We start from the raw sequence: 57,671 nt of genomic DNA, 5'->3' as shown, positions 1-57,671 counted from the left end.
CGGCAAGAGGGCCGAGGCCCCCGAAGGGTGGCTGGCCCTGGTCGAGTTCGCGCAGCGGGTCCTCGAACCGCGGTTGCTCGCGGAGCGGCTCGACCTGATCCGGCGCGGTGGCTCGTTCACCATCGGCGAGATGAGCGTGCACCGCGGCGGGCTCACGCTGCGCGGGGTGATGGAGGCCGACTGGCGGTCGATCACAGACGTCGAGGTCGCGGACGGCCTGGTGTGGATCCGTGAGCGGGGCAGGCAGCAGCCGGTGAGGGTGTCCCTCGACGGCGCCAACGCCGTACTGCTGCCTCGCATCGTGGCGGCCATGGCCGGCTGAGCCGCGGCTATCCGTGCAGGCGCCCCGAAACCTGTGTGATCTCCTCGGCGCCCAGCGGGTACGGGCTGCCGTAGAGCAGCGGACCGGTGACGACGGCGGGACCGGTGACGGGCGCCGCGCCGTGGTCGGCGGCGAGCCGGCTGGCCACGGGGTTGGGCGGGCCGGAGCGCGCCCGGCCCGGGCCCTCCTCGGCGTACCAGAGGGTGAGCTCCTCGCCGAGCTTGGTGGAGCGTATGTGTTCCGAACCGAGGAGACGAGCGACCTCCTGCACGAGGTCCATCCCGTACGACGCGGTCCTCACCTGCTGGATGCCCCGGTCGGACACGAGCAGCACGCCGGACGTCGCCTTGTTCCGCTTGAAGAGTCCCATCCCGTCACTCTATTGACGCGGCCACATCACCTGCCACCCTCCCGAACGGGACCGCGCCCGAGCCGTTCGCGTGCGGGAAAAGGGATTGAGGGACGACCACATCGCCGATAGCTTTCCCGCAGACCGTGACACCAGTCGAGGAGGTGAGACCCGTGAACGTTGTACGTACGTGGGTGCTCCCCCTCTCCGTTGCGGCCGGCGGCTGATCCAGGTCTCGCCGGGAGCGCCTTTCTCGCAGGCACTCCCGAAGGGCAACCGCCATGAACACTCTTCTCTTCACCGCCGAGTCCACCGCTGACGGCATCGTCGAGCGCGACTTCACCGTCGACGGCGTCCCCGGGGTCCTCTGGTCCCCGCAGTCCGGTGCGGACCGCGCGCCGCTGGTCCTCCAGGCCCACGGGGGCGGCAACCACAAGAAGCACCCCGCGATGTCGGGCCGGGCCAGGTACCTGGTGCAGGGCCGCGGCTACCACGTGGCCGTCCTCGACGCTCCCGGTCACGGCGACCGGGAGCGCACCGAGCACGACGAGCGGGAGGTCGCCGCGCTGTTCGCCGCCAGGGCGGCCGGTGAGCCGGAGGGGCCGGTCGTGGTCCGCTACAACGACTACCTGGCCAGGATCGCCGTGCCCGAGTACCGCGCGCTGCTGGACGCCCTCCAGCAACTCCCGGAGATCGGCCCGGACGGCCCGGTCGGCTTCTGGGGCATCAACATGGGCACCGCGATCGGCGTGCCGTTCGTGGCCGCCGAGCCCCGGATCACGGCCGCGGTCTTCGGCCAGCACTGGCCCGACGCGCTGGCCGGTCACGCGGAGCGGATCATCATCCCGATCGAGTTCGACCTCCAGTGGGACGACGAGCACATCTCCCGCGAGGAGGGCCTCGCCCTGTTCGACGCCTTCGCCTCGACGGAGAAGTCCCTGCACGTGAACTCGGGGAAGCACAAGGAACTGCCCCGCTTCGAGGCGGAGAGCGCGGTCCGCTTCTTCGCCCGACACCTCGGCTGACGCGCATCCAGGTGGTTCACGAGTTCCGCTGACGCCCGGCGATGAAGCGGTCGATCTCTCCTGCGGCACCGCGGGGGAGATCGGCATGCGCCGACTCGGGCAGGGCCGCGACGACTGCACGCAGCTCCTCCGCGAGCTCCGGCAGCAGGGTCCAGACGGTCGACGGCACGTTCACGGTGGCGAGCAGCAGGTCGCCCGGGTAGAAGTAGGCGTCGAGCAACGGCTCCTCCACCAACAGGCGCACGGCGAGCGGGACGACGTACGGCAACGCCACCCCCTGCGAGACGAGCGTCCGCAGATCCGCCGCCGTCAGTTCGCGCAGCGGTACGCGCCGCAGCGCATGCACCGTCCGCACCAGACGGGTCGCGTCGGCGGCCGGCTCCGGCCAGCGCGGCGGATCCAGCTCATCGAGCGTGCGGTCGAGATGCAGCAGAGGGCCCATGGCGTTCATTGTCGGCCTCGACCCACGTGTGCGAGCCGGGGTGCCCGGCGAACAGACAGCAGGCGTCGCCGTCGTTCCCGGGGGCGGCGGACGGGCAGTCGGGGAGGACGCTGAGCCCGACTTCGGCGTCGTGCCACCGAAGCCACAGGGCCGTGGCGGGCCCGGCCTCGTCCAGGAGTGCGTAGTGCGGGCCGCCGGTGTGGTGGGGGAGTTGGCACTGTGCGGCCGCGTCGACGCAGCCCGACGCGGCGGTGTGACGTGCCTCCTCGGCGAGGGCCAAGGGTAGGCGGCGCCAGAGCGTGCACCGCATCACGACACCGCCCGGCTGTTTGCGAGCGGGTTCCGTTCCACGCACCGCGCGCAACCACACGGCGGGAATCCGCCCAGGTCGGGGAGTGCCCGGGCATCCGGCACCTGCACCACCGTGATGGGGCCCCACGTCCGGCCCGAGTCGCGCGACACCCGCAGCGTCATACGCGTAGCAGCAACCTTGAACGACGACATGAGCACCTCATGTGTAAGAATCGATGTCATGCACTCATGTGCATGAGTGATGTGGATGGCAATGCCCGACTCCTGTGCATGAGTCAAGTGGCCGTCCTCGCCTCAACGAGCTCCGCAGCGCCTAAGGGTGACGGGATCTCAGTCTTCGGCCGGGAAGCGGTACTCCAGGACGAACTGGTCGGCGGCCATGATCGTGTCGCACACCTCCACGATCCGGCCGGACGTCGCTCCGGCATTGCGTACGAGGTGGACGACCGGGGACCCCGGGCTGAGTGACAGTGCGGATGCCTCGGCCTTGGTGGCGAGGCGGGCGCGGACCGTTTCGCTGAACTCCGCGAGGGTGTGGCCGTGCTCTTCGAGGCGTGCGTAGATCCCGCCCCCGCCTGGGTTCTCGGCGAACAGTTCCGGGATGTCCTTCGCGATGTCCCAAGGCAGGTAGGAGGTGGCCTCCTCGGTCGCAACGCCCTCGCGGAAGTACCGGCGCTTGCGTGCGAGGACCTGGGAGCCGACGCTCACGCCCAGTCGCTCCGCGATCTCCTCGGGCGCCTCGGCCGGGCCGATGAAGAGCACGGTCACGGAGGGCTTGCCGGTGGACTGCTCCGCTTCCGCGAGGTAGGCCGCCTTGCCCGCCTTCCGGTGTGCCCGACGGAACCGGTCGGAGGACTTGCGCTCCACGGGCGGCCGGGAGCGCACGAACGAGCCGCGCCCGTGGTGGGTCTCGATCAGTTGCGTGGCCCGCAGTTCCGCGACTGCTTTGCGTACGGTTCCCGAGGCGACCCCGTAGCGCTCCATGAGGGTTGTCTCGCTCGGCACGGGGTCCCCGGCTGCCAGCATGCCGGACCGGATCTGCGCCGTAAGGTCGTCGGCGATCTGGAGATACTTCGCTTTGGCCGAAGAGGTTACGTCGTTGCCCGTCATGGTCCTTCTGAGTCTCCTATTCTCATGTATATGAGTAACATCCGTCACGAGAAGCCGTCAACGCCGCTTCACTCCGTGTCAGTGGCCGGAGTTGTCGTCCGGGAGGACGGTCGCGTACTCGCGATCAGGCGGGCCGACAACGGGACCTGGGAGCCGCCCGGTGGTGTGCTCGAACTGGCTGAGGCCCCGGAGGACGGCGTCCGGCGGGAGGTTTACGAGGAGACCGGTCTCAAGGTGCGGGTCGACCGGCTGACCGGGGTGTACAAGAACACGTCGCGAGGCATCGTCGCTCTGGTCTTCCGCTGTCGCGCTGAGGGCGGCTGCGAGCAACTGTCCGACGAATCAACCGCAGTTGAGTGGCTCACCCCGGACGAGGTCGCGGCCCGGATGGCCGAGGTCTACGCGGTCCGGGTCGCCGACGCCCTGCTCGACGGTGCGCCGCAGGTACGCACACACGACGGCAGGGCGTTCGATCCGCTTCCTGAAGACATCGCGGAAAAGGGGTAGTCGTCTCACAGACCGAAGGTGCGCGTCTGTTTCGGGAGAGTTGGATCGCCGGGGTGCGGCGGCACTTTCCCGGGGAGCCGAAGGCCGGGTACGTCACGCCGTGGGAGGAGACCCCGCAGTGGGAGCGGGAGGCGGCCGGGGCGGTGTGCGCGCAGGTGCGGCAGTTCGTCGAGGTGAGCGGCGGGCACGCGGCGCGGCTGTCCCGGGAGCAGAAGGGGCGGTTCGTCGCCTTGTGCTGGACGGCCCAGATGTACAAGCACTTCGAGGAGCCGAAGCCCGGGTACGTCGCCGACTGGAGTGCATTGCCGGAGTGGCAGCGGGAGACCGATGCCGACATCTTCGAGGCCATCGAAGCCGAGCGGTGAGTGCCGGTTCTCTGTAGCGTTTGGCGGCGTGACCGGGAGGTCGACGGGGGAGGATGCGTATGTCACGAAGGTGGAAGGTCGCCGCGGTCCTGCTGGCCGCCGGGTGCGTGGCCCAGGCGGTGCGCAGGCGGTCGCGGGCGGACTGGACGGTGCGGGCGAACCGGGAACTCGACGTCCGCGACCGGGTATTGCGCGAAGAGGCCCCTGAAACCGCCGGTCTCCGGCATGAGGCCCATCGCCTGCGCGAACTGGGGGACGCGGCCGGTGCGCTGGAGGTCCACGCGCGGTTGCTGGCCGCGCGGGCTGAAGCGCTGGGGGAGGACCACCCGCACGTGCTCGTCACGCGCTTCAACCATGCCGGCCATGTATGGGAAGCCGGGGACAGGGCCGGAGCGCTGACCGCGTACGAACAGGTCCTGGCCGACATGGTGCGCGTGCTGGGCGAGGACCACTCCGATACGCGGTGGACGCGGAACGTGCTGACGATACGGAGGAACAATGCGGAGGCGGATCCTGGGCCGCGCTAGGCATCGTCGGGAGGCGGTCAGCCGGCCGACGTGCGCCGTGTCGTCTCGGCCGCCTCGGTGAGGGCGCGCTGCCTGAGAGCGCCGAACAGCTGCTGCCTGACGGCGACCACGACGTCGTCCGCGCCGACGGTCCGCCCGTCCCCGCGGCGGTCGGACACGACGAGGGGCGGATCCTCGGGCTGCCGGGCCGGGGCGGGCGCCGTCAGGGCGACCGACCCGAACCGCTCGGCACCGCCTCGGCGGACGACCTCGGCCGCGTCCCGGGCCAGGTCCGTGAGGAACACGCTCGCGATGCCGTCCAAGTCGCGGACCAGGGCCGGGACCGCCCTCACTCCCCGGCTCCCCAGCAGCCTCCTCACCCCGGGTTCGAAGCGGTGCGCACCGGCCACACCACTCGGAGTACGCGTCCCGCGCCGCTCGCGGAGAGACACGAGCACACCCTCGGCGTCGCGCAACTCGCCCAGCAGGCCGTGGAAGGTCGGGCTGTACAGGTACCAGTCCGATCCCACCTCCACCTCGACGTTCCGGTCGATCGCCGCGATGAGGTCCTCGGGTATCAGCCGCTTCCTGGACTTCTCGGCCGCCGCTGCTCCGGCGGCGTCGATGATCTCCGTCAGCACGGTCCGCGTCGCCGAAGCGGCGGTCCACGCGGCGGCCCGGGAGACGTGCAACGAGGTCACGTCCCGGAACACCGCCCTGACGAGATCAGGCTTGAACGGCAGGCCGGCCACGGCGGACGAGGTCTGCGGACCGACGCGCTCGGTGCGCGGAGGGCGTGGGGGCATCGAAGAACTTCTCGGGTTGTTCACCCCGGTGATGCTGCCACCCGGGTCCGACAGCGGGTCTCGTGGCACGCCTCGCAGGATCGGTACATGGTGGCCTTGGTCCCGTCGTTCATCTGTTTCCTCCTTTTCTGTACGGGTCTGGTACGAGACCGCCGCCGAGTGAGCAACGCGGTCCTGCTGGGCCTGTCCGTCGTCTTCGCGGTCGTCGCGCTCCTGCTGCATGTCGCCTCGGAGCGAGCCCAGTTGGGCCGCGACCTGGTCGTCGTGCTGCTGACCCTCGCGGGCGTGGGTGTCGTCACGCTGGCGTGGTTCCTCATCACCATGGTCCGCAAGGAGGGCCGGAGCCCGGCGAACCTGCTGTCCCTGGGAGCGGGCACGGCCCTGGTCGCCCTGCTCGGGCTGCTGATCACCGCGCTGGTGCTGCACACCCACACGCTTCTGGTCGTGGCGGCGACAGCGGTGGCGCTCGCCGGGTACATCGCCTTCCTGTTCCTCTGCTTCCTCGTCTACGGGAGCCTGTACGGGCGTCTGCGCATCCGGCGCCGGGCGGACTACGTGGTGGTCCTCGGCTCGGGCCTCATCGGCGGCACCACCGTGCCCCCACTGCAGGCCGGCCGCCTCGACCGGGCCCGTAAGGAACACGCCAGGCTGTCACGGAAGGGCCGGCGCCCCATGTGATCGGCGCCCCGACAGCCGCGTACTTCTGGCCGAGCGCCATGATCCGCGAGTTCGTCGCCCTCCTGGTCACGTACCGCCGCACCAACGCCGTAATCTTTCTGCTCGTCCTGCTGAGCGGCCTCTTCATCTGGTGGCTGGGGTGGCCGTCACCGGGGGCCCTCACGTAGACCTCGCCGGGCGGCCGGCGGAGTGCGTGCGAGAGTGGCGCGATGAAGACCATCGGATTGATCGGCGGCATGAGCTGGGAGTCGACCGCCGAGTACTACCGGCTGCTCAACGAGGGAGTCCGGGGGCGGCTGGGCGGCCTCCACTCGGCCAAGTGCGTCCTGTACTCGGTCGACTTCGCCGAAATCGAGCGACTGCAAGTGGCCGGACGCTGGACGGAAGCCGGCGACATGCTCGCCGACGCCGCCCGGTCGCTCCGGGCGGCCGGTGCGGACCTGCTGCTGATCTGCACCAACACCATGCACAAGGTCGCCGACCAGGTGGCGGCGGCGGTGGACGTTCCCCTGCTGCACCTGGCCGACGCGACGGCGGCCGCGGTCCGTACCGCCGGGCTGACCCGGGTGGGGCTGCTGGGCACCGCGTTCACCATGGAGCAGGATTTCTACCGAGACCGGGTGGCCGGACACGGCTTGGAGGTGCTTGTGCCCGACGCGGACGACCGAGCCCTCGTCCACCGGGTGATCTACGACGAACTCTGCCTCGGCGTCATCAGGGAGGAATCCCGAGCGGCCTACGGTGAGGTGATCGGCCGCCTCGTGGCCGCCGGCGCGGAGGGAATCATCCTCGGCTGCACCGAGATCGAACTCCTCGTCGGCCCGGAGCACAGCCCCGTTCCCGTCTTCGCCACCGCGCGCCTGCACGCCGAGGCCGCCGTCGCGGCAGCGCTAGCGCCCCGGGGCCGGTAGCCTCCGCCCCATGGAAAGCCCGCACGCAACGACCACCCTGTGGCGGCCCACCGGGCCCGAGGAACTGGCGCTCGTACGCGAGTTGGACTGGCGCGCCTGGCCGCCCCGGCTTCCCGAGCAGCCGATCTTCTATCCGGTGCTCAACGAGGACTACGCGATCCGTATCGCGAGGGACTGGAACGTGAAGCACAGTGGCGTCGGCTACGTCACCCGGTTCGACGTCGAGTCGGAGTTCCTGAGCCGGTATCCCGTTCAGCAGGCGGGTGGGCGGACGATCCTGGAACTGTGGGTGCCGGCGGAGGAACTGGACGAGTTCAACGCGCACATCGTGGGCGAGATCACGGTGACCCACGAGTTCCGGTGACAGGACTCTGCGTTGAAAACCATGGGCCGCGGCGGGCTTTCCTGCCGCGGCCCATGGCCTGATCGGTGGCGGTGGCTTCGAAGCGGGTGGTGGTCTTCGAGTCGCCGGCGCCGTGCCGGGCCTGAACCACGGAAATCATCTGTGGATGTCTCTCGGGTTCCGTTGGAATCGTAGGGAGCGGATCGCTTCCGATTCCATACGGGGCGCCGATTTACGGATACGTAGAAAACGCCGGGCCGGTCAGAAGCGCGTTGCCGGGATCGTCCTTCCGTACGGCCAGGCGTCCATGGTCGCGGCCGGCCGGTCGAGGATCCCGCCGGGGTGCAGGCTGCGCCCCGGGTGCGCCGGGTTTTCTGCGTATACGTGAATCCGGCCCCCTGATGTAACGGCGAGCCCGATGGCTCTAGGGTCCGGGGGCGGGCGGCAACGCTGGGCGTGAACCGTGTCCCGAAAGGGCGTCGGATGACGGCCTTTTGCTGGGCTCTTATTCAACAGGAATGCCCGCGACTCTGTTAAGAAATATTTCCGATGTCTGCGACTTGAAATCCCTTCGATCGCTGGGCAATAGTTCCGTTCGCGGCGAGTCGATGACTTTCCGTTAGCCAGAAACCGCCTTCGTCGGTGCGTTGTTCACGCATTTCGGCGTACACCCCCCTTGAGTTTCTGGCTGCCCATCAGAAGGGATCAACGTGCGTAACTCCCGTAAGTACCGCATGGCAGCGCTGGGCATCGCGCTCTCGGCCTCGGCAGTCCTGGGAACCCAGACCCTGGCACAGGCGCAGGAGACGGAGTCCGCCCCCCGCTACCAGCCCGAGATGGTCCGGGCGCTGGCCGCTTCGCTCGGTGTGAGCGAGAAGGCCACGACGGAACGGCTGGACCGGCAGGCCGCCCAGCAGGCCAGGCTGGCCGCGCTCACGAAGAGCGGCATAGCCGGCGACGGGGCCTTCTTCGACCGCTCCGGGAAGCTGACCGTCAACGTCGGCGACAAGGGCGAGGCGGCCAGGGTCGAGAAGGCCGGCCTCGCGGCCCGGGTGCCCGCGAGAGGACAGGCGGCACTCGACAAGGTCAAGTCCCGGCTGGACGCCCTCGCCGCGAAGAAGGTCCCCTCCGGAGTGGCCTCCTGGTCCGTGGACCTGGCCTCCGACAAGGTGACCGTCAAGGTCAGCGACGACCGGGGCGCCGCCGCCAAGGCGTTCCTCGCGAAGGCCGCCGGCTACGGTGCCGCCGTCGAGATCGTGCGCGGCCAGGAACAGCTCGAAGCCAAGGCCGCGATCTACCCCGGCAGCAAGATGACGCTGAACAACACCACCGGCTGGTGTTCCGTGGGCTACGGCGCCCACGACAGCTCCGGCAGGCAGTACCTGGTGAGCGCGGGGCACTGCATCGTGAACACCCTGCGCTACGACGGCACGGCCTTCGCCCAGGGCTACAACACCCGCTACAAGCTCGGCAGCAACAGCGTTGACATGGGCATTGCCACCGTCAACTCCGGCCACTCGATCGTCACCGCCGTCGGTACCTGGAACCAGGGCAGCACCAAGACGGTCGCGGTCAAGGGCAGCAGCCGGGCCGCCGTCGGTGCCGCGATCTGCAAGTCCGGTGCCACCACCGGCTGGACCTGCGGATCGATCACCTCGTACAACAACACCGTCACGTACGTCGATCTCAACGGCGGCCCCGACACGGTGATCACCGGCCTGGGCGCCTCCAGCGTCTGCGTCGAGGGCGGTGACAGCGGCGGTGCCTACATCTCCGGCAACCAGGCCCAGGGCATGACCTCCGGCGGCCCGACCAACCAGCAGTGCACCGGCGGCGTCAACTCCCGCGGCTCCTCGTACTTCCAGCCGCTCGGCGACGCCCTCCAGTACTACGGGCTGACGCTCAACACCAACTGAGCACGTCCGCAAGGGGAAAGGCCGGGGCCGCTCGCGCAACAAGGCGAGCGGCCCCGGCTGCTTCCCGGCGGGGCCCGTACGCCCCGGCCGCGACTCCCGTCCGAAGACCTCCACCCGCTGGAAGACGCCATGGTGAACACCCCCCACATCACCGACCCGGACACGATGTTCGCGACGACGTTCAAACAGGCCCTGCAACGGCGTGGTCTGCCGTTGGAGGACGTACGCGATCACCTCGAGGCCCACGGAATCACCCTCAGCGTCGCCACCCTCAGCTACTGGCAGAGCGGGCGCAGCCAGCCGGAGAAGGCCCGGTCCCTGTGCGCCGTCGACATCCTGGAGCCGTTCCTCGGCCTCCCCGGCGGCACCCTGCGGTCCCTGCTGCGGCGCCGGCCGCGCGGCTGGGTGCCGCCCCACGACCCGGCCGCCGTCCGTGGTGTCTACGGCGAGAACTCCGACGTGGAACAGGCCCTCGGCGACGACTTCCCGCACTTCAACGCCGGTCTGCGAAGACTGGTCGTCCACGAGGCGGTACGCGTGAACGAGCACCGCCTCGTCGACGAGATCCGCGTCACCGTCGCGGTCAGAGCCGTCCACCACGACGCGCGGCACCTCACGGTCATCCACACCCTGGACGGCGCGGAGGGCGGCGCGACCGACGTCACCGTCCCCTCGGGGCCGGCCCCGCGCACCTGGTTCCGGCCGGAGCCCAACTGCGTCGTCGCCGAGATCCCGTTCGGCCGCCGACTGGTCAGGAACGAGACCGCGGTCGTCGAGTACACCGTGCGTACCGCCGCGACCGCGGGCGTCTCCCACCAGCACGAGTCCCGCGTCACCACACCCCTGCAGACCTATCTGCTCCAGGTCCGCTTCCACCCCTCGGCCCTGCCCTCGAAGTGCTGGCACTCCTACCGCAGACGACTCGGCGCCGAGCCCGGGCGCCAGCTGGCACCGCTCGACGGACTCCATACGACGCACCTGCTTCCCATGAAGCCGGCGCCGGGTGTCCACGGCGTCGAGTGGCGCTGGGCCGACTGAACACGGGCGGGCTCGCCCCGCCACGGCCTTGGTACGGTGCGGGCACCGGCGGCGAGGTGCCGGGGCGCGCCGTCTCCGCACCTTCCGCCAGAACGAGAGCGAGGACGACGACGTGAACCTGACGCGTGGTTCCGCTCTGCTGCCCCTGGCCCGCGCCCTCACCGACGAGTGCGCCGAACCGGTCCTGCTGTTCGTCGAGGGCGCCGCAGGTGAGGGCAAGAGCCACCTGCTCCGGGCACTGGCCGGCCTGCCTGGGACGGCGCACGCGGTCCGCGTGCGGTGGGGGTGCGGAGCCGGCGCCGGACCGCCGGGCGAGGACGGGAACCGGCAGGCGCCCACTCTGTGGCTGGTGGACGATGTCCACCGGGCGGACGAGGCCGAACTGCGGTGGCTGCGCCGCGTCCTCGGGGGACTGGAGCCGGGATCCGCCGCCGCCGTGGCCTACCGGCCCGAGGAACTACCCGTCCCCGGCCTGCCGTTGGGCGGTTCGCCGATGACGTACCCCTCCCGGCTCACCGTGCTCCGGCACCGGCTGGCGCCCTGGGACGAGGAACGCGTCCACCGGGCCGCCGCGGAGGCGCTGGACGGCAGCTGCACGGCAGAGGCGGCGCGCAGACTGTACGAACTCACCGCCGGAGTGCCCCAGGTGGTCGTCGACCTCCTCGCCGTACTGCGGGAACGGCATCCGGCGTTCACCGGCACGGCGGCCGAGGTGGAGGCGGCCGGGGTACCGACCCGCCTCGCGGAACTCGTACTGAGCCGTACGCACGCGCTGCCCCCGGAGCACCGGCCGGTGGTCTGGGCGGCCGCCGTCCTCGGCACACCCACCCCTGGGGACGAGCTGATCGCGGTGTCGGGGCTCGGAGGCGTGGCGGGAACCGGCGCGTTGCTGCGGGCCCTGGAGACATCGGCCCTCGCGGAACCGACCGAGGGCCGCTACGGCTTCGCCGTCCCGCTGGCCGCCCCCGCCGTACGGGCCTGTGTCCCCGGACCCGTCCGTCAGGACCTGCACGGCCGGGCGGCGGCCGTACTGCGTCGCAGGCAGCCCGTGCCCTGGGCCGACGTGGCCGAACACCACAGGGCGGCCGGCGAGACCCGCAGCTGGCTCGCGGCGGTGGAGAAGGCCGCTGCGGCGGAAGCCGCGGCGGGCCGGCACCAGCCGGCGATCACCCTGCTCGAACGGACCCTGGCCACGCCCGGTCTGCCCCCGCAGAGCCGCGCCCGCCTCGCGCCGCTCCTCGCCCGCAGCGCGGTGACCGGACTGCGCTCGGACCAGACCGTCGAGGTGCTCGCGCAGATCGTGCGGGACGCGTCCCTGCCCGCGGCCGTACGCGGAGAGCTGCGGCTCGACCTGGGCCTGATGCTGGCCAACCAGATGGGCCGGGGGCCCGAGGGACGCCAGGTGCTGGAGCTCGCCGCCGCCGAACTGTGCGAGGTCCGGCCGGTCCTGGCCGCCCGCGCCATGGCGGCCCTGTCCAGCACGTTCGTACCGGGCAACCACATCGAGGCCGACCGGGAGTGGATGGCCAGGGCCGTCACCCTCACGGACGCCGGCGAGGACGAGGCCATGCGCACCGCGGTCCTCGCCAACCGGGCCGACCTCGCCCTGAGCTGCGCCGACCCGGGGGCGTGGGACCTGGTAGGGGAGCTGTCCGGGAAGGACACGGACCCCGCGTGCGCCCGGCAGGCCGCGCGGGGTCTGTGCAACGCCGCCAACTCAGCGGTCTGGCTCGGTTTCCACGACCGGGCGGAGGACCTGCTCGCGGAAGGACTGGAGCTGGCCGCACGCAGTGGCGCGCCCTACCTGGAGCACACGGCGCTGGGGGCACGGCTGCTCCAGGAGTGGTGGACCGGCCAGTGGACCGGCCTGGCCGAGCGGTGCGAGGACTTCGTCGAGGCGACCGCCGACATGCCCTTCCTGGCCTCCGACGCCTACGTCGTACGGGGCTTGCTCGCCCTCGCCCGGGGCGACTGGGGCGAGGCCGGGCCCTGGCTGTCCCAGCGCGGGACGACCCGACCCGAGAACCTGCCAGTGCCGCTGGCAGCGACGGCGGCCGGTGCCGCGATACGCCTCGCCCTGGCCCGCCAGGAGGTGGACGCCGCGGCGGACCGGGCACGCGCCGCCTGGACGGCCCTCGCCGAAAAGGGGGTGTGGACGTGGGGCCACGAACTTCTTCCGTGGGCCGTGGAGGCAGTGGCACGCGCAGGCGACACGACCGCCGCGCACGCCATGATCCGGGCCTTCTCTCAGGGCCTCGACGGACGCGACGCGCCCGCCCCCCAGGCCTCGCTGCTCTGGGGCAGGGCCGTTCTGACCGAGACGGAGGCGCTCGCCGGGGAGGAGCGCGGCGGCCTTCCCCGGGCCGCAGAGTTCTACCGGGAGGCCGCGGCGGCGTACGGGGTCATGCCTCACCCCTACAGCCGGGCACTGACCGCTGAGGGTGCCGCGCGCTGTGTGCTCATGGCCGCCGAAGCGGATACCCGGACGGCCGGGGAGGGCGGGGACACGGCCGTGTCGCAGGGCCCGGTCTCCGACTGCCTCTCCACCTTGTCGGCGGTCGCCGAGTTGGAGACCTGCGCCCGGACCTTCACCGAGCTGGGCGCCGTCTGGGACGCCGCCCGGGTCAGAGCCCTGCTGCGTACACAGCGGCCGGTGAAGAAGGGCCGCCCGCCCGGACGCCCCTCGCACGCCGACGAGTTGTCCCCCAGGGAGGCCGAGGTGTCCCAGCTGGCCGTCTCCGGCCTGACCAACCGCGAGATCGCCGCGACCCTCCACCTGTCTCCCCGGACGGTGGAGCAGCACATCGCCCGCGCCATGCGCAAAACCGGTGCGCTCTCCCGCCGCGACCTCGCCCGCCGCCTGGCAACGGCCCCTGCACCACAGGTACTTGAAGGGGCTTCCCCGGACGCGGAGCGCAACCGCCGCCCCGGGGTCGAGATCGCGCAGCGGTGACCCCCGAGGACCTGGACCACCCTCCTCGCATACCCGACAATGGGCGGAACCAGGGGGAACGGGGGAGGTACACCATGTTTGCGGTTCTCATCGTGTTCGGGCTGCTCCTGAGCGCCATCGTGTTTCTGATCGTGAAGGTGAACCTGCGGCACCGGCGGCGTACGCACACCTTCGAGGGCCAGGAGATCGAGCGGCACCACAGCGCGGAGATACGCAACATCCGTGCCGCCAACACCTCGGTCGCCGTCCACAACAGCTTCGTCAACGGCGGGAACGAGTACCGGCACAGGCGGGGCTGAGACCTGGGGTAGTCTTTCGCATCCCCGCACGGGGACACGACCAAGGAGGTGGGACCCATTACCGCTGTTTCGACCCGGGTGCTCCCCTCCCGCGAACGCGTGGCCGACCGGACTTAGGGCCTGCCGCGGAGCACCCCTCGGCGTTCCTCCGAAAGGCTCCGCACCATGCCGGTCCCGCTGTCACCGTCCGATCTGTCCTCCCTCGCCGCCGCCCTCCGCGCCGCCGGATGCGTCTTCGCCGAGGACGAGGCCGGGCTCATCGCCGCCACCGCCGCCGATCCCGCCGAAGTCGCCGCCATGGCCGCCCGGCGCGCCGCCGGGCACCCTCTGGAACACGTCCTCGGCTGGGCCGAGTTCGCCGGGCTCCGGATCGCCGTCGACCCCGGCGTCTTCGTCCCCCGCCGCCGCACCGAGTTCCTGGTCGACCGGGCCGTCACCCTCGCCCCGGACCCGGCCGTCGTGGTCGACCTGTGCTGCGGCTCCGGCGCGCTCGGCGCCGCGCTCGCCGCCGCCCTGGACCGGGTCGAGCTGCACGCCGCCGACGTCGAGCCCGCCGCCGTACGCTGCGCCCGGCGCAACATCGGCGACCGGGGGCGGGTCCACGAGGGCGACCTCTTCGCACCCCTGCCCGGCGCCCTGCGCGGCCGCGTCGACGTGCTCCTCGCCAACGTGCCGTACGTACCGACCGGCGACGTCGCCCTCCTCCCCGCCGAGGCCCGCGTCCACGAACCGCTCGTCGCGCTCGACGGCGGCGGCGACGGCCTCGACGTCCTGCGCCGGGTCGCCGCGGAGGCGCCCCGCTGGCTCGCCCCGGGCGGCAGCCTCCTGGTCGAGACGAGCGAGCGGCAGGCGGACACCGCCGCAGGGGTCCTGGCGGACAGCGGGCTCGTGACGCGTGTCGACTCCTGCGAGGAGCGGTACGCGACCGTCCTCACCGGGACGCTCCCCGCACGCCGCGCCCGCACCGCCTAAACTCCGAAGGCTGGGAGCTGATCGGGCGGCGAGCGGGAGAGCGCGGGATGACCATGGTGCCGGGGCGCAGGAGCAGTACGTTCACCCGACTGCTGCGGCACGGATTCACCGACCCGTCCGCCGCCGAGCGGCTGCTCGACCTGCCGGACTTCTCGTCCGTACGTACCGACTCGGTGCTCCTCGACGCGCTCGGGGCCACCGCCGACCCCGACCTCGCGCTGCGCGGCCTCGTCCGGCTGGTCGAGGCGGAGGAGGCGGGGGAGCGGCAGATCCTGCTGGACACCCTCGTCACCGCCAAGCCGCTGCGGGACCGGCTGCTCGGGGTGCTCGGCGCGTCCGAGGCGCTCGGCGACCACCTGGCCCGGCACCCGCGCGACTGGCAGGCCCTCGTCACGTACGAGGCCGCCGACCTGCACCCCGGGATCGCCGAGTTCGAGCAGGAGCTCGCCGGGGCGGACGGGCCGGACGCCCTGCGCGTCGGCTACCGGCGCTCCCTGCTGTCCATCGCCGCCCGGGACGTCTGCGGCACCACCGACGTCGCCGAGACCGCCGCCGAGCTGGCCGACCTCGCCACCGCGACCCTGCGCGCCGCCCTCCGCATCGCCTCGGCCGCCGCCCCCGACGACGCCGCGCAGTGCAGGCTCGCGGTCATCGCGATGGGCAAGTGCGGCGGCCACGAGCTGAACTACGTCTCCGACGTGGACGTCATCTTCGTCGCCGAGCCCGCCGACGGCGCCGAGGAGAGCAAGGCCATGCAGGCGGCGACCCGGCTCGCCTCGCACCTCATGCGGATCTGCTCCGACACCACCGTCGAGGGCACCATCTGGCCCGTCGACGCCAACCTCCGCCCCGAGGGCCGCAACGGCCCCCTCGTCCGCACGCTCTCCTCGCACCTCGCGTACTACCAGCGCTGGGCCAAGACCTGGGAGTTCCAGGCCCTGCTCAAGGCCCGGCCGGTGGCCGGGGACCGGGCGCTCGGCGAGGAGTACGTCGAGGCCGTCTCGCCGCTCGTCTGGCAGGCCGCGGACCGGGAGAACTTCGTCCCCGACGTCCAGAAGATGCGCCGCCGCGTCGTGGACACGATCCCCGCCGACCGCGTCGACCGGGAGCTGAAGCTCGGCCCCGGCGGGCTGCGGGACGTCGAGTTCGCCGTGCAGCTCCTCCAGCTCGTGCACGGCCGCAGCGACCCGTCCCTGCGCAGCGGATCGACCCTGGAGGCGCTGGGGGCGCTCGCCGAGGGCGGATACGTGGGGCGCGTCGACGCCGTACAGCTGGACGACGCCTACCGCTTCCTGCGCGCCATGGAGCACCGCATCCAGCTCTACCGGCTGCGCCGCACCCACCTCGTCCCCGACGAGGAGCCCGACCTGCGGCGCCTCGGCCGCTCCCTGGGCCTGCGCACCGACCCCATCGCCGAGCTGAACCAGGCGTGGCGGCGGCACGCGTCCGTGGTGCGGCGGCTGCACGAGAAGCTGTTCTACCGGCCGCTGCTCGACGCCGTCGCGCAGCTCGCGCCCGGTGAGTCCCGGCTGAGCACCAAGGCCGCCACCGCACGGCTCGTCGCCCTCGGTTACGAGGACCCGGCCGCCGCCCTCCGCCATCTGGAAGCCCTGTCGTCCGGGGTCTCCCGCAAGGCCGCCATCCAGCGCACCCTGCTGCCCGTGCTGCTCGGCTGGTTCGCGGACTCCGCCGACCCGGACGCCGGGCTCCTCGGCTTCCGCAAGGTGTCCGACGCGCTCGGCAAGACCCCCTGGTATCTGCGGCTCCTGCGCGACGAGGGGGCCGCCGCCGAAAACCTCGCCCGGGTCCTGTCGGCCGGGCGGCTCGCCCCGGACCTGCTGCTGCGCGCCCCCGAGGCCGTCTCCATCCTCGGCGACCCGCACGGCCTCGCCCCGCGCAGCCGGGAGCACCTGGAGCAGGAGGTGCTGGCCGCCGTCGGCCGCGCGGACGACGCGGAGACGGCCGTCGCGGTCGTACGAGGGGTGCGCAGGCGCGAGCTCTTCCGCACGACGGCCGCCGACCTCATCGGCTCGTACGGTACGGAGGACAGCCCCGCCGAGCCCGACCCCGGGGCCCTCGTGGACCGGGTCGGCAGCGCCGTCACGGACCTGAACGCCGTCACCATCGCGGGTGCGCTGCGCGCCGCCGTGCGCGCCGAGTGGGGTGACACCCTGCCGACCCGGTTCGCCGTCATCGGCATGGGGCGGTTCGGCGGGCACGAGCTGGGATACGGCTCCGACGCGGACGTCCTCTTCGTGCACGAGCCGCGCGCGGGCGTGGACGAGCAGGAGGCGGGGCGGGCGGCGAACCGCGTGGTCGCCGAGATGCGGCGCCTCCTCCAGCTGCCCACCGCGGACCCGCCGCTCCTCATCGACCCGGACCTGCGCCCCGAGGGCAAGAACGGGCCCCTCGTACGCACCCTGAAGTCGTACGACGCGTACTACCGGCGCTGGTCCCTGGGCTGGGAGAGCCAGGCCCTGCTGCGGGCCGAGCCGATGGCGGGGGACCTGGACCTGGGCGCGGAGTTCGTGGCGCTGATCGACCCCCTGCGGTATCCGGCGGACGGGCTCGGCGAGGACGCGGTACGGGAGATCCGGCGGCTCAAGGCCCGGATGGAGTCGGAGCGGCTGCCGCGCGGGGCGGACCCGACGCTGCACACGAAACTGGGGCGCGGCGGGCTGAGCGACGTCGAGTGGACGGTCCAGCTGATGCAGATGCGCCACGGGCACGAGGTCCCGGCCCTGCGCACCACCCGCACCCGCGCCGCGCTGGCCGCGGCGCGCGCGGCGGACCTGATCTCGGAGGAGGACGCCCAGACCCTGGACGAGGCGTGGGTCCTCGCGACCCGCGTCCGCAACGCGGTGATGCTCGTACGGGGGCGCCCGGGCGACACGTTCCCCTCGGTCCCGCGCGAGCTCACCGCGGTGGGGCGGTACCTGGGGTACGAGGAGGGGCACGTCGGGGACATGCTGGACGACTATCGCCGCGTGACGCGGCGGGCGCGGGGGGTTGTCGAGGAGCGGTTCTACGGGGGCTGAGCGGGGCCCTCCGGGGGTCTCGTGGGGCGCTCCCCCACACCCCGCTCCTCAATCGCCGGAGGGGCTTGATTTCGGCCGCTGCCCCGGGGTCAGTGGCGGGTCGCCGCGGGCTCGCGGTGGGGCTGCGCCCCGAGCGCGCTGAGGCGCGGGCGGTCCGTCTTGCGCGGGATGCACCTCGGCAGCCGGTGCGGTAGCGACCCGTACCACGCGTACGACACCGCGTAACCGAACGCCAGGCACGCCACGCCCCCCACCGCGTCCAGCCAGAAGTGGTTCGCCGTCGAGACGATCACCATCAGGGTGACCGTGGGGTACAGCAGGCCCAGGATGCGGGCCCAGGGGGCCGAGGCCAGGGCGAAGACGGTGAGGCCGCACCAGAGGGACCAGCCGATGTGCATCGACGGCATCGCCGCGTACTGGTTCGACATGTTCTTGAAGTTGCCCGACGCCATCGAACCCCAGGTCTGGTGGACCAGGACCGTATCGATGAAGTGGCCGCCGTTCATCAGGCGGGGCGGGGCCAACGGGTACAGGTAGTAGCCGAGGAGCGCGACCGCCGTGGTCGCGAACAGGGCCAGCCTGGCTGCCGCGTAACGGCCCGGATGCCGGCGGAACAACCATACGAGCACACTGATCGTGACGATGAAGTGCAGCGTCGCGTAGTAGTAGTTCATCGAGACGATGAGCCATGTCACCGAGTTCACCGCGTGGTTGACCGACTGCTCGACCGCGATGCCGAGGAACCGTTCGACCGACCACAGCCAGTCCGCGTTGGCGAGCGCGGCGGCCTTCTGCTCCGGGACCGCGTTGCGCACCAGCGAGTACACCCAGTAACTCATCGCGACGAGCAGGATCTCGAACCAGAGGCGGGGCCGCCGGGGCGACCGTGGGGAGCGCAGCCGGGACGCGGCGTGAGCGAGGGGTCTGTCGAGCGCTCTGCCGAGCCCGTGTGTGCGACCGGACTGCTTCGTGTTCGCCTCGGGAGCCGCCTCGTTCACGATGGGTGACGGGGTGGCCTCCGTGCGGCCTTCCTGTCGTTTCACGCTCAATTCACCCATAGGGACAGAGTCTGCCAGATTTGCCTTCTCTGCCCGATGATCCTCCGGCGGAGCGCGAGTTGCACGTCCGGCGCGGAGCGTCAGGTGTGCGCGACGGGCCGGTTACGCCCCCGCGTGCGACCCTGGGAGAGAGGCGGGGGCCGCACCGTCCTGGCCGGGGCCCGCCGCGGTGGAGCCGCGTACGACCAGCTCCGGCATGAAGACGAACTCGCTGTGCGGGGCGGGCGTGCCGCCGATCTCCTCCAGGAGCGTGCGCACCGCGGCCTGGCCCATCGCCGTCACCGGCTGGCGGATCGTGGTCAGCGGCGGATCGGTGAACGCTATGAGCGGCGAGTCGTCGTAGCCCACGACCGACAGCTCGCGCGGGACCTCGCGGGAGAGCCGCCGCGCGGCCCGGATCGCGCCGAGCGCCATCATGTCGCTCGCGCACACCACCGCCGTGCAGCCCCGCTCCATCAGCGCGGAGGCGGCGGCCTGGCCGCCCTCCAGGGTGTAGAGGGAGTGCTGGATCAGCTCCTCGACCTCGTCCGCCGTCAGGTTCAACTGCTCGCGCATCGTGGCGTGGAAGCCCTCGATCTTGCGGAGCACCGGCACGAAGCGCTTCGGGCCGACCGCCAGCCCGATCCGGGTGTGGCCGAGCGACACCAGGTGCGTCACCGCCAGCCGCATCGCGGCCCGGTCGTCCGGCGAGATGAAAGGTGCCTGCACCTTGGGCGAGAAACCGTTCACCAGAACGAAGGGGACGCCCTGGGCGCGCAGTTGCTCGTAGCGCCCCATGTCGGCGGAGGTGTCGGCGTGCAGCCCGGAGACGAAGATGATCCCGGAGACGCCGCGGTCGACCAGCATCTCGGTCAGCTCGTCCTCGGTGGAGCCGCCCGGGGTCTGGGTCGCGAGGACCGGGGTGTAGCCCTGCCGGGTCAGCGCCTGCCCGATGACCTGGGCGAGCGCCGGGAAGATCGGGTTCTCCAGCTCGGGCGTGATCAGGCCGACGAGCCCCGCGCTGCGCCTGCGCAGCCGTACGGGCCGTTCGTAGCCGAGTACGTCGAGCGCCGCGAGGACGGATTCACGGGTGGCAGCGGCTACCCCGGGCTTGCCGTTCAGTACACGGCTGACCGTCGCTTCGCTGACCCCCGCCTGAGTTGCGATATCGGCAAGCCGTGCGGTCATGGCATTGGACTGTACCGGGAGCGGGTCGGATTGCCCACCATGCACAGGAATCGGGCGGGACCGGCCGTCCCGGGGCGTCCGGAGCGGCGTCCCGCCGGGTCCGGCGGCAACGTCTTGCAAGGTCTTGCGGGCCCGGTTTGCCAGCTGCGGTCAGATCGTCGCACTGCGGAATCGGGGCTGGTGGGCCCGCTGTGGCAGGGATCGGGGAGTTTCGTCAAGTGGCTTGACGGCAACCTTGAGGACACGCCAATGTAACGATCGCCGGGGCTTGCAGAAATCTTCCGCAAAGTCTTTCGATCGTCTTTCATCCTTGTTACGTTCACGTCGACCCGGCGCCGCGACGGAGCGGTACGGCAGTTGAAGGAGTTCAGATGCGACGTGGCATAACGGCCACCGCCCTGGTCGCGGCCCTGGCGCTCGCGGCGACCGCCTGCGGCAGCGACGACAAGTCCGACGGCGGTTCCAAGAGCTCGGGCGAGCTCTCCGGCACCGTGACGTGGTGGGACACCTCCACCGCGGGCAGCGAGGACAAGGTCTTCAAGAAGATCGCCGAGGGCTTCGAGAAGCTGCACCCGAAGGTCGACGTCAAGTACGTCAACGTGCCCTTCGGTGACGCGCAGAACAAGTTCAAGAACGCGGCGCAGGCCGGCTCCGGCGCCCCCGACGTGATCCGCTCCGAGGTCGCCTGGACCCCCGAGTTCGCGGACCTCGGCTACCTGGCCCCGCTGGACGGCACCCCCGCCCTCCAGAAGGAGAGCGACTTCCTGAAGCAGGCCGCCGCGTCCACCAAGTACAACGGCAAGACGTACGCGGTGCCGCAGGTGATCGACTCCATGGGCATCTTCTACAACAAGAAGATGTTCAAGGCGGCCGGCGTCGAGGTCCCCACCACCATCGACGAGCTGAAGACCGTCTCCAAGAAGATCAAGTCGAAGACCGGCAAGACCGGCTTCTACCTGCGCGGCGACGACGCCTACTGGTTCCTGTCCTTCCTGTACGGCGAGGGCGGCGACATGGTCAACGCCGCCGACAAGACCGTCACCATTGACGACGCCGCCGGGGTCAAGGCCATGAAGGTCGTCAAGGACCTGGTCGACTCGGGCGCCGCCAAGACGGACGCCACCGACGGCTGGGACAACATGCAGGCGTCGTTCAAGAACGGCGACGTCGCGATGATGATCAACGGCCCCTGGGCCGTCGCCGACACCTACACCGGCAAGGAGTTCCAGGACAAGGCCAACCTGGGCGTCGCCCCGGTCCCGTCCGGCTCCGCCGCGCAGGGCGCCCCGCAGGGCGGTCACAACCTGGCCGTCTACGCCGGTTCCAAGAACCTGGACGCCTCCTACGCCTTTGTCGACTACATGACCTCCGTCAAGACGCAGGCCCAGGTCACCAAGGAGCTGAACCTCCTGCCGACCCGTACCTCCGCCTACGCCGAGGAGCCGGTCGTCAACAACGAGATCGTCGGCTTCTTCAAGCCGGTGGTCGAGAGCGCCGTCGAGCGCCCGTGGATCCCGGAGACCGGCAGCCTCTTCGCGCCGCTCGTCACCGAGTACACCAAGGTCCTCACCGGTCAGACGACCCCGGAGAAGGCGGTCAAGACGACCGGCGACTCCTACCGCAAGCTCCTCAAGGGCTGGAAGTAACTCAGGAAGGCAGGCCGGCTGATGGCTGTCCACACCAGCCAGTCGGTGGTGAAGGCCGCGGGCGACGACGTCGCCCGCGGCCGGAGCCGCGGAACTGGTAACCCCCCGCCGCCGGGACGGATACGGCGGGCCCTGTCGACGCACTGGTACGCCTGGACGATGGTGGCCCCGGTCGTCGTCGTGATCGGCGTGATCATCGGTTACCCCCTGGTCCGCGGCATCTACCTGTCGCTGACCGACGCCAACGAGCGCAACGTCGCGCGGTCCATCGGTGTCAACCACCTGCCCGCCACGTACAAGTTCGTCGGCCTGGACAACTACACCGACGCGCTCACCGGCAACCAGTTCCTCGGCACACTCGGGTGGACCCTGGTGTGGACGGTCTCCTGCGTGGCCATCACCTTCGGCCTCGGCATGGCCCTGGCGAACATCCTCAACCGGAAGATCGCCGGCCGTTCCGCCTACCGGATGGCCCTCATCCTGCCCTGGGCCGTCCCCGGTTTCGTCTCCGTCTTCGCCTGGCGCTTCCTCTACAACAACGACCGCGGGCTGCTCAACAAGGTCCTCGCCGGCGGCGGCATCGACGGGATCAACTGGCTGGGCGACCCCACGATCGCCAAGATCTCCGTCATCGTCGTCAACGTGTGGCTGGGCGTGCCGTTCATGATGGTCGCCCTGCTCGGCGGCCTCCAGTCCATCCCCAGCGAGCAGTACGAGGCCGCGGAGATGGACGGCGCCACCGCCTGGCAGCGCTTCCGCCACGTCACGCTGCCCGGACTGCGGCCGGTCTCCACGACCGTCATCCTGCTCTCCACCATCTGGACCTTCAACATGTTCCCGGTGATCTTCCTGCTCACCCGCGGCGGACCCGGCGAAGCCACCCAGATCCTGGTGACCCAGGCGTACAAGTTCTCCTTCGAGGTCAGCCCGCGCGACTTCGCGCAGTCCTCCACCTGGGGCGTGCTGATCCTCGTACTCCTGCTGATCTTCGCCACCATCTACCGGCGGGTCCTGCGCACTCAGGGAGATGACTGGTGACCACCACGACCACCCCCACCGCGCGCCACTCCGCGTCGCGCCCGGCCAAGGTGCGCAAGCGCGGCGAGCGTTCGCCGCTGGCCTCCACGGCCCTGCACCTGACGCTGATCGTCGCGTCCGTGATCGCCGTCTTCCCCGTGCTCTGGGTGCTGCTCACCTCGCTGAAGCCGGCCGCGCTCGCGACCACCACGGACTTCTTCAAGGAAACGACGTTCGAGAACTACACGAACCTCATCAAGGACACGAAGTTCCTGACCTGGTTCGGCAACTCGCTGATCGTCGCGGGCCTCACCACGCTCATCGGCGTCATCGTCTCCGCCTCCACCGGCTACGCCGTCAGCCGCTTCCGGTTCCCCGGCAAGCGCGGGCTGATGTGGACGCTGCTGATCACCCAGATGTTCCCGGTCGCCGTCCTCATCGTGCCGATCTACAACATCATGGCCGGCATGGGGCTGCTCAATAAGCCCGCCGGTCTCGTCATCACGTACCTGACCATCTCGGTGCCGTTCTGCGCCTGGATGATGAAGGGCTTCTTCGACACCATCCCGCGCGAGATCGACGAGTCCGGGCAGGTCGACGGACTCACCCCGTTCGGCACCTTCTGGCGGCTCATCCTGCCGCTGGCCAAGCCGGGCCTCGCCGTCACCGCGTTCTACTCCTTCATCACCGCCTGGGGCGAGGTGGCGTACGCCTCCGCCTTCATGGTCGGCGAGGACAACCTCACCCTCGCGGGCGGACTCCAGCTGTTCGTCAACCAGTACGGCGCCCAGTGGGGCCCGATGACCGCCGCGTCCGTACTGATCGCGATACCCGCGGCCCTGGTGTTCCTGTTCGCGCAGAAGCACCTCGTCACCGGCATGTCCGCCGGAGCCGTCAAGGGCTGAGTACCGCCCGTACGACCCGCACGCACGCACCAGTCACGGTGGCGCCGGAATCCCGACCCGGTCCCGGCGCCACCCCCCACCCAGACACCCCAGGGACGACATGACCCAGCACCTCGCTGCCCCCTCCACCGGCACGTCCGACGACGCCGCCGGCCACCGCACCGGCTGGTGGCAGGACGCGGTGATCTACCAGGTCTATCCGCGCAGCTTCGCCGACGGCAACGGTGACGGCATGGGCGATCTCGCAGGCGTACGCGGCAGACTCCCGTACCTCAGGGAGCTCGGCGTCGACGCGGTCTGGCTCAGCCCCTTCTACGCGTCCCCGCAGGCCGACGCCGGGTACGACGTCGCCGACTACCGGGCCATCGACCCGATGTTCGGCACCCTGCTGGACGCCGACGCGCTCATCCGCGACGCCCACGACCTGGGCCTGCGGATCATCGTCGACCTGGTGCCCAACCACTCCTCCGACCAGCACGAGTGGTTCAAGCGCGCGCTCACCGAGGGCCCCGGCTCCGCCCTGCGCGACCGCTACCACTTCCGCCCCGGCAAGGGCGCGAACGGCGAACTCCCGCCCAACGACTGGGAGTCCATCTTCGGCGGCCCCGCCTGGACCCGCACGGCCAACCCGGACGGCACCCCCGGCGACTGGTACCTCCACCTCTTCGCGCCCGAGCAGCCCGACTTCAACTGGGAGCACCCGGCCGTCGCCGACGAGTTCCGCTCGATCCTGCGTTTCTGGCTCGACATGGGCGTCGACGGCTTCCGGGTGGACGTCGCGCACGGCCTGGTCAAGGCCGAGGGGCTGCCGGACCTGGGCACCCACGACCAGCTGAAGCTGCTCGGAAACGATGTCATGCCGTTCTTCGACCAGGACGGGGTGCACGAGATCTACCGCAGCTGGCGCACCATCCTGGACGAGTACCCGGGCGACAGGATCGCCGTCGCCGAGGCGTGGACGCCGACCGTCGAGCGCACCGCCAACTACGTGCGCCCCGACGAGATGCACCAGGCGTTCAACTTCCAGTACCTGGCCACCGCCTGGGACGCCGCCGCGCTCCGCGAGGTCATCGACACCTCGCTCGACGCCATGCGGCCCGTCGGCGCCCCCACCACCTGGGTGCTCTCCAACCACGACGTCACCCGGCACGCCACCCGGTTCGCCAACCCCGCGGGCCTCGGCACCCAGATCCGCACCCCCGGCGACCGCGAGCTGGGGCTGCGCCGGGCCCGCGCGGCGAGCCTGCTGATGCTGGCGCTGCCCGGCTCCGCCTACGTCTACCAGGGCGAGGAGCTCGGCCTGCCCGACGTCACCGACCTGCCCGACGAGGCCCGCCAGGACCCGTCGTTCTTCCGGGCCGACGGCCAGGACGGCTTCCGCGACGGCTGCCGCGTCCCGATCCCGTGGACCCGCGAGGGCTCCTCGTACGGCTTTGGCGCGGGCGGCAGCTGGCTCCCGCAGCCCACCGGCTGGGGCGAGCTGAGCGTCGAGGCGCAGACCGGCGCGGCCGGCTCCACCCTGGAGCTGTACCGGGCCGCCATCGCCGCCCGCCGGGCGCACCCCGGGCTCGGCGCGGGCGCCGAGGTGCGCTGGCTGGACGCCCCGGAGGGGCTGCTCGCCTTCGCCCGCCCCGGGTTCGTCTGCACCGTCAACACCACGGGCGCCCCGGTCCGCATCCCCGTACCGGGCACGGCCCTGCTGTCCAGCGCGCCGGTCGAGGCCGACGGCGACACGGTCGAGCTGCCCGCCGACACCACGGTGTGGTGGACGGTGTGACGACCGTCCCCCTGCCGAGGGGCCCCGGCGCGGGCGGTGCGCTCAGGCTGTCGGACATCGCCGGCCAGGCGTCCGTCAGCGAGGCGACCGTCAGCCGGGTGCTCAACGGCAAGCCGGGCGTCGCGGACACCACGCGTCAGCGGGTGCTCGCGGCGCTCGACATCCTGGGCTACGAACGGCCCGTGCGGCTGCGGCAGCGCAGCGCCGGGCTGATCGGGCTGGTCACCCCCGAGCTGACCAACCCGATCTTCCCGGCGTTCGCCCAGTCCGTGGAGCAGGTGCTCGCCGGGCACGGCTACACGCCGGTGCTCTGCACCCAGCTGCCCGGCGGCGCCACCGAGGACGAGCTGGTCGAGCAGCTGGTCGAGCGCGGCGTCGGCGGCATCGTCTTCCTGTCCGGGCTGCACGCCGACACCTCGGCCGACCCGGCGCGCTATGCCGCGCTGACCGAGCGCGGGGTGCCGTTCGTCCTGATCAACGGATACAACGAGCGGATCAGCGCCCCGTTCGTCTCGCCCGACGACACCGCCGCCGTGCGGATGGCGGTGAGCCATCTCGCCGAACTCGGCCACCGCCGGGTGGGCCTGGCCATAGGGCCGCAGCGCTATGTGCCCTCACGCCGGAAGCGGGACGGCTTCGTGGACGCCGCGGTCTCGGTGCTCGGCCTGGACCGCGCGGACGCCGAACTCCTGGTCTGCTCCACGCTGTTCAGCGTCGAGGGCGGCCAGGTCGCGGCGGGCGCGCTGCTCGACCGGGGATGCACGGGGATCGTCTGCGGCAGCGACCTGATGGCGCTGGGCGTCGTCCGCGCGGCCCGGGACCGGGGGCTCGACGTGCCGCGCGACGTGTCCGTGGTGGGCTTCGACGACTCGCAGCTCATCGCGTTCACCGACCCGCCGCTGACCACGGTCCGCCAGCCGGTGCAGGCGATGGCGGCGGCCGCGGTGGGCGCGCTGCTCGAAGAGATCGGCGGCAGCCCCGTACAGCGCACGGAGTACGTGTTCCAGCCGGAGCTGGTGGTCCGGGGCTCGACGGCGGCGCTGCGCAGCGCCTGAATGGGCACGCGCACAGGAAGGGAGCCGGGTCCGGAGGGGGGACCCGGCCCTCGACGGGCGGGTCAGTCCTCGCCGTCGCCGTCCTTGAAGAGGCGTACGGTCGAGAGGATCTGGCGGATCGTGGTGTCGGACACCTCGTCCGGGACGTCGTGCGCCCCGACGTAGGTCCACGAGACGAACCTGCCCTCCGCGTTCTTGAAGGCGAACGTCATCGCCTTGCCGTCGGTGTCGCACTTGCCCTTCTTCGGCGACCCGGACGACGTGACCGTGACGAGGCTGCCCTCGACGCCCGACTTCGTACGGAACGACTCGGGCTCACCCACCGTCAGGCGCGAGCGGTCGGGCTGGGTGTAGAGGCCGTAGACCCAGGTCTTCGCGGTGTCCTCGGCGGCCTCGGCCGCGCTCTTGGCGCCCTGCTCGCCGGTGGTGCCGACGGAGGCCAGCGAGTACGTGTCGGGGCTGCCGTCCTTGTCGTCGTCGGAGGTGCACCACTTCTCCTTGAGGATCGCCGGGGCCATCATCGCGACCAGCGGCTTCTCCTTGGGGTCGTCGTTCTCCGTGACGTAGCTGACCCAGCTCGCGGACTGGCGCTTCCAGGAGACGGGCACGTCGAAGGTGATGCCGCGCTTGGCGTTGACCACCGTGTTCCAGCCGGGGACGAGCGGGTCCGCGCCGCCGCCTCCGGCGCCCCGGTCCGTCTTGTCGGTGCTCGCGGACGCGCTCGCGGTGGGCGTCGGCTGCGGACCCGCCTCGTCGTTCCCGTCGTCGCGCAGGGTCAGGTAGCCCACGGCCGCGCAGGCCACGACGACCGCGGCGGACGCGGCCACCACGGCGACCGTGGTCCGGTTGCGGCGGGGGCGGGGCGGTTCCGGGGCACTCATGCCCATGGTGGGCGCGGCGTGCCAGTCGGGGGTGCCGCGGCCGGGCTGCGCCGGGTGCGAACCGGGCTGCGTGCCGGGCGTGTTGGGCTGATCGGGGTGCGACTGCTCTCCTGGCCACATGGGGCGAGCCTAGCCGCGGGCCGGGAGCGGGCCCGGGGCGGGCCGACACAGGAGAGGCACCGGAGGTCGGCCCGGAGTGGGCCGGCGGGGAGGTGTGACCGCCGGTGCCTCTCGTGTTCCTGACCGGCCCGGCCGCCCGGGCGCGTGGGGCCCGGGGTAACGGGACCCCCGGCCGGCCGGACCGGAGTCGGGAGAAACGTAACAGGGCTGCAATGTCTTGCGTAAGACCTTGCAGGAAGAAATCCGCGGTATTTCGTGGATGTGAGCGGGTGATGTCCAAAGGGTTGACCGGGACCTGCCGGGCTCGTACGGTCTCGCTGCGGCAAGGTTTGCATTCTTGCAGCAAGAACCTTCAGGAGCCTTGAGGGCAGGGCGCGTTGCCGATGAGGCTGCACCGTCACCCGCAGTTTCCCCCACAGCAGGAGGAAAACATGGCCAGCAGACCCCTGTCTGCCGCGCTCGCCCTCGTCGCGGGAGCCGCCGCCCTCGTGGTCCCCGCCACGACGGCCGAGGCATCCGCCCCGGGCACCAAGGACGTCACCGCCGTCCTCTTCGAGTGGAAGTTCGACTCCGTCGCCAAGGCGTGTACGGACACCCTCGGCCCGGCCGGATACGGCTTCGTCCAGGTCTCGCCGCCCCAGGAGCACATCCAGGGCAGCCAGTGGTGGACCTCGTACCAGCCGGTCAGCTACAAGATCGCCGGGCGGCTCGGAGACCGTACGTCCTTCGCCAACATGGTCAGCACCTGCCACAGCGCGGGCGTCAAGGTCGTCGCGGACTCCGTCATCAATCACATGACCAGCGGTTCGGGCACCGGCACGGGCGGCAGCTCGTACACCAAGTACAACTACCCCGGCCTCTACTCCTCGGCCGACATGGACGACTGCACCGCCCAGATCAGCAACTACGGCGACCGCGCCAACGTCCAGAACTGCGAGCTGGTCGGGCTCGCCGACCTGGACACCGGTGAGGACTACGTACGCGGGAAGATCGCCGGATACCTCAACGACCTGCTCTCGCTCGGAGTCGACGGATTCCGCATCGACGCGGCCAAGCACATGCCCGCCGGTGACCTCGCCAACATCAAGTCCCGGCTGAGCAACCCGGGCGTCTACTGGAAGCAGGAGGCGATCTACGGGGCCGGCGAGGCCGTCTCGCCCGACGAGTACGCGGGCAACGGCGACGTCCAGGAATTCCGCTACGCCCGCAGCCTCAAGCAGGTCTTCAACAACGAGAACCTCGCCAACCTGAAGAACTTCGGCGAGGGCTGGGGCTTCATGCCCTCCTCGACGGCCGCGGTGTTCGTGGACAACCACGACACCGAGCGGGGCGGCGACACGCTGAACTACAAGGACGGCGCCAATTACACGCTCGCCAGCGTGTTCATGCTGGCCTGGCCCTACGGCTCGCCCGACGTCCACTCCGGCTACGAGTGGTCCGACAAGGACGCGGGCCCGCCCAACGGCGGCACGGTGAACGCCTGCTACAGCGACGGCTGGAAGTGCCAGCACGCCTGGCGCGAGATCTCCTCCATGGTCGGCTTCCGCAACACCGCGCGCGGTGAGGCCGTCACCAACTGGTGGGACAACGGCGGCGACCAGATCGCCTTCGGGCGCGGCTCCAAGGCGTACGTGGCGATCAACCACGAGGGCTCCTCGCTGACGCGCACCTTCCAGACCTCGCTGCCCGCCGGCGACTACTGCGACGTCCAGTCCGGCACGGGCGTCACGGTCAACGGCTCCGGCCAGTTCACCGCGACCCTCGGCGCCAACACCGCGCTCGCCCTGCACACCGGCGCCCGCACCTGCGGCGGCTCCACCGGCACCACCGACCCGGGTACGGGGACCGGCACCTCCGGCGCCTCCTTCGGCGTCAACGCCACCACCCAGCTCGGCCAGAACATCTACGTCACCGGCAACCAGTCCGCCCTCGGCAACTGGAACACCGGCAGCGCGCTGAAGCTGGACCCGGCGACGTACCCGGTCTGGAAGCTCGACGTGAACATGCCCGCGGGCACCGCGTTCGAGTACAAGTACATCCGCAAGGACGCGAGCGGCAACGTGACCTGGGAGAGCGGTGCCAACCGCACGGCCACGGTGCCGTCCTCCGGCAGGGTCACGCTGACCACCGACGTCTGGCGCGGCTGACCTCCACCCCCCACCGCCGGACGGGCCGTCCCCCAGCGGCCCGTCCGGCCCCGCACACCCCCGTACCCCTGCTAGGAGAGCCCGAGTGAAACGTCCGTACCCGCGCGTGCCCGCACCCAGAACGGCGACCGCCGTCGTCGCGGCCGCCCTGTGCGCGGCCCTGGTGCCCGCGCTGCCCGCCGCCGCGGCCCGGCCGCCCGCCGCGCCCTCGGACGCCAAGCTGGCCGCCCAGGCCACCCGGCACGACCTGACCCGCGAGCAGTTCTACTTCGTGATGCCCGACCGGTTCGCCAACGGGGACACCCGCAACGACCGCGGCGGGCTCACCGGTTCGCGCCTGGAGACCGGCTACGACCCCACCGACAAGGGGTTCTACCAGGGCGGCGACCTCAAGGGGCTGACCGACCGGCTCGACTACATCAAGGGGCTCGGCACCACCGCCATCTGGCTCGCGCCGATCTTCAGGAACCGGCCCGTCCAGGGCGCCGGCAAGGACGCCTCGGCCGGTTACCACGGCTACTGGATCACCGACTTCACCCAGGTCGACCCTCACTTCGGCACCAACGCCGACCTGACCAAGCTGATCGACAAGGCCCACCGCAAGGGCATGAAGGTCTTCTTCGACGTCATCACCAACCACACCGCCGACACCGTCGACTACGCCGAGAAGACCTACGGCTACAAGTCCAAGGGCGCCTACCCCTACCTCGACCGCGACGGGCGCCCCTTCGACGACGCCGCCGGCATGGCGAAGGTGGACGCCGACTCCTTCCCGTACAAGCCGGTCAGCGGCGGCGGCAAGACGCCGTCCTGGCTCAACGACCCGACGATGTACCACAACCGGGGCGACTCGACGTACGCCGGGGAGTCCACCACGTACGGCGACTTCTCCGGGCTCGACGACCTGTGGACCGAGCGGCCCGAGGTCGTCTCCGGCATGGAGAAGATCTACGAGAAGTGGGTCCGCGACTTCGACATCGACGGGTTCCGGATCGACACCGTCAAGCACGTCGACATGGACTTCTGGACCCAGTGGGCCACCGCCCTCGACGCGTACGCGGCCAAGCACGGGCGCAAGGACTTCTTCATGTTCGGCGAGGTCTACTCCTCGGACACCGCCGTCACCTCGCCGTACGTCACGCAGGGGCGGCTGGACGCCACGCTCGACTTCCCGTTCCAGGAGGCGGCCCGCCAGTACGCCTCGCAGGGCGCCCCCGCCTCGAAGCTCGCCGCCGTCTTCGGCGACGACTACCGGTACACCACCGACAAGGCCAACGCCTACGAGCAGGTGACCTTCCTCGGCAACCACGACATGGGCCGCATCGGGACCTTCCTCAAGCAGGACAACCCGGAGGCCGGTGACGCGGAGCTGGTGAAGCGCGCGGAGCTCGCCAACGAGCTGATGTTCCTCGGCCGGGGCAACCCCGTCGTCTACTACGGCGACGAGCAGGGCTTCACGGGTGCCGGCGGCGACAAGGACGCCCGCCAGACGATGTTCGCCTCGAAGACCGCCGACTACCTGGACGACGACGAGCTGGGCACCGACCGCACGCACGCCTCCGACGCGTACGACACGACCCACCCGCTCTACCGCACCATCGCCGCCCTCTCGAAGCTGACCCGGGACAACCCGGCGCTCCGCGACGGCGTCCAGACCGAGCGGTACGCCGAGGGCTCGGTGTACGCCTTCTCGCGCACCGACGCCAAGCGCGGCGACGAGTACCTGGTCGCCACCAACAACGGCACCTCCGCGAAGACCGTCGAGCTGCCCACCGGATCCGCCCGCATGGACTTCCGTACGCTGTACGGCGGCAAGGGCACGGTCCGCAGCGGCGCCGACCGGAAGGTCACCGTCACCGTCCCGGCCCTGTCGAGCCTCGTGCTCCGCGCGGCCAAGCCCCTCGCGGCCCCGGCGACCAAGCCCTCCGTCACCCTGAAGGCCCCCGCCGCGGGCGCCACCGGCACCGTCGAGCTGACCGCCGACGTGGACGGCGGCTCGCTCAACCGGGTCGTCTTCGCCGCCCAGACCGGCAACGGCAAGTGGACCACCCTCGGCACCGCCGACCACGCCCCGTACAAGGTCACCCAGACGCTGAGCGACGAGACCGCCGCCGGAACACCGCTGCGCTACAAGGCCGTCGTGGTGGACCGCACCGGCCGCACCGCGAGCGCCACCGCCTCCTCCACCGCCGGACAGGCACCCGCCCCCGCCAAGCCCGTCGCGGTCGAGCGGGACTACGCCGTCGTCCACTACCAGCGCGCCGACGGCGACTACGACGGCTGGCAGGCCAAGTCCGGCGAGACCACCGCCGCCTTCGCCGGGCGCGACGCGTACGGCGCGTTCGCGTGGATCAAGGTGCCCGAGGGCGCCGCCACCGTCCCGTACACCGTCGAGAAGTCCGGCACCGCCGACGGGCCCGAGCGCACCGTGGACCTCGCCGCGACCGGTGAGGTGTGGATCGCGCAGGGCGAGGACGGCCAGGCCGAGACCGCGCCCGACGGGGCCTACCCGGAGCAGGACACCACCAAGGCCGTCCTGCACTACTACCGGGCCGACGGCGACTACGACGGCTGGGGGCTGCACACCTGGACCGGCGCCGAGGAGCCCACGGACTGGGCCAAGCCGCTCCAGCCCGTGAAGAAGGACGCCTCCGGGCTCACCTTCGAGGTCCCGCTCGCCGACGGGGCCACCTCGCTCAGCTACATCCTGCACCGGGGCGACGAGAAGGACCTCCCCAGCGACCAGTCCCTCGACCTCGCCACGTATGGCCACGAGGTCTGGATGCTGGGCGGCCAGGGCGGCTACCTGCTCCCGCAGGCCGGAGGGGTGCCGACGCCCGACCTCACCAAGGCCGAGGCGCAGTGGATCGACGCCGACACGGTCGTCTGGAAGGTGAAGGCCACCGAGGCCACCAGCCAGCAGCTCGTGTACGCGGAGAAGGGCGGCATCACCGTCGAGGACGGCGCCCTCAGTGACGAGGGCCAGTGGCTGCGGCTCACCCCGGCCGCGCTCACCGACGCCCAGAAGGCGAAGTACCCGCACCTCAAGGACTACCCCGCCTTCACCGTCGACGTCCGGGACCGCGACCGCGTCCGCGACGCCCTGCGCGGCCAGCTCATCGCCACCCAGCGCGCCGCCAACGGGGCCCTGCTCGCCGCCACCGGGGTGCAGAGCGCCGGAGTCCTCGACGACCTCTACGGCGCGAAGGCGACCGGCGCCGCGCTCGGCCCGGTCTTCCGCCACGGCACCCCCACCCTCTCGGTGTGGGCGCCCACCGCCCGTACCGTCGCCCTCGAACTCGACGGGAAGACCGTGCCCATGCGGCGCGACGACCGCACCGGCGTCTGGTCCGTCACCGGAAAGAAGAGCTGGACCGGCAAGCCCTACCGGTACGTCGTGAACGTCTGGGCGCCCACCGTCCAGAAGCTCGTCACCAACAAGGTCACCGACCCCTACTCCACCGCCCTCACCACCGACTCCGCCCGCAGCCTCGTCGTGGACCTGGAGGACCGGAAGCTCGCCCCCAAGGGCTGGGACACGCTCCGCAAGCCCGCCGCCGTGCCGCTGCGTGACGCGCAGATCCAGGAGCTCCAGATCCGCGACTTCTCCATCGCGGACCCCACCTCCAAGCACCCCGGCGAGTACCTGGCGTTCACCGACACCCGCTCCGACGGGATGAAGCACCTCAAGCAGCTCGCGGACTCCGGCACCAGCTACGTCCACCTGCTGCCCGCCTTCGACATCGGCACCATCCCCGAGAAGAAGAAGGACCAGGCCGAGCCCGCCTGCGACCTGTCCGTCTACGCCCCCGACTCCGCCGAACAGCAGGCGTGCGTCGCGAAGGCCGCCGCGAAGGACGCCTTCAACTGGGGCTACGACCCGCTGCACTACACCGTCCCCGAGGGCAGTTACGCCTCCGACCCGGACGGCACGAAGCGCACGGTCGAGTTCCGGCAGATGGTCCAGGGCATCAACGGCGCCGGTCTGCGGACCGTCATGGACGTCGTCTACAACCACACCGTCGCCTCCGGCCAGGACGGCAAGTCCGTCCTCGACCGGATCGTGCCCGGCTACTACCAGCGGCTCCTGGAGGACGGCACCGTCGCCACCTCCACCTGCTGCGCCAACACCGCCCCCGAGAACACCATGATGGGCAAGCTCGTCGTGGACTCGATCGTCACCTGGGCCAAGGAGTACAAGGTCGACGGCTTCCGCTTCGACCTGATGGGCCACCACCCCAAGGCCAACATCCTGGCCGTCCGCAAGGCCCTCGACGCGCTGACCGTGGCCAAGGACGGCGTGGACGGCAAGAAGATCATCCTGTACGGGGAGGGCTGGAACTTCGGTGAGATCGCCGACGACGCCCGCTTCGTCCAGGCCACCCAGAAGAACATGGCCGGCACCGGCATCGCCACCTTCTCCGACCGGGCCCGCGACGCCGTACGCGGCGGCTCCCCGTTCGACGAGGACCCCGGCGTCCAGGGCTTCGCCACCGGCCTCTACACCGACCCCAACACCTCCACCGCCAACGGCACGCAGGCCGAGCAGAAGGCCCGCCTGCTGCACTACCAGGACCTGATCAAGGTCGGCCTCACCGGCAACCTCGCCGACTACACCTTCACCGACACCACGGGTGCCACCGTCAAGGGCTCCGGCGTCGACTACAACGGCGCCCCGGCCGGGTACGCCGCCGCACCCGGTGACGCGCTCGCCTACGCCGACGCCCACGACAACGAGACCCTGTACGACGCGCTCGCGTTCAAGCTCCCGGCGGGAACCTCCGCCGCCGACCGGGCCCGCATGCAGGTCCTGGCCATGGCGACGGCGACCCTCTCGCAGGGCCCCGCCCTCTCCCAGGCCGGCACGGACCTGCTGCGCTCCAAGTCGCTGGACCGCAACTCCTTCGACAGCGGCGACTGGTTCAACGCCCTGCACTGGGACTGCCGGGCCGGCAACGGCTTCGGGCGCGGACTGCCGCCGGCCGCGGACAACGAGGCCAAGTGGTCCTACGCGAAGCCCCTGCTGACCAACGCCACGGTCACTCCGGGCTGCGCACAGATCAACGGCGCCTCGGCCGCGTACCAGGACCTGCTCACCATCCGCACCACGGAGCAGGACTTCGACCTGGCGAGCGCCGCCCAGGTGCAGTCCCGGCTCGCCTTCCCGCTGTCCGGCAAGGACGAGACCCCCGGCGTGATCACCATGCGCCTCGGCAAGCTCGTCGTCGTCTTCAACGCGGCCCCCGGCACCACCACCCAGAAGGTGACCGCGCTGGCCGGAAAGGACTACGCCCTGCACCCCGTCCAGGCGAAGGGCGCGGATCTTACCGTCAAGAAGTCCTCGTACGAGCGGAGTTCGGGCAGCTTCACCGTTCCGGGACGCACGGTGGCGGTGTTCACCCTGCGCTGACCCGCACAGGACTACCGTATGGGCAGCCGCCCGGGGGTTTAGGGCCTTTCGTTTGGATCAGGCTGGGCTCGCGGGTCGTGGCACGCGTGTCTGCGGCGTTGTCGTCGGTTGCCAACGCTCCGCGTTGTCGCCCTCCTCCGCCTTGCAGCCACACGCACCACGACCCGCTCCCTGATCCAGCCTGATCCAAACGAAAGGCCCTAGCTCCACACACCCCCGGGCACGCCTTTCACTCCACCTGTGCAGCGACGGTGACGATGGCCAGCAATCTCCCCGAGGAGACCACCAGCTTTGTCGGACGGACGGCCGAGCTCACCGGGCTCGAACACGCCCTCGCCACCGGCCGGCTGACCACCCTCACCGGCACCGGAGGCGTCGGCAAGACCCGGCTCGCCCTCCGCGCCGCCCGCCGCGCCGCCCCCGGCTACCGCGACGGCGTCCGGTGGGCCGACCTCGCCCCGCTGCACGACGACGAACTCCTCCTCGCCACCGTCTCCGACGCGGTCGGCCTCAGCGACCACACCCTGCGCCCGCCCATCGACGTGCTGTGCGAATGGCTCGCCGACAAGCAGCTCCTGCTCGTCCTGGACTCCTGCGAGCACCTGCTCCCCGCCTGCGCCCACCTTCTCGGCGAGATCCTCACCACCTCGCCCGGGCTCACCGTCCTCGCCACCAGCCGCCAGCCCCTGAACCTGCGGGGCGAACAGCTCGTGGAGGTCGACCCGCTGCCCGTCGACGGCGCCGCCGACGCCCTCACCCTCTTCCGGGAACGCGCCACGGCCGCCGCCCCCGCCACCCCGTTCCGGGAACCGGGCACCGCCGAGGCGGCCGCCGACATCTGCCGCCGCCTCGACGGCATCCCGCTCGCCATCGAGCTCGCCGCCGCCGCGGTCGGCCGGCAGAGCGTCCAGGAGATCGCCCAGCGCCTCGGCTCCCGGCTCGACGTCTTCGCCGACAGCACGCTCCGCCCGGTCCGCCACCGCACCCTGCGCACCACCGTCGGCTGGTCGCACGAGCTGTGCACCCCGCTGGAACGGCTCCTGTGGGCCCGGCTCACCGTGCTGCGCGGGGACTTCGAGGAGGACACCGCCGTCACCGTCTGCGCGGGCGGCCCCCTCACCGAGGACGGCGTCCGCACCGCCCTGCGCGGCCTGGCCGCCAAGTCCGTCGTCAGCCGGGAGGGCACCCGGCACCGCATGCTCGACACCCTGCGCGAGTACGGCCGGATGTGGCTCGTGGAGCTCGGCGAGGAACGGGAGGCCGCCGACCGGCACGCCGCCTGCTTCCTGCGCCTCGCCCGCAACGCGCACGCCGGGTGGACCGGCGACGACCAGATCCTCTGGTACCACCGCATCGCCGACGCGCACGCCGACCTGTGCGCCGCGCTCGACCACCTCCTCGCCCACGACCCGGCCGCCGCCCAGGAGATGGCCGGCCGCATCGGCTTCTTCTGGTGCTGCTGCGGCCACCTCCCGCAGACCCGGGGGTACGCCCAGCGCGCCCTGGACACCGGACCGCCCGACGGCCCCCACCGCACCCGGGTGCTGTGGGTGCTCGGCATCTGCGTCCTGCTCCAGGGCGACTACCCGGCCGCCGAACGCATCGGCCGCGAGTGCGTCCGCGAGGCCGCCGCCGACGGCACCGACGAGGGCATCCTCGCCGCCGCCTATCTGCGCGGACTCACCCACCTGATGACCGGCGAGCCCGAGAAGGGCCTCCGCGAGGCGCGGCGGGTGCTGCGGACCACCGCGACCGGGACCCGGCTCGAAGCGGCCTACCGGCTGCGCTGCCACCTCATCACCGTCTTCGCCCTCACCGGGCTCGGCCGCCTGGAGGAGGCCGCGTCGGCCGCCGTGGTGCTGCGGGCGGCCTGCGAGGCCCAGGACGAGTGCTGGACCCGGTCCTACGTGGACTACCAACTCGCCCTGATCGCCCTGCTCCAGGGCCGCGCGGCCCCCGCCGCCGCGCACGCCCGGGCCATGCTCGCCGGGAAGCACCGGCTCCGCGACCGCTTCGGCATCGCGCTCGGCCTCGACATCCTGGCCGCCGCCATCGCCGCCCAGGGCGAGGGCGCCAGGGCCGCCCGCGTCTACGGCACCGGACAGGTCTACTGGCGCATGGTCGGCCACCCCCAGCGCGGCACCCCCGAGCTGGGCCCGGTCCGCGAGACCTGCGAGCGGCGCGCCCGGGAGGCGGTCGGCGACGCGGCCTACCGGCGGGCCTTCGAACAGGGCCGCGCCGACAGCGCGGAGGCGGGCCTCGCCCTGGCGCTCCACGGGGAACTGCTCACATAGTGAATCGTTGTTGTGCGCCCTCGCCGGTACGGGAAGGCTGGGCGGCGTCCGCCCACGCCCCGACCGTCCCGGAGACCGTCATGCCGCAGATCACCGTCGACTACTCCGCCGAGCTCGGCGACGCCTTCGACCGCCCCGCGTTCGCCCTCGCCCTGCACCCGGTCGTCGCCGAGACCGTCGATACCAGGATCGCCGCCTGCAAGACCCGCTTCCGGCGCGCCGAGGAGACGGTGGTCGCGGACGCGCCGGACGGCGACGCGCTCGTCCACGTGGACATCTCGCTGCTGCCCGGCCGCACCCCGGAGACCAAGGCCCGGCTCACCGAGGCCGTCCTGGAGCTGCTGCGCGCCCACCTCGGCACGGTCACCGGACCGACGCTGCACCTCTCGGCGGAGGCCCGGGACCTGGACCCGTCGTACCGCAAGGTCTGAGCCGGCCCGGGTGCAACCCGGCGGACGGGCCACGGCACTTACCGGGTGAGACCGTCTCCGGAAGGAACCACCCCGTGCTGACGTACAGCCGCCGCTCCCTGCTCCACGCCGCCGTGGCCACGGCCGCCCTGACCGTCGCCCTGTCCGCGCCCGTGCCCGCCTCCGCGCTGGACGGCGCCGGGCGCACCTGGGCGGACGAGACGGCACCGTACAGCGACGCCACCCTCCTCGACCTCGCGGACGTCGGGCGGGGGAGGACCTGGGTGGCCGGGTTCACGATCCGCGCCGAGAGCGGGGTGACCCGCTTCCGGCCCGTCGTGGCCGAACGCGCCGCGCCCGGGGCGGCGTGGACGCCCGTGCCGTCGGCGACCACGGCCGCCGGTGAGGTCAGCAGCCGGGTCAACGCCATGGACGCGCACGGCGGCCGTGACGTGTGGCTCGTCGGCGACGACTCCGCCGCCCTGGACGGGAAGGTGTACACCCAGCACTTCGACGGAAAGCGCTGGCAGGTCGTGCCGGCGGGGCTGCCGGAGAAGGCGGACGCCGGATCGCTGCTGGACGTGGACGCCGGTCCGGGAGGCGCCTGGGCCGCCGGGATCGCGCAGATCGAGGTCTCCCGCACCTGGAACGAGGCGAAGGGGAGCTGGAACATCGAGTACCGGAACGCCGGGATCGTCCGCCGCTTCGACGGGACGGCCTGGCGCGACGTGCCCCTCCCCGGACTGCCCGGCGACTACTGGTACCTGAACGCGGTCCGGGCGGTCGCCGCCGACGACGTCTGGGCAGCCGGTTACGACGGTGGGAGCGGCAGCCCGCTGCTGATGCACTACGACGGCGCTTCCTGGCAGCGGGTGGAGGCCCCGGGCGTCACGGACGTCCCCGGCCAGGCCCAGAAGCTCGCCGTGTCAGAGGACGGCACGGTGTGGCTGGTCGGCGAGGACTGGTCGCCCGAGGACGGATCGACGCGCGCCCTGGTGGCCCGCCACGACGCCACGGGCTGGCACGGGCTCGCCGTGCCGGACGTGCCCGCACGGCTCTTCGGCGTCACCGCACGCCCCGGGGGCGGGATCGCCGTCGTGGGCCAGACCCTCGGCGAGCAGCGCGACGCGCTGGCGTGGGCGTGGCGGCCGGGGAGCCGGGGCCACTGGAAGGACCTCGGGCTTCCGCAGCCCGCCTCGGAGGGGTCCGCGGAGAACGCGGCCCATGCGGTGACCGGCGGCCCGGCGGGGCTCACGGTGGTCGGCACCTCGACCGCCGAGGGCGCGGAGCCCCAGCCGTTCGTGTCCGTACGCTGAATCCCGGGGCCTTGCGCGGACTTGCCGCGCGAGGCCCTACGGCAGCCGCTGCGTGGGCACCGCCGGAACGGCCGGTGCCAGGGCGGAGAGCCGGGTCAGCAGGTCCCCGAACGGGCCGTCCGCCGGCTCCTGCGCCAGCACCCGCAGCACGATCCCCGCCATCTCCTCGTCGTACGCCGCGCTCACGGCGGCCAGCGCGGCGAAGTCGTGTACAAGCTGCAACTCCAGCTCCGCCCGGGGCACCCGGCGGCCGTCCAGCCAGAGCAGCGCCGTCGACTCGGCGAGCGACACCCAGGACCGTACGACCAACTCCAGCCGGGCCGGGGGCTCCCCGACGTCCAGATGGGCCAGGATCTGTTCGCAGGCGGCCTGGCGCACGCCGTCGATCATGGCGTTCGCCGTGGACGAGCCCACCGCCGGACCGCCCCGCATCAGCGCGGCGAACCCGGGCCCGTGCTCGTCCACGAAGTCGAAGAACCGGCCCATCACCCGCAGCAGCCGGGCGCCCAGCGGCCCTTCGTGCGGCTCCATGAACCGGGCCGCCAGTTCGTCGGCCGCCCGGCGCAACGCCGCCTCGTACAGGCTCTGTTTGCCCGGGAAGTAGTGGTAGACCAGGGGTCGCGAGATCCCGGCCGCCGCCGCGATCTCATCGATCGACACCTCGTCCGGCGCCCGGTGGCTGAACAACTCCAGCGCGACGCCGATCAGCTGCTGCCTGCGCTCCTCGACGCCCATCCTGCGCCGCACCCCGGTCGTCATGCCCCCAGCGTACCGACCGGTGGGTCCGGCCGGATCAGAGGTCCAGCACCAGCCGCTCCCCGCCCCGGCACCGGGAGACGCAGATCAGCATGGAGTCCGCGCGCTCCGCGTCCGTGAGCAGGTCGTCGTGGTGCTCCACCTCGCCCGCCAGGACGCGCTGTTGGCACGTACCGCAGAAGCCCTGCTCGCAGGAGTACGCGACATGCGGAAGCTCGGCGCGCACGGCGGCCAGCACCGACTGGTCCGCCGCGACCGGGACCGTGACCCCCGACCGGCGCAGCTCCACCTCGAACGGGGCCGCACCGGCCGGGTCCGGACCCGCCGCCGTGAAGCGTTCCAGGTGCAGGGTGCAGCCGGGCGGGAGGGCGGCGGCGACCGCCTCCATCAGGGGCTCCGGGCCGCAGCAGTGGACCGCCGTGCCCTCGGCCGCGTCCGCGAGGGCGGCGGCGAGGTCCGGGTGGCCCGCCTCGTCCTGCGGGACGACCGTGACCCGGCCCCCGTCGGCGCCCAGCTTCTCGACCTCCTCCAGGAACGGCATCGTGGCCCGGCTCCGGCCCCCGTACAGCAGCCGCCAGTCGGCGCCCTCGGCGGCCAGCCGGCGCACCATCGGCAGGACCGGGGTGATGCCGATGCCGCCGGCGATCAGGAGATGGGCGGGGGCGTCGGCGAGCGGGAAGCGGTTGCGCGGGCCGCGCACCTCGACCTCGGCGCCCTCGTGGAGCGCGGTGTGCACCTCGCGGGAGCCGCCCCGCCCGTTTTCGACGAGCCGGGCGGCCACGGTGTACGCGCCGGTGTCGGCGGGGTCCCCGCACAGCGAGTACTGCCGGACGAGACCGGAGGGCAGCACCAGGTCCAGATGGGCGCCGGGCTCCCAGGCGGGCAGGTCCGGCCCCTCCAGGCGGAGTTGGACGACGCCGTCGGCGGGGCTGGTCCGCCCGGTGACCAGCAGCCGCCGACCGGTGGTCGAACGGCGCGTGTTCCGGCCGGATATGGGCTCGTCCAGCGCGGGCATCGGCCACAGCGGGGACTTCTGGATGCGGCGGCGCATCGCCCGCCGGGCGAGCAGCACGGCTCCGGCCGCCACGGCGACCGTGAGCGGGCGGGGGAGGGGCAGGGAACGCGGCATGGTCAGCGGGCTTCCGTCGTACGGGCCTCGGCCGCGACGGCGGCGGGCGAGCGGGTGAGGTAGTCGACGGCCTGGGCCGTGCTGCCCTCCTGCGAGGGGTGGTACGTACGGCTCAGATAGCGCGGGACGGAGCGCAGGATCGACGGGGTGCTGGGCAGGGTGCCGTGCCGGCCGCTGCGGTAGAACTGCCCGAAGGACGCCTTGCCGTCCAGCAGGCTCGGGTCGTTCTCCATGAAGAACCGGGTGCCGCGCTGCCAGAGGAAGAGCAGCGCGGAGAACGCCGTCGCCCAGGTCCGCACCCGCCGCCGGTACCCGCCGTCGACGTGCATGAACACGTCGAAGGCGACCGAGCGGTGCTCGACCTCCTCGGCGCCGTGCCAGCGCAGCAGGTCCAGCATGGTCGGGTCGGCCCCGCGCCGGTCCAGCTCGTCGGCGTTCAGGATCCAGTCGCCGAGGAAGGCGGTGTAGTGCTCGATCGCCGCGATCGTCGCCACCCGCTCCTTCAGCCACCAGGTCCGCGCCCGCCCCGGCGGCAGCGTCCGGTCGCCGAGCAGCTTCTCGAAGAGCCAGTCGACCTGCGCGGTGTACGGCGTCGGGTCGAGCCCCAGCTCCTTGAGGTGCGGGAGCACGTCGTCGTGGGCCTGGGAGTGCATCGCCTCCTGGCCGATGAAGCCGATGACGTCCTGGCGCAGCTCCTCGTCGTGGATGTACGGGAGCACCTGGCGGTAGACGTGGATGAACCAGCGCTCCCCGGCGGGCAGCAGGAGGTGGAGCACGTTGATGGTGTGCGTGGTGAACGGGTCGCCCGGCACCCAGTGCAAGGGGGTCCGGTCCCAGGCGAAGCTGACCCGGCGGGCCTTGAGGGCGGTCCGCTCCGCCGCGACCGCCGCTGGCTGCGTGTTAGACATGTTGTCAAAATACTGAGCGGTAAGCCCGGGGAACAGGGGTGTGCGCCGAATTCCCGGTTCCGGAAGCCGGGGTGGCCGCTCAGTGCAGGGCGCCCACCCGGCTGCCGTCCTTCAGCCGTCCGTCGAGCCGGGGCCGGACCCCCTCCGCGGCGGGCACCGCGAGCAGCCGCCCCGGGGCGCTCCCCGTCACCCCGCCCGACGTGGCCAGCGACGCGAACTGCTCGCTGCCCGCCGCCAGGACGTACCACCGCCCGCCCGGCGACTGCCACAGCACGCCCGCCAGCACCCGGGGCGTCCGCGCCCCGCACTCCGGCGCGTCCTCGCCCCGCGCCGCGACCGCGCCCGGCGCCGCCGGACGGGCGGACGGGGCCTGGAACTGCGCGATGACCCTGCTCCCCGCCCCCCGCCAGGTCTCCGCCCGGGTGCACAGCCAGCGCGCCGTGCCCCCGGCCTCGGGCAGCGGCTGCCGGGCGTAGGCCCAGGAGTTGACCGACCGCACCCCGTGCGAGCGGACCTCCCGCAGCAGGCACGCGGTGCGCGCCCAGCTCTCCCGCTCGGCCCGCCCCGTGACGTCGTGCGGGCTGCCCGGGGTGCCGTAGGTCAGCCGGGCCGGGGCGAGCTCGCCCAGGTCCGTGACCAGCCGCGCCGAGGAGCCCCCGGTCAGCTCGACGGCCTGCCAGGACCGGCAGCCGGAGCCCGCCGCCGGGTCCGCCAGCGGGCCGGTCACCCCGTCCCGGGAGCGGTCCAGCGGGCGGGGCGCCCGGTCGGGCGCGAGCAGGTCCCGCACCCGGGCCTGCCGCACCCAGGGCGCCGTCAGATACCGCACCCCGTCCCCGGTCCTGGCCACCACCAGCGCGCCCGACGACCCCTCGTTCGCCCCGTCCACCCGGGCGAAGTCGAGGGCGGCGCCCAGCGCGGGGTCGGCGTTGCGCGGCTCGGCGTACCGCACGACGCGCAGCCCGTCGTGGAACAGCACCACCGCGGAGTCCCCGACCTCACCCGCGTACAGCAGTTGCGGAGCGCCCATCGGCGGGCCCGTGGGCGTGCCGGGGGTCGCCGAGGTCCGGATCCCGGCGCCGGGCCGGGCCCAGACCGCGAGCGCGCGCCGGAGCAGCCGGGTGTCCTGGGTGCGGTCGCCGCGCGTGGGCCAGGAGGTGAAGTCCGTACGCGCGGAGTGGAGCCAGTACGTCGCGGGCACCCGGCGCAACGCCCCCGGGTCCAGGGCCGCTTCGGCGGCCGGGTTGCGCGCGTACGGCGGGGCGGTCAGCCCGCCGTGCCCCCAGCCGCCGCCGGGCAGCCCGAGCAGCGCCCCGCACACCAGGAGCGCGGCGACGGCCGCGAGCGCGGTGCGGGCGCGTCTGCGGCGGCCCGGCAGATCGGGCGGCCGGGCCTGGAGCGAGCAGGGGTCGAACTCCGGGGAGCCCAGGAGCGCGGGGCTCGCCCGCACCCCGTCCGCCTCGGTCAGGGCCGCGTGCGGATCGGCGACCCCGGCGGCGGCCAGCTCCCGCCGGACCTCCCCGTCCGCGAGCCCCTCCAGGCCGCGCAGGACGAACGCGGCCCGGGCGGGGGCGGTGAGCGCCGCGAGCTCCCGCTCCAGGGCGAGTTCACCGGTGCCCCCGGGGTGCGGGAGCAGGCGCAGGCCCCATACCGACGGCAGGGCGGGCGGCAGGGCGGCGCGGCGCGGCCGGAACCGGAGGCGCCGGGCGCGCCCCGCCGCCAGCGCCCGGCGCAGCACCTGGCGCCGCACGTAGGTGTACGCGGGGTCGGCGTCGTCGGTGCGGCGGGGGAGTGGGACGGCGGCGGGGCGGGCGCGGTGGGCGGCTTGCAGGGAGCGCTGGGCGAGGGCGTGGGCGGCGAACACCCGCCGGGCGCGGCCCGGCGAGGGCGGCAGCAGGAGGTAGCCGATCCGCACCAGCCGCGGGTAGTGCTCGACCAGCGCGGCCTCGGCCTGTTCCGCGTCGGCCGGGGCGAGGGCCTGCGGTAGCTCTGACGGTGGGCGCACATTCAGCTGAACGAGCGAATGGTGCGATGGTCACTCCGGTCCCCTCCGCCGGGGGACCCGCGGGCGTCAGGCGAACCGGGCCAGCGGGCCGTCGACCGGGGCGCCGGTCATCCGGTTGGCGAAGGTGGACAGGGTGTAGGTGGCGATGCCGAGGGTCACCTCCAGCGCGTTGCGCGCGGTGTAGCCGTGGGCCGTGAACGCCTCGACCGTCGCGTCGTCCACGGCCCCGTTCGCGGCGAGGACGGCCAGGGTGAACCGCCGCATGGCTTCCAGGCGTTCGTCCGGGAGCGGGGTGCCCTCGCGGAGGGCGGCGAGGAGGGCGGGCTCGGCGTCCAGGGCGGTGAGTATCCCGGTGTGGATCGCCACGCAGACGTGGCAGTCGTTCCGGGTGGCCATGGTCATGCTCAGGACCTCGCGCGAGAGCCGGTCCAGGGTGGTGGCCTCGAAGAGCGCGTTCAGCCGGAGGAAGCCGCTCAGCACCTCGGGGGAGGTGGCCATGCGGGCGGCGGCGGACGGCAGGAAGCCCTGCTTCTGCGCGATGGCGGTGAGGCCGGACTTGGCGGCGGCGGGAGCCGATTCGAGGGTGTGGTCGGGGAAGGCGGTCGCGGGCATGGTGGGGCCTCTCGGCTAAACTCGACAACATGATTGACGAAAAAAACGTAAACCAGGTTGTCGAGTTTCGCAATGGCTGAGCGTGCGGGCGGGCGTGGAGAAGTGCGTCCCGAGGAGGTGGGCAGGGGCTTCGAGCTGCCCCTTCTGCTGTTCGCCGGCTTCCGTACGGTCATCGACGCGCTCCACCGTGAGCTCGCCGAGCAGGGGCACCCGGACATGCGGCCCGCGTACGGCTACGCCCTCCAGGCCGTGGGCGTCGAGGGCGCGACCGCCAGCGAGATCGGCCGCCGCCTCGGCGTCTCCAAGCAGGCCGCGGGCAAGACCGTCGACCGGCTGGAGAGTCTCGGTTACGTGGAGCGCGCCGACGACCCGGCCGACGGGCGCCGCAAGCTGGTCCTGCTCACCGCGCGGGGCGTCGACGTGCTCCGGCGGTCCGCCGAGGGCTTCGACCGGCTGCGCGCCGAGTGGGTCCGGACCCTCGGCGCCGAACGGGTCCGCGCCCTGGAGGACGACCTGCGCGCGATGGCCCCGGACGGTGCCTTCCGGCTCGATGTGGCGGCCTGGTTCAACGGCTGAGTGCGGCCCCGGCGACTTGGACTTCTCTCACCAGACATAGGACGTATGGAGTCCGTACTCTATCCGTGGGGCCCTCTCTGCGGCAGCATGCACGCGTCGGCACCCGAGAGATCCGACCACTTGTTGGTCGTGAAGGAGAGGGAACCATGGCACGACGCACCCATGTGCTCAGCGCGCTCGCGCTGGCGGCGGCCGCCGCGCTCATCCCCGTAACCGCCACCGCGCAGCAGGCCGCGCCCGGGCCGTCCGCCGCGGCGGGTGCCTGCCGGGGGCCCGTGAAGCCCGCCTCGCAGATGGCGGTGGAGGACTGCGACAGCCCCGCGCGGATCATCGAGAAGGCGGCGAACATCGTCCCCACCACCGGGCAACTCGCCTGGCAGCAAAGGGAGGTCACCGCCTTCACGCACTTCGGCATGAACACCTTCACCGGCCGCGAGTGGGGCTCGGGCACCGAGGACGAGAAGCTGTTCGCGCCCGCCGCCATCGACTCCGACCAGTGGATGCGCGCCTACAAGGCCGCCGGCGCCGAACAGGTCATGCTCACCGTCAAGCATCACGACGGCTTCGTCCTCTATCCCAGCCGCTACACCGACCACTCGGTCGCCCTCAGCCCCGGCAGCCCCGATGTCGTCGCCGCCTATGTGAAGGCCGCCCGCAAGGCCGGGCTGAAGGTCGGCTTCTACCTCTCGCCCTCCGACGGCGCCGAACTCCCGCACGCCTGGCACGCCGAGTGGGTCGAGAAGATCCGCGCCAAGGAGGCCGCCGGACAGTCGCTCTCCCTGCCCGAGCGCATGGCCCTGGAGGACGGCGACCGCGCCCCGGCCGGCCAGGGCCGCTTCGGCAACGGCAGCCCGGTCACCGCACGCACCATCCCCACCCTCGTCCCCGGCGACGACCGCGCCGCCCGCGTCAAGAGCGGCAGGCTGCCCAGCTTCCAGGTGCGGGCCGACGACTACGACGCGTACTACCTCAACCAGCTCTACGAGATCTTCACCCAGTACGGCCCCGTCGAGGAGCTGTGGCTCGACGGCGCCAACCCCTGGTCCGGCTCCGGCATCACGCAGAAGTACGACGTCAAGCAGTGGTTCGACATGGTCAAGGCGCTCTCGCCGGACACCGTCGTCTTCCAGGGCCCCCAGGGCGTGCGCTGGGTCGGCAACGAGAACGGCACCGCCCGCGAGACCGAGTGGAGCGTCACCCCGCACACCACCGACCCCTGGACCGGGCTCGGCTCGCTGCCCAACGACTCCACCGACCCCGACATCGGCTCCCGCGCCCGGCTCCTCGAACCGGAGACCAACTACCTCCAGTGGTACCCGGCCGAGGCGGACGTCTCCAACCGGCCCGGCTGGTTCTACCACGAGAACGAACAGCCCAAGACGGCAGCGCAGTTGATGGACCTGTACGAGAAGAGCGTCGGCCGCAACGCCTCGCTCCTGCTCAACGTCCCGCCCGCCCCCGACGGCCGCATCGCCGCCGAGGACGTCACCCAACTGACCGCCTTCGGTGCCGACGTACGCCGGATCTACGGCACCGACGTACGACAGCAGCGCCCGGGCCCGTACACCTTCGACCGCGTCGCCGTCCGCGAGGACATCCGGCACGGTCAGCGGGTGGAGAAGTTCGCCGTCGAGGCCAGGGTGAACGGCGCCTGGCAGCGGATCGCCGAGGGCACCACCATCGGCCACGAACGCATCCTGACCCTGCCCGAGGCCGTCACCGCCACGGCGGTCCGCGTCAAGGTGCTGGAATCCCGGGCGAAGCCGCACCTGGGCGCCACCACCCTGCACCTGACGAGTCGTTAACCCCGGTCCAGATACGCCAGTACGGCCAGAACGCGGCGGTTGTCGTCGTCGGACGGCGGCAGGCCCAGCTTCCCGAAGATGTTCGAGGTGTGCTTGGCCACCGCCCGCTCCGTGATCACCATTTGCGAGGCGATCGCCGCGTTCGACCGGCCCTGGGCCATCAGCTCCATGACCTCCCGCTCGCGCGGTGTCAGCCCGCCCATCGGCTTGTCCTGCGAACGCCGCGTCAGCAGCTGCGAGATGACCTGCGGGTCCATCGCCGTGCCGCCCGCCGCGACCCGGCGCACCGCGTCGATGAACTGGTCCGCGTCGAACACCCGGTCCTTGAGCAGATACCCGATCCCGCCGTTGCCGTCCGCCAGCAGCTCGCGCGCGTACAACTGCTCGACGTGCTGGGAGAGTACGAGGACGGGCAGCCCCGGCCGCGCCCGCCGGGCCGCCAGCGCGCACTGAAGCCCCTCGTCCGTGTGGGACGGCGGGAGCCGGACGTCGACCACGGCGACGTCCGGCTCCAACTCGGCGAGGGCCTTGGTGAGTTCCGGCCCGGTCTCGACGGCGGCCGCGATCTCGAAGTCGTACGCCTCCAGCATCCGCACCAGGCCGTCGCGCAGCAGGAAGAGATCTTCGGCTAGGACAACTCGCAAGGGATCTCCATGGTCACCATGGTGGGACCGCCCGCGGGGCTGCTGACGGCCATGATGCCGTCGAATGTACCGAGCCGGCGTTCGATGCCGCTCAGCCCCGAGCCCGCCCCGACCGAGGCGCCGCCCCTCCCGTTGTCCGTGACCGAGAACCGGAGCGCCCCGTCGCTGTGGCGCAGGTCCACCCAGATCCGGTCGGCCCCCGAGTGCTTCGCCGCGTTCGTCAGCGCCTCGCTGACCGCGAAGTACGCCGCCGACTCCACCGGCGCCTCCGCCCGCCCGGCCAGCTCCACGTCCACGTCGCACGGGACCGGCAGCCGCAGCGCCAGCGCCTTCACCGCGTCCCCGAGCCCCCGCTCGGCCAGCACCGGCGGGTGGATGCCCCGCACCAGGTCGCGCAGCTCCGTCAGCGCCTCGGCCGAGGACTCCCGGGCCATCGCCAGGAGCTGCTTCGCCTGCGCCGGGTCCTTCTCGATCAGCGCCTCGACGGTGCCGAGGTTCATCCCCATCGCGACCAGCCGGGCCTGCGCCCCGTCGTGCAGATCGCGCTCGATGCGCCGCAGCTCGGAGGCGGCCGTGTCCACCGCCTCGTGCCGGGTCTCGGTCAACCGGTCGATGCGCAGGGCCAGTTCCTGCTCCTGGGTGGGGGCGAGCACCGACCGGGCCAGCACGAAGTGCGCCCGCAGCAGCCGCTCGCTCACCAGCACCGCGAAGGCGAAGAGCGCCACGCCGAGCGCCGCTGCCAGCAGCCCCGTCGCCTGGCTGTCGACCGGGACGAACGCGTACCAGTACCGGTCGTCCGTGAAGACCCGCCACAGGCCCGCCGCCAGCACGAACCCCTCCACCGGGTAGACCATCAGCGCAGCCGCCAGGATCGCCACCGTGTAGCCGGCCGTCATGTCGACCACCAGCCACCGCATGTCCCGCCAGGTCGCCGGGTCCTTCAGCATCAGCGTGGTCCGCTCCACCTGCCCGGTGAACCCGCTCCGCACATCCTTCGGGAACGGCCGGTACGGGACCGGGATGCGCACGTCCGACCAGGTGATCGCCAGCAGCCTCCGCTGGTTGGCGTGCTTGCGGACCGCCTCCAGGATGTACGGCGTGGTCACCAGGCCGATGCCCAGCGGAATCAGGGCGATGGAGACCACCGCCAGTACGAACAGCGTGCACGACCCCGCGAGGGCGGCGAACGACACCACCAGCCCGCGCCACGCGGCCAGCAAAGCCGCCCCGATCCGTCCCCGCTTCGCGTCCATCCCGGTCCCTCGTTCCCTCGCCGGGCCCTCCGCAGGCCCCGTGTCGCACACAGTCTGACCCGGCGCACCCCGCACACGTCAGCCGGTTTCCCACCCGGTGGGGGTGTACCCAGCACCACCCCCGCCACCTCGCCCTATGTGCCGCGCGACCGGGTGTTCCACCGGCTGGGGCGGCCGGCCCGGCGTTCCTAGATTCGAGGGGCATCGTCGGACTTCCACCAACAGGGGGCGAACCCGCCATGAGGCGTAACCTCGCGGCACGTATCGGTGTGTGGAGCGCACACCACCGCAAGACGGCCATTCTCGGCTGGCTGCTCTTCGTCGTACTCGCCGCGGGCATCGGCGGCGCCTCGGGCATGGTCGAGATGACCGACGCCGAGAACGGCGCGGGCGACTCGGCCCGCGCCGAGCAGATCCTCTCCGACGCGGGGCTCGGCCACCGGGCCGGCGAACTCGTCATGGTCTCCGCCGCCGGGCCCGACGGCTGGCGCACCGCCGCCCGCGAGCTGACCGCCGCCCTCCGGGACACCGGCGAGGTCACCGGCCTCGCGGACCCGGTCGCCTCCAAGGACCGCAAGGACGCGCTGATCACCTTCGAGATGAAGGGCGACCCGGACACCGCCCCGGACCGGGTGCAGCCCGTGCTGGACGCCGTCGCCGGGGTCCGGAAGAGCCAACCCGACGTCACCGTAAGCCAGTTCGGGGACGCCAGTGCCGGCAAGTGGCTCGGCGACCTGCTCGCGGACGACTTCAAGAAGGCCGAGTTCACCGCCGTACCGCTGGCCCTCGGCATCCTGCTGGTCGCCTTCGGCGCCGTCGTCGCCGCCCTGCTGCCCGTCGGGCTCGCGCTCACCGCGTGCATGGCCGCCTTCGGCCTGCTCTCGCTCGCCAGCCACCAGCTGCACCTGTTCCAGACCACGTACTCCGTGATGTTCCTGATGGGCTTCGCCGTCGGCGTCGACTACTGCCTGTTCTACCTGCGCCGCGAACGCGACGAGCGGGCCGCCGGACGCGACGCCGAGACCGCCCTGCGCATCGCCGCCGCCACCAGCGGCCGGGCCGTGCTGGTCTCCGGGCTCACCGTCATGGTCGCCATGGCCGGGATGTTCCTGTCCGGCCTGATGCTCTTCAAGGGCTTCGCCCTCGCCACCATCACCGTCGTGTGCATCGCCATGCTGGGCTCCGTCACCGTGCTGCCCGCCCTGCTCTCCTGGCTCGGCGACCGCATCGACGCCGGCCGGGTGCCGCTGCTGAACCGGCGCGGCAAGCGGGGGAAGGCGGAGAGCGGCCGCATCGCGGGCCGGGTGCTGCGCCCCGTCCTGAACCGCCCGAAGTTCTTCGCCGCCGCCTCCGTCGCCGTCCTGCTGGTGCTCGCCGCGCCCGCGATCGGCATGAAGACCGAGTCCCTGGGCCTGGACAAGCAGTTCGGCTCCGACTCCACGCTGTCCGTCGCCTACCGCCACATCAGCGAGACCTTCCCCGGCGGCCCCGCCCCGGCCCAGGTCGTCGTGGAGGCCGACGACATCACCGCCCCGGCCGTCCGCAAGGCCCTCGCCGGCTTCGACCACGTCACCGTCCACCGGGCGCAGAACATCGCCGAGTTCGAGGTCCCGCTGCCCGGCGGCGAGAAGGACCTCGCCGCCCTGCGCGACGACCGCCTGCCCGCCGCCTTCGACTCCAGCGGCGCCCACGCCTACGTCACCGGCGAGGTGGCCGGGTCCGTCGACTTCAACGACCAGCTGAAGCGCGGGATCGCCCCGGTCTTCCTCTTCATCACCGCGGTGACGTTCCTGCTGATGCTGTTCTGCTTCCGGTCGTACGTGATCGCCGTGACGTCGATCGTCCTCAACCTGCTCTCCGTGGCCGCTGCCTACGGGGTGATGACCGCAGTCTTCCAGCACGGCTGGGGCGCCGGGCTCATCGGCTCGGAGGGCGTCGGCGCGGTCGAGTCCTGGATGCCGCTGTTCGTCCTCGTCGTCCTGTTCGGGCTCTCGATGGACTACCACGTCTTCGTCGTCTCCCGGATCCGCGAGGCGCACGGCCGGGGGATCGGCAACCGGGCCGCGATCGACGAGGGCATCCGCCGCACGGCCGGGGCGGTGACCGGCGCGGCCGTGATCATGGTGGCGGTGTTCTCGGTCTTCGCGACCCTGTCCATGCAGGACATGCAGCAGATGGGCGTCGGCCTCGCGGTCGCGGTCCTGCTGGACGCCACGCTCGTACGGATGGTGCTGCTGCCCTCCGTGATGGCGCTGCTCGGCGAGCGCAACTGGCGCACCCCGCGCGGCCTCGGCCGGCTCCCGAGCCTGGACCACGGCGAGCCCGCACAGGCCCCGGCCGCCCCGGCCCCGGCCGGGTCGGGACTGCGCTGAGCAGGGCGTACGAAGGCGGGCCCCGGTTCCGGTAGTGCTTACCGGAACCGGGGCCCGCCCCATTCGCCGTGTGTCAGGGCGTGTACTTGTACCCGACCCGGCGCACTGTCTGGATCGAGCGGCGGTGCTCGGCGCCCAGCTTGCGGCGCAGCCGCGCCACGTGGACGTCGACGGTGCGGCCGTCGCCCACATGCCCGTAACCCCAGACCGTGGTCACCAGCTGGTCGCGGGTGTGGACGCGGTGGGGGTGGGCCACCAGATGGGCCAGGAGCTCGAATTCCAGGTAGGTGAGGTCCAGCGGGCGCCCGTTGACGGAGGCGGAGCGCTGGACGGAGTCGATGGTCACCGGGCCCGTCGCGGCCGGCTCGGCCTCCGCGTTCGGCGCCCCCGGCACCGCGTACTGCGCGGCGGCCGCGGCGAAGGCCGGCTGCTGGTCGGCGGGCACGAGCACCAGGTAGCCGACCATCGGCGGGCGGCCCGGCAGGCTGGGCAGGGTGTGCTGGGGCGCGGGCAGCCAGGTCGCACCCGGCGTCAGGAGCGCCGAGACGTCGGCCTGCTGGACGGTCTCGTCGGGGGCGACGGCGCGCAGCCGGTGCCGGCCCGGGGATGAGGGAGGGACGGAGGTGGTCGCAGCGGCAGCGGAGAAGGTACGGGTGTTCGCCATGAGGGGTCAGCTCTTTCGCGCGAGGGAGTCGTCGGTGGACGGACTTGCTGCGTGCGCGCGGACCGAAGGCCGGGTGAGGGCGTTAGAGGGCCGGCGCGTTCAGCGCGCGGCAACACACCCGGTCGAAGTCGTGGTGCTGACGGGAGGGCCAGAACGGCTCGAGGTCGCTGCGACCGGTCGAGGTGTGCGGGAAGCTGGCCATGCCCCCATTGAAGCAGAGAACGCGTGGCGTCGCGCCCCTTCGTGCAACGAGGTGAGCAAGGCGACACCCCCGGCCCTGATCCGCCGGACAGGCCCTAACCCACCAGCCGTTTGCGCCAGTCCAGGCCGGTCAGCTGGATCGCCTTGTCCGGGGAACCGTCCCACTCCACCGTCAGCCCGGCCTCGCTCAGCGCGGCTGCCACCTCGCGGCCCACCGCGGCCGTCCTCTCCGGGGAATCCTGGAAGCCGCCGTAGTACAGCGCGAGGCCGTGTCCCGCCGCCGCGTGCTCCGCGCCCTGGCCGTGGAAGAAGACGAAGCCCCTGGCCTCCTCGCGCCCGGCCGCCCCGATCTCGCTCATCCCGCACGAGCGGCAGCACGTGAAGTTCTCCCGGGCCGTGATGCCGCCCCGGTCGAGCCGGGCGAAGGCCCGCTCCAGCCGGTCCGGGTCCGTCACCTCGTCCGCCCAGCTCCGCTGCTCCTCGACGCGCTCCAGCCAGAGCCGCTCCACCAACTCCCGCGCCTGGTCCCGGGAGACCGGCCGCACCCCGTCCTCCACCAGGTATTCCTCGGCCGCTTCGGTGAGCGTCCCCACGGTCTCGTAACCGCCGCGCAGCAGCACCCGGACCCGGGGCTCCAGCTGCGCCCGGATCTCCTCGGCGAGCTCCGGCACGGGCTCCGGCTCCGGTATCCCGGCGCTCTCCCAGACGGTGCCCGCGTCCCAGCCCGGCTCCTCGCGCGCCCATCGGGTCATCAGCGCGAGGACCCGGTCCGGGTGGTCGACGACCGTACGGACGTGGCTCGTCGCCGTGCCCGTACGGTGCTCCAACTCGTAGCCCCCGCCCGCCTCGTGCCACACCTGGATGAAGGTGCCGGGGATGTCCGGTATCCGCTGGACGACCAGGAAGTTGTCCCCGCGCGCGCCGATGCGGTGCACGAGGTCCCCGAGCTCCTCGGCGGAAACTCGGGTGTGGGTCTGCTGGTTCTCGGTCTCGACCTTGACGCTGAGCATGCGGTCAGCCTGGCACACGGCACTGACAACGAAGGGCGCCCACCGCGCGTGCGGTGGGCGCCCTTTCCGTGACCGGGGCGGATCAGACCTGGCCGGCCTTCTCCAGGGCCGAGCAGCAGGTGTCCACGATCAGCCGCGTGACCACGTACGGGTCGACGTTGGCGTTCGGGCGGCGGTCCTCGATGTAGCCCTTGCGGTCCTGCTCGACCTGCCACGGGATGCGCACCGAGGCGCCGCGGTCGGAGACGCCGTAGCTGTACTCGTTCCACGGGGCGGTCTCGTGCAGACCGGTCAGGCGGTCGTCGATGCCCGCGCCGTAGTTCTTGACGTGGTCCATCGGCTTCGAGCCCTCGCCCAGCGACTCGCAGGCCGTGATGATCGCGTCGTAGCCCTCGCGCATCGCCTTCGTGGAGAAGTTGGTGTGCGCGCCCGCACCGTTCCAGTCGCCCTTGACCGGCTTCGGGTCGAGGGTCGCGGAGACGTTGAAGTCCTCGGCGGTGCGGTAGAGCAGCCAGCGGGCGATCCACAGCTGGTCGGAGACCTCCAGCGGGGACAGCGGGCCCACCTGGAACTCCCACTGGCCCGGCATGACCTCGGCGTTGATGCCGGAGATGCCCAGGCCCGCCTTCAGGCAGTTGTCGAGGTGCTTCTCCACGATCTCCCGGCCGAAGATCTCGTCCGAGCCGACGCCGCAGTAGTAGCCGCCCTGCGCGGCCGGGAAGCCGCCCTCGGGGAAGCCGAGCGGCCGGTGGCCGTCGAAGAAGGTGTACTCCTGCTCGATGCCGAAGATCGCCTCCTGCCCGGCGAACTGCTCGGCGACCGGACGCAGCAGCGCCCGCGTGTTCGACGCGTGCGGGGTCATGTCGATGTCGAAGACCTCGCACAGGACCAGGATGTCGTCACCGCCGCGGATCGGGTCCGGGCAGCTGAAGACCGGCTTCAGCACCCGGTCCGAGGCGTGGCCCTCGGCCTGGTTGGTGCTCGACCCGTCGAAGCCCCAGATCGGCAGCGAGGCCACGTCGGTCGACGGGCTGCCGGACATGATCTTCGTCTTGGAGCGGAGCTTGGCGGTCGGCTCGGTGCCGTCGATCCAGATGTACTCAGCCTTGAACGTCACGGAAGCCATCCTTTGCGGGTGCTGCGGTCTATGCGCCGCAGCTTCGCAAGCCGCGATTTCCCGACCGTTGCCCTCGTGTGAACCCCGTGTTACCGGGGTTTCCCCGGCGCTCCCGGCGTGTCGCGGTCACCCCTCGATGAACTGGTAGTCGCTCACGACGCGGCCGTCGGGGCCCAGCACGAGGACCTCCAGCCCGACCCCGGCCACCTCGCCCCCGTCCCGGGGCGCCATCTCCCAGTTGAACTTGACGACGTCGTGGAGCTGGTCCGCGTTGCCGCGCGACCGGAAGACGAAGGTGCCCGGCGCGATGAACTCCTCGTGGGCACGCGTCACCCGGAAGTCCAGCGCGTCGTACCCGCGCGCCTCCAGCAGGAGACGGTCGAAGCCCAGCCCCTCGGCGACCTCCCGGATCTCCTGCGGAGGCCGCAGTACGTGGACCGCGTCGGCGGACCACAGCGCGCGGACCGCGGCCCGGCGGCGCTCCGCGTCGGGCTCGTTCCACACGGCGACGTAGCGGTCGGTGAGGTCGTGGACGTCGATGTCGGTCATGGCTGATCCCCTGGGTGCGAAGGTCCGGTGTGCGGCAACGACCTTCCTGCGCCCGCCGGCGCGCGGCAATTCCCCGCAGGGAATGGCGGATCAGCAGACGATCGGGATACACAAGGGCGGTGATCAGCGAATCGGCCGGAGGCGGTCTCGCCACCGCGTTACGTGAGTGGCGCACCCGGCGGCGCGTCAGCCAGCTGGAACTGGCCACGCGCGCCGGAACCACGCAGCGGCACGTCAGCTTCATCGAGAGCGGGCGGTCGAGCCCCGGCCGGTCGATGATCATCCGGCTGGCGGAGTCCCTGGAGGTGCCGATCCGCGAGCGCAACGACCTGCTCCTCGCGGCCGGATTCGCACCGGTCTACCCGCAGACCCGCCTGGACGACCCCCGGCTCGCACCGATCCGCACCGCCCTCGAACGCATCCTGCGCGGTCACCTGCCGTATCCGGCGGTCGTCGTGGACCGGCACGGAGACCTCGCCGCGGCCAACACCGCCTTCCACACCCTCACCGCCGGGGTGGCCCCGCACCTGCTCGAACCGCCCGTGAGCGTGCCCCGGGTCCTGCTGCACCCGCAGGGCCTCGCACCACGCATCGTCAACCTGGACGCGTGGGCGTGGCACATCATCGACCGCGTCCGCGCCGAGAGCGCGCGCAACCCGGACGACCGCCTCCGAGGCCTGGCCGCCGAGCTCACCGTCCTCGCCCCGCCCCGTCCGCGCGACGCACCGGACCACCTCGGCTTCGCCGTACCGCTGCGGCTGCGCGCACCCGGTCCGGCCGACGGCAGGGAGCTGACGCTCATCACCACCCTCACCCACTTCGGCACCGCCGTCGACGTGACCGTCGCCGAACTACGCCTGGAGGCGTTCCTGCCGGCCGACCGGGAGACCGCCGACCTGCTGGCCGAACTCCACCGGACCTGAGGCCGCCGATCCCGGAAACCGGTCGTCCGGGCCTTGCCGCCCCGGGGCCGCCCGGCACACTGGACCCATGACGACACCCGAGAACCCCCTGCGCATCGGCCTGGCCGGCACCGGACCCTGGGCCCGCAACACCCAGGCACCCGCCCTCGCCGCACACCCCGGCGTCGTGCTCAGCGGGGTGTGGGGCCGCCGGGCCGAGGCCGCCGGTGAGCTGGCCGCCGCGCACGGTGCCCCGGCGTTCTCCGGTGACGCGGGGCTCGACGAGCTGTTCGCCACGAGCGACGCCGTCGCCTTCGCGCTGCCGCCCGACGTGCAGGCCCCGCTGGCCGCCCGCGCCGCAGCCGCCGGCTGCCACCTGATCCTGGACAAGCCGGTCGCCACCACGGTCGCCGGGGCCCGCGAGGTCGCCGAGGCCGCCGAGCAGGCCCGGGTCGCGTCCGTCGTGTTCTGCACGCTCAGGTTCGCCCCGCGCCCCGCCGCCTGGATCGCCGAACAGGCCGCGCGGGGCGACTGGTTCACCGCCCGCGCCGAGTGGATCGCCGCGCTCTGGGCCCCCGGCACCGACAGCGACTACGCCGCGTCCCCCTGGCGCCGCGAGCGGGGCGGCCTCTGGGACGTCGGCCCGCACGCCCTCTCGGTCCTGCTCCCGGTCCTGGGCGACGTCACCGAACTGACCGCCGCCCGTGGCCCCGCCGACGCCCACCACCTCGTCCTGCGCCACACCTCGGGGGCGTCCAGCACGGTCACCCTGGCCCTCGGCGCGCCGGTGGCCGCCGCCGGGGTCGAGGTCGTCCTCCGGGGCGAGCACGGCGTCGCCGAGCTGCCGAGGTGGGACGGCGCGGTGGACGCCTTCGCGGCGGCGGTCGACGCGCTGATCACCTCGGTCCGCACGGGCGACCCCCACCCCTGCGACGTACGGTTCGGCCTCCGCCTGACGGAGCTCCTGGCCGAGGCGGAGGCCCAGGCCCACGGGGCGTAGGCACCGGGCGGGGCGGGGTCAGCAGGCGGACCCCGCCCCGCCGTCCTCCCCCTCCTCCGACACCGCCGCCAGGAACCCGCCCAGGAACCGCCGCACCGCCGCGACCTCCCTCGCGTCGAACTCCCGCAACAGCGCCACCGCGCTGCCGATCGCCGGGCCGAACGCTGCCCAGCCCAGCTCCACCGCCTGCGGTGTCACCCGCAGCAGCACCCGCCGCCGGTCCCGCTCGTCCCGCGTCCGCGTCAGATGGCCCAGCCGTTCCAGCCGGTCGATGAGCGACGTGGTGCCCGCCGAGTTGAGCCCCAGCTCCGCCCCCAGCCGTCCGGCGGTGACCCCGGTCCCCGCGCGCTCCGCGTCGAGCAGGCACACCAGGGCGCGTACATCCGTCGGATGCATCCCGTGCCGGGCCGCGAACTCCGCCTGGCGCAGCCCGAAGGCGGACGTCACCTTCCGCAGCAGATGGACGATCTCCAGCTCCGGCCCCTGCTCACTCATCCCCGGCACCTCCCGCTATTCTCTCGCTCAGCGAGATAATATCCAGGCGTACGGAGTCCAGGGAGCACCCATGACACCCACCCCGCCCGCGACCACCGCCGACGCGGCCTTCCTCGCCGCCTACGACGCGACCGTCGCGGCCACCTGGCCGCCCGGCACCACGCCGACCACGGTCCCCACCCCGTACGGCACCACCCACCTCAACAGCTACGGCCCCGAGGACGCCCCGCCCCTGGTCCTGCTGCCCGGCGGCGGCGCGACCTCCACCGCCTGGTACGCCCAGGCCGCCGCCCTCGGCCGCACCCACCGCGTCCACGCCGCCGACCTCATCGGCGAACCGGGCCGCAGCACGGCGGGGGAGCGGCCCGTCCGCAGCGTCGAAGACCTCTGCGGCTGGCTCGACGCCCTGCTCGACGGTCTCGGCGCCACCGGACCGGTCGCCCCAGGGCCTGTCTGACCATTCCCGTCTGCCGGGCGACGCCATGCACGCACTCTCGCCGCACCGGCCCCAGACCCCAGTACATCCAGTACAGGGGTCTGGGGCCGGCACGCCGAGAGCACGCACCTGACGCCGCCCGGCC

Annotated in this window: 47 protein-coding genes and 2 pseudogenes (1 of these 49 running past the window's edge); 30 read left to right on the top strand and 19 right to left on the bottom strand. The window is 72.2% G+C overall.

Annotated elements, in window-relative coordinates:
* On the top strand, positions 1-322 hold the 3' end of the coding sequence (locus AMK18_RS16230; protein ID WP_073863333.1) for a hypothetical protein. The gene continues 1,535 nt to the left of window position 1, outside the view; 322 of the gene's 1,857 nt are visible here — the last part of the coding sequence; its start codon lies beyond the left edge, outside the window; it ends in the stop codon at positions 320-322.
* A 7-nt stretch (positions 323-329) separates the two neighbouring features.
* Here the strand turns inward: AMK18_RS16230 and AMK18_RS16225 are convergent, their stop codons facing one another.
* Positions 330-692, bottom strand: a complete 363-nt coding sequence (locus tag AMK18_RS16225; protein ID WP_073863332.1) for a hypothetical protein — start codon at positions 690-692, stop codon at positions 330-332.
* A 260-nt stretch (positions 693-952) separates the two neighbouring features.
* Between AMK18_RS16225 and AMK18_RS16220 the strand changes: the two genes are divergently transcribed.
* Positions 953-1,696, top strand: a complete 744-nt coding sequence (locus AMK18_RS16220; protein ID WP_073863331.1) for an alpha/beta hydrolase — start codon at positions 953-955, stop codon at positions 1,694-1,696.
* A 16-nt stretch (positions 1,697-1,712) separates the two neighbouring features.
* Here the strand turns inward: AMK18_RS16220 and AMK18_RS16215 are convergent, their stop codons facing one another.
* Together AMK18_RS16215 and AMK18_RS16200 are read right to left on the bottom strand one after the other, a co-directional pair.
* Positions 1,713-2,138, bottom strand: a complete 426-nt coding sequence (locus AMK18_RS16215) for a contact-dependent growth inhibition system immunity protein (RefSeq protein ID WP_073863330.1) — start codon at positions 2,136-2,138, stop codon at positions 1,713-1,715.
* Positions 2,139-2,780: 642 nt separating this feature from the next.
* Positions 2,781-3,560 (bottom strand): GntR family transcriptional regulator, encoded by a 780-nt coding sequence (locus AMK18_RS16200; protein ID WP_073863732.1) that lies wholly within the window; start codon positions 3,558-3,560, stop codon positions 2,781-2,783.
* Positions 3,561-3,578: 18 nt separating this feature from the next.
* Between AMK18_RS16200 and AMK18_RS16195 the strand changes: the two genes are divergently transcribed.
* From AMK18_RS16195 to AMK18_RS16185, 3 genes are read left to right on the top strand one after another with little or no spacing between them, the layout of a single operon-like run.
* Positions 3,579-4,067 (top strand): NUDIX hydrolase, encoded by a 489-nt coding sequence (locus tag AMK18_RS16195; protein WP_073863731.1) that lies wholly within the window; start codon positions 3,579-3,581, stop codon positions 4,065-4,067.
* A gap of 44 nt (positions 4,068-4,111) precedes the next feature.
* A complete protein-coding gene (locus AMK18_RS16190) occupies positions 4,112-4,432 on the top strand; it encodes a hypothetical protein (RefSeq protein WP_241836600.1) in 321 nt (106 codons plus the stop codon).
* A 59-nt stretch (positions 4,433-4,491) separates the two neighbouring features.
* On the top strand, positions 4,492-4,959 hold the full coding sequence (locus AMK18_RS16185) for a tetratricopeptide repeat protein (RefSeq protein ID WP_079199297.1): 468 nt from the start codon (positions 4,492-4,494) through the stop codon (positions 4,957-4,959).
* Positions 4,960-4,976: 17 nt separating this feature from the next.
* Here the strand turns inward: AMK18_RS16185 and AMK18_RS16180 are convergent, their stop codons facing one another.
* Positions 4,977-5,744, bottom strand: coding sequence for a hypothetical protein (locus tag AMK18_RS16180; RefSeq protein WP_073863326.1), 768 nt, complete (start codon positions 5,742-5,744; stop codon positions 4,977-4,979).
* Between the two features lie 87 nt (positions 5,745-5,831).
* Here AMK18_RS16180 and AMK18_RS16175 point away from each other — a divergent pair.
* The 9 genes and pseudogenes from AMK18_RS16175 to AMK18_RS16135 all read left to right on the top strand — a co-directional run bounded on the left by AMK18_RS16175 (position 5,832) and on the right by AMK18_RS16135 (position 17,892).
* Positions 5,832-6,589 (top strand): annotated as a pseudogene (locus AMK18_RS16175) (hypothetical protein).
* 42 nt (positions 6,590-6,631) lie between these two features.
* Complete coding sequence (locus tag AMK18_RS16170; RefSeq protein WP_073863325.1) at positions 6,632-7,333, top strand: aspartate/glutamate racemase family protein; 702 nt, start codon at positions 6,632-6,634, stop codon at positions 7,331-7,333.
* A 10-nt stretch (positions 7,334-7,343) separates the two neighbouring features.
* Positions 7,344-7,697, top strand: coding sequence for a hypothetical protein (locus AMK18_RS16165; RefSeq protein WP_073863324.1), 354 nt, complete (start codon positions 7,344-7,346; stop codon positions 7,695-7,697).
* A gap of 689 nt (positions 7,698-8,386) precedes the next feature.
* Entirely contained in the window at positions 8,387-9,592 is a 1,206-nt protein-coding gene (locus AMK18_RS16160; RefSeq protein ID WP_443333222.1) for a S1 family peptidase, read from the top strand.
* A gap of 129 nt (positions 9,593-9,721) precedes the next feature.
* Positions 9,722-10,630: a hypothetical protein gene (locus tag AMK18_RS16155; RefSeq protein ID WP_073863322.1), complete on the top strand. Its 909-nt coding sequence runs from the start codon at positions 9,722-9,724 to the stop codon at positions 10,628-10,630.
* A gap of 112 nt (positions 10,631-10,742) precedes the next feature.
* A complete protein-coding gene (locus AMK18_RS16150) occupies positions 10,743-13,583 on the top strand; it encodes a helix-turn-helix transcriptional regulator (protein ID WP_073863321.1) in 2,841 nt (946 codons plus the stop codon).
* Positions 13,584-13,657: 74 nt separating this feature from the next.
* Positions 13,658-13,882 (top strand): hypothetical protein, encoded by a 225-nt coding sequence (locus AMK18_RS16145; protein ID WP_018103500.1) that lies wholly within the window; start codon positions 13,658-13,660, stop codon positions 13,880-13,882.
* A gap of 165 nt (positions 13,883-14,047) precedes the next feature.
* Complete coding sequence (locus tag AMK18_RS16140) at positions 14,048-14,854, top strand: putative protein N(5)-glutamine methyltransferase (protein WP_018103501.1); 807 nt, start codon at positions 14,048-14,050, stop codon at positions 14,852-14,854.
* 47 nt (positions 14,855-14,901) lie between these two features.
* Positions 14,902-17,892: a bifunctional [glutamine synthetase] adenylyltransferase/[glutamine synthetase]-adenylyl-L-tyrosine phosphorylase gene (locus AMK18_RS16135; protein WP_073863320.1), complete on the top strand. Its 2,991-nt coding sequence runs from the start codon at positions 14,902-14,904 to the stop codon at positions 17,890-17,892.
* Between the two features lie 89 nt (positions 17,893-17,981).
* Here the strand turns inward: AMK18_RS16135 and AMK18_RS16130 are convergent, their stop codons facing one another.
* Positions 17,982-18,935: a phosphatase PAP2 family protein gene (locus tag AMK18_RS16130; RefSeq protein ID WP_420707104.1), complete on the bottom strand. Its 954-nt coding sequence runs from the start codon at positions 18,933-18,935 to the stop codon at positions 17,982-17,984.
* Between the two features lie 117 nt (positions 18,936-19,052).
* Positions 19,053-20,117, bottom strand: coding sequence for a LacI family DNA-binding transcriptional regulator (locus AMK18_RS16125; RefSeq protein WP_018103504.1), 1,065 nt, complete (start codon positions 20,115-20,117; stop codon positions 19,053-19,055).
* A gap of 371 nt (positions 20,118-20,488) precedes the next feature.
* Between AMK18_RS16125 and AMK18_RS16120 the strand changes: the two genes are divergently transcribed.
* The 5 genes from AMK18_RS16120 to AMK18_RS16100 all read left to right on the top strand — a co-directional run bounded on the left by AMK18_RS16120 (position 20,489) and on the right by AMK18_RS16100 (position 26,517).
* Complete coding sequence (locus AMK18_RS16120) at positions 20,489-21,763, top strand: extracellular solute-binding protein (protein ID WP_073863319.1); 1,275 nt, start codon at positions 20,489-20,491, stop codon at positions 21,761-21,763.
* A 21-nt stretch (positions 21,764-21,784) separates the two neighbouring features.
* Positions 21,785-22,801, top strand: a complete 1,017-nt coding sequence (locus AMK18_RS16115) for a carbohydrate ABC transporter permease (RefSeq protein WP_018103506.1) — start codon at positions 21,785-21,787, stop codon at positions 22,799-22,801.
* Positions 22,798-23,685, top strand: coding sequence for a sugar ABC transporter permease (locus tag AMK18_RS16110; RefSeq protein ID WP_018103507.1), 888 nt, complete (start codon positions 22,798-22,800; stop codon positions 23,683-23,685). Before AMK18_RS16115 ends, AMK18_RS16110 begins: the two co-directional genes overlap by 4 nt.
* 100 nt (positions 23,686-23,785) lie before the next feature.
* Positions 23,786-25,462, top strand: coding sequence for a glycoside hydrolase family 13 protein (locus AMK18_RS16105; RefSeq protein WP_018103508.1), 1,677 nt, complete (start codon positions 23,786-23,788; stop codon positions 25,460-25,462).
* A complete protein-coding gene (locus tag AMK18_RS16100; protein WP_020207440.1) occupies positions 25,447-26,517 on the top strand; it encodes a LacI family DNA-binding transcriptional regulator in 1,071 nt (356 codons plus the stop codon). The genes AMK18_RS16105 and AMK18_RS16100 overlap by 16 nt, the downstream gene beginning before the upstream one ends.
* A gap of 62 nt (positions 26,518-26,579) precedes the next feature.
* Here AMK18_RS16100 and AMK18_RS16095 read toward each other — a convergent pair whose 3' ends face one another.
* A complete protein-coding gene (locus AMK18_RS16095; protein ID WP_079199296.1) occupies positions 26,580-27,404 on the bottom strand; it encodes a hypothetical protein in 825 nt (274 codons plus the stop codon).
* Between the two features lie 545 nt (positions 27,405-27,949).
* On the opposite strand from AMK18_RS16095, the gene AMK18_RS16090 reads away from it, so the two are divergent.
* From AMK18_RS16090 to AMK18_RS16065, 5 genes are all read left to right on the top strand, one after another.
* The gene (locus tag AMK18_RS16090) at positions 27,950-29,665 is read left to right on the top strand and encodes a carbohydrate-binding module family 20 domain-containing protein (protein WP_073863318.1); all 1,716 of its coding nucleotides are present in this window, start codon (positions 27,950-27,952) and stop codon (positions 29,663-29,665) included.
* An 85-nt stretch (positions 29,666-29,750) separates the two neighbouring features.
* Entirely contained in the window at positions 29,751-35,075 is a 5,325-nt protein-coding gene (gene pulA, locus AMK18_RS16085; RefSeq protein ID WP_073863317.1) for a pullulanase-type alpha-1,6-glucosidase, read from the top strand.
* A 257-nt stretch (positions 35,076-35,332) separates the two neighbouring features.
* On the top strand, positions 35,333-37,369 hold the full coding sequence (locus AMK18_RS16075; protein ID WP_073863315.1) for an ATP-binding protein: 2,037 nt from the start codon (positions 35,333-35,335) through the stop codon (positions 37,367-37,369).
* Positions 37,370-37,449: 80 nt separating this feature from the next.
* Positions 37,450-37,800 carry a 5-carboxymethyl-2-hydroxymuconate Delta-isomerase gene (locus AMK18_RS16070; RefSeq protein ID WP_073863314.1) on the top strand — a complete coding sequence of 117 codons (351 nt, stop codon included), beginning with the start codon at positions 37,450-37,452 and terminating at the stop codon, positions 37,798-37,800.
* 74 nt (positions 37,801-37,874) lie between these two features.
* A complete protein-coding gene (locus AMK18_RS16065) occupies positions 37,875-39,095 on the top strand; it encodes a hypothetical protein (protein WP_073863313.1) in 1,221 nt (406 codons plus the stop codon).
* Between the two features lie 36 nt (positions 39,096-39,131).
* Here AMK18_RS16065 and AMK18_RS16060 read toward each other — a convergent pair whose 3' ends face one another.
* The 5 genes from AMK18_RS16060 to AMK18_RS16040 form a co-directional block, all read right to left on the bottom strand.
* The gene (locus tag AMK18_RS16060) at positions 39,132-39,854 is read right to left on the bottom strand and encodes a TetR/AcrR family transcriptional regulator (protein ID WP_073863312.1); all 723 of its coding nucleotides are present in this window, start codon (positions 39,852-39,854) and stop codon (positions 39,132-39,134) included.
* Between the two features lie 34 nt (positions 39,855-39,888).
* Positions 39,889-40,980, bottom strand: a complete 1,092-nt coding sequence (locus AMK18_RS16055) for a PDR/VanB family oxidoreductase (protein WP_073863311.1) — start codon at positions 40,978-40,980, stop codon at positions 39,889-39,891.
* Between the two features lie 2 nt (positions 40,981-40,982).
* Positions 40,983-41,888, bottom strand: coding sequence for a metal-dependent hydrolase (locus AMK18_RS16050; protein WP_020207441.1), 906 nt, complete (start codon positions 41,886-41,888; stop codon positions 40,983-40,985).
* 79 nt (positions 41,889-41,967) lie between these two features.
* Positions 41,968-43,890: a hypothetical protein gene (locus AMK18_RS16045; RefSeq protein WP_073863310.1), complete on the bottom strand. Its 1,923-nt coding sequence runs from the start codon at positions 43,888-43,890 to the stop codon at positions 41,968-41,970.
* A 66-nt stretch (positions 43,891-43,956) separates the two neighbouring features.
* A complete protein-coding gene (locus AMK18_RS16040) occupies positions 43,957-44,502 on the bottom strand; it encodes a carboxymuconolactone decarboxylase family protein (RefSeq protein WP_073863309.1) in 546 nt (181 codons plus the stop codon).
* A 72-nt stretch (positions 44,503-44,574) separates the two neighbouring features.
* On the opposite strand from AMK18_RS16040, the gene AMK18_RS16035 reads away from it, so the two are divergent.
* Both AMK18_RS16035 and AMK18_RS16030 read left to right on the top strand, forming a co-directional pair.
* The gene (locus AMK18_RS16035) at positions 44,575-45,078 is read left to right on the top strand and encodes a MarR family winged helix-turn-helix transcriptional regulator (RefSeq protein WP_073863308.1); all 504 of its coding nucleotides are present in this window, start codon (positions 44,575-44,577) and stop codon (positions 45,076-45,078) included.
* A gap of 146 nt (positions 45,079-45,224) precedes the next feature.
* A complete protein-coding gene (locus tag AMK18_RS16030; RefSeq protein ID WP_073863307.1) occupies positions 45,225-46,883 on the top strand; it encodes an alpha-L-fucosidase in 1,659 nt (552 codons plus the stop codon).
* Here AMK18_RS16030 and AMK18_RS16025 read toward each other — a convergent pair.
* Positions 46,880-47,527, bottom strand: a complete 648-nt coding sequence (locus AMK18_RS16025) for a LuxR C-terminal-related transcriptional regulator (protein WP_026171579.1) — start codon at positions 47,525-47,527, stop codon at positions 46,880-46,882. The two genes, AMK18_RS16030 and AMK18_RS16025, sit on opposite strands and share 4 nt — an antisense overlap.
* Entirely contained in the window at positions 47,512-48,780 is a 1,269-nt protein-coding gene (locus AMK18_RS16020; protein WP_073863306.1) for a sensor histidine kinase, read from the bottom strand. Before AMK18_RS16020 ends, AMK18_RS16025 begins: the two co-directional genes overlap by 16 nt.
* Positions 48,781-49,019: 239 nt before the next feature.
* Between AMK18_RS16020 and AMK18_RS16015 the strand changes: the two genes are divergently transcribed.
* Positions 49,020-51,152, top strand: a complete 2,133-nt coding sequence (locus AMK18_RS16015) for an MMPL family transporter (RefSeq protein WP_198957018.1) — start codon at positions 49,020-49,022, stop codon at positions 51,150-51,152.
* Positions 51,153-51,225: 73 nt separating this feature from the next.
* Here the strand turns inward: AMK18_RS16015 and AMK18_RS16010 are convergent, their stop codons facing one another.
* The 4 genes from AMK18_RS16010 to AMK18_RS15995 all read right to left on the bottom strand — a co-directional run bounded on the left by AMK18_RS16010 (position 51,226) and on the right by AMK18_RS15995 (position 54,693).
* Positions 51,226-51,816 (bottom strand): winged helix-turn-helix domain-containing protein, encoded by a 591-nt coding sequence (locus AMK18_RS16010; protein WP_073863304.1) that lies wholly within the window; start codon positions 51,814-51,816, stop codon positions 51,226-51,228.
* 296 nt (positions 51,817-52,112) lie between these two features.
* Positions 52,113-53,027 carry a DUF6891 domain-containing protein gene (locus AMK18_RS16005; RefSeq protein ID WP_073863303.1) on the bottom strand — a complete coding sequence of 305 codons (915 nt, stop codon included), beginning with the start codon at positions 53,025-53,027 and terminating at the stop codon, positions 52,113-52,115.
* Between the two features lie 82 nt (positions 53,028-53,109).
* Positions 53,110-54,144: a glutamine synthetase gene (gene glnII, locus AMK18_RS16000; RefSeq protein ID WP_073863302.1), complete on the bottom strand. Its 1,035-nt coding sequence runs from the start codon at positions 54,142-54,144 to the stop codon at positions 53,110-53,112.
* A 126-nt stretch (positions 54,145-54,270) separates the two neighbouring features.
* The gene (locus AMK18_RS15995) at positions 54,271-54,693 is read right to left on the bottom strand and encodes a hypothetical protein (RefSeq protein ID WP_073863301.1); all 423 of its coding nucleotides are present in this window, start codon (positions 54,691-54,693) and stop codon (positions 54,271-54,273) included.
* A gap of 119 nt (positions 54,694-54,812) precedes the next feature.
* Between AMK18_RS15995 and AMK18_RS15990 the strand changes: the two genes are divergently transcribed.
* Both AMK18_RS15990 and AMK18_RS15985 read left to right on the top strand, forming a co-directional pair.
* Positions 54,813-55,616, top strand: a complete 804-nt coding sequence (locus AMK18_RS15990; protein ID WP_073863300.1) for a helix-turn-helix domain-containing protein — start codon at positions 54,813-54,815, stop codon at positions 55,614-55,616.
* A gap of 67 nt (positions 55,617-55,683) precedes the next feature.
* Complete coding sequence (locus AMK18_RS15985) at positions 55,684-56,595, top strand: Gfo/Idh/MocA family protein (protein WP_018103532.1); 912 nt, start codon at positions 55,684-55,686, stop codon at positions 56,593-56,595.
* Positions 56,596-56,613: 18 nt separating this feature from the next.
* On the opposite strand, the gene AMK18_RS15980 is transcribed toward AMK18_RS15985, so the two are convergent.
* The gene (locus AMK18_RS15980) at positions 56,614-57,090 is read right to left on the bottom strand and encodes a MarR family transcriptional regulator (protein WP_018103533.1); all 477 of its coding nucleotides are present in this window, start codon (positions 57,088-57,090) and stop codon (positions 56,614-56,616) included.
* 70 nt (positions 57,091-57,160) lie between these two features.
* Between AMK18_RS15980 and AMK18_RS15975 the strand changes: the two are divergent.
* Positions 57,161-57,520 (top strand): annotated as a pseudogene (locus AMK18_RS15975) (alpha/beta fold hydrolase); the annotation flags it as partial.
* Positions 57,521-57,671: the final 151 nt, after the last annotated feature.

Source organism: Streptomyces sp. CB01249, assembly GCF_001905735.1.
GTDB lineage: Bacteria > Actinomycetota > Actinomycetes > Streptomycetales > Streptomycetaceae > Streptomyces.
The sequence above is the reverse complement of the archived record's forward strand: the minus strand, read 5'-3'. Positions and strand labels throughout refer to the sequence as shown.

Coding starts and splice junctions, on each gene's coding strand:
- AMK18_RS16225 (WP_073863332.1), bottom strand. CDS start 692: ATGGGACTCTTCAAGCGGAACAAGGCGACGTCCGGCGTGCTGCTCGTG.
- AMK18_RS16220 (WP_073863331.1), top strand. CDS start 953: ATGAACACTCTTCTCTTCACCGCCGAGTCCACCGCTGACGGCATCGTC.
- AMK18_RS16215 (WP_073863330.1), bottom strand. CDS start 2,138: ATGGGCCCTCTGCTGCATCTCGACCGCACGCTCGATGAGCTGGATCCG.
- AMK18_RS16200 (WP_073863732.1), bottom strand. CDS start 3,560: ATGACGGGCAACGACGTAACCTCTTCGGCCAAAGCGAAGTATCTCCAG.
- AMK18_RS16185 (WP_079199297.1), top strand. CDS start 4,492: ATGTCACGAAGGTGGAAGGTCGCCGCGGTCCTGCTGGCCGCCGGGTGC.
- AMK18_RS16180 (WP_073863326.1), bottom strand. CDS start 5,744: ATGCCCCCACGCCCTCCGCGCACCGAGCGCGTCGGTCCGCAGACCTCG.
- AMK18_RS16170 (WP_073863325.1), top strand. CDS start 6,632: ATGAAGACCATCGGATTGATCGGCGGCATGAGCTGGGAGTCGACCGCC.
- AMK18_RS16165 (WP_073863324.1), top strand. CDS start 7,344: ATGGAAAGCCCGCACGCAACGACCACCCTGTGGCGGCCCACCGGGCCC.
- AMK18_RS16155 (WP_073863322.1), top strand. CDS start 9,722: ATGGTGAACACCCCCCACATCACCGACCCGGACACGATGTTCGCGACG.
- AMK18_RS16145 (WP_018103500.1), top strand. CDS start 13,658: ATGTTTGCGGTTCTCATCGTGTTCGGGCTGCTCCTGAGCGCCATCGTG.
- AMK18_RS16140 (WP_018103501.1), top strand. CDS start 14,048: ATGCCGGTCCCGCTGTCACCGTCCGATCTGTCCTCCCTCGCCGCCGCC.
- AMK18_RS16135 (WP_073863320.1), top strand. CDS start 14,902: ATGACCATGGTGCCGGGGCGCAGGAGCAGTACGTTCACCCGACTGCTG.
- AMK18_RS16125 (WP_018103504.1), bottom strand. CDS start 20,117: ATGACCGCACGGCTTGCCGATATCGCAACTCAGGCGGGGGTCAGCGAA.
- AMK18_RS16120 (WP_073863319.1), top strand. CDS start 20,489: ATGCGACGTGGCATAACGGCCACCGCCCTGGTCGCGGCCCTGGCGCTC.
- AMK18_RS16115 (WP_018103506.1), top strand. CDS start 21,785: ATGGCTGTCCACACCAGCCAGTCGGTGGTGAAGGCCGCGGGCGACGAC.
- AMK18_RS16105 (WP_018103508.1), top strand. CDS start 23,786: ATGACCCAGCACCTCGCTGCCCCCTCCACCGGCACGTCCGACGACGCC.
- AMK18_RS16095 (WP_079199296.1), bottom strand. CDS start 27,404: ATGGGCATGAGTGCCCCGGAACCGCCCCGCCCCCGCCGCAACCGGACC.
- AMK18_RS16090 (WP_073863318.1), top strand. CDS start 27,950: ATGGCCAGCAGACCCCTGTCTGCCGCGCTCGCCCTCGTCGCGGGAGCC.
- AMK18_RS16075 (WP_073863315.1), top strand. CDS start 35,333: ATGGCCAGCAATCTCCCCGAGGAGACCACCAGCTTTGTCGGACGGACG.
- AMK18_RS16070 (WP_073863314.1), top strand. CDS start 37,450: ATGCCGCAGATCACCGTCGACTACTCCGCCGAGCTCGGCGACGCCTTC.
- AMK18_RS16060 (WP_073863312.1), bottom strand. CDS start 39,854: ATGACGACCGGGGTGCGGCGCAGGATGGGCGTCGAGGAGCGCAGGCAG.
- AMK18_RS16055 (WP_073863311.1), bottom strand. CDS start 40,980: ATGCCGCGTTCCCTGCCCCTCCCCCGCCCGCTCACGGTCGCCGTGGCG.
- AMK18_RS16050 (WP_020207441.1), bottom strand. CDS start 41,888: ATGTCTAACACGCAGCCAGCGGCGGTCGCGGCGGAGCGGACCGCCCTC.
- AMK18_RS16040 (WP_073863309.1), bottom strand. CDS start 44,502: ATGCCCGCGACCGCCTTCCCCGACCACACCCTCGAATCGGCTCCCGCC.
- AMK18_RS16035 (WP_073863308.1), top strand. CDS start 44,575: ATGGCTGAGCGTGCGGGCGGGCGTGGAGAAGTGCGTCCCGAGGAGGTG.
- AMK18_RS16030 (WP_073863307.1), top strand. CDS start 45,225: ATGGCACGACGCACCCATGTGCTCAGCGCGCTCGCGCTGGCGGCGGCC.
- AMK18_RS16020 (WP_073863306.1), bottom strand. CDS start 48,780: ATGGACGCGAAGCGGGGACGGATCGGGGCGGCTTTGCTGGCCGCGTGG.
- AMK18_RS16015 (WP_198957018.1), top strand. CDS start 49,020: ATGAGGCGTAACCTCGCGGCACGTATCGGTGTGTGGAGCGCACACCAC.
- AMK18_RS16010 (WP_073863304.1), bottom strand. CDS start 51,816: ATGGCGAACACCCGTACCTTCTCCGCTGCCGCTGCGACCACCTCCGTC.
- AMK18_RS16005 (WP_073863303.1), bottom strand. CDS start 53,027: ATGCTCAGCGTCAAGGTCGAGACCGAGAACCAGCAGACCCACACCCGA.
- AMK18_RS15995 (WP_073863301.1), bottom strand. CDS start 54,693: ATGACCGACATCGACGTCCACGACCTCACCGACCGCTACGTCGCCGTG.
- AMK18_RS15985 (WP_018103532.1), top strand. CDS start 55,684: ATGACGACACCCGAGAACCCCCTGCGCATCGGCCTGGCCGGCACCGGA.
- AMK18_RS15980 (WP_018103533.1), bottom strand. CDS start 57,090: ATGAGTGAGCAGGGGCCGGAGCTGGAGATCGTCCATCTGCTGCGGAAG.